The organism is Paenibacillus sp. FSL A5-0031 (assembly GCF_001956295.1).
Classification (GTDB): Bacteria; Bacillota; Bacilli; order Paenibacillales; family Paenibacillaceae; genus Pristimantibacillus.
The window spans coordinates 57,672-115,342 of sequence record NZ_MRTD01000010.1 but is presented as its reverse complement, the minus strand read 5'-3'; the positions used below and the strand labels follow the sequence as shown (position 1 = coordinate 115,342).

The window sequence follows — 57,671 nt, the reverse complement described above, 5'->3', positions numbered from 1 at the left end:
CGCGTTCAATGCCCTCTGGCGCAAGCAAGTGGCCGCCCGGACGATGCGTTACTTTGTTAGGCTCCTGCAAGTCGGATAGGAATGCATAGAGTACATAACGCAAGCCAGCCGCAGTGTTGCGAACGCCGTGAGCAATATGAATCCAGCCTTTGTCCGTCTTAATTGGAGCGGGACCTTGACCGTTCTTCACTTCTTTAATTGTATGATAATGGCGTTCATCAATAATGATCTCACGCTCTACAACTGCGTTCTCGATCGTATCAGATAGTCCCCAGCCAATACCGCCGCCTGAACCCGTATCAATAAAGCCGTCTTGCGGTCGAGTATAAAAGGCGTATTTGCCGTCAACAAATTCAGGGTGAAGCACGACGTTGCGCTGTTGGTTGGACGCTGTTTTTAGATCAGCAAGGCGCTCCCATTGCTTCAAATCTTTTGTTCTTACGATACCGCATTGTGCAATCGCGCTCGACAGATCTCCTTTTGGAGCGGAAGGATCTTTCCTCTCTGTGCAGAACAGACCATAAATCCAGCCGTCCTCATGTTGAACGAGGCGCATATCATAGACGTTAATATCGGGATCGCTTGTTTCTGGAAGCAAGATAGGGTGGTTCCAGAAGCGGAAACCATCAACGGGGCTGTCACTCTCTGCAATGGCGAAAAATGATTTGCGATCATTGCCTTCAACGCGCGCTACGAGATGGAATTTGCCATTTAAGAAGATTGCGCCTGGATTGAATACGCAATGAACGCCGAGGCGCTCTATGAAATAAGGATTCGTCTCAGGATTAAAATCATATTTCCAAATCAGCGGAGCGTGTTCTGCTGTTAGAACAGGGTGCACGTAACGATCAAAAACACCGTTGCTAACTTCTGCTGGCTCGTTTTTACGCTGTACGAGCGCCTCATAACGGTCTGTTAGCATTTGCTTGCGTTCATTAAATTTACTCATTGTATAAACCTCCATTAGTGTGAAATTGCTGTACCAGACAAGCGTTCGATCATTTCAAAGCATGCGCGTCCATTATGATAAGGGCATTTCCAAGGACTAACCTTTTGTAAATTGTCGCTTGGAGCTCCATCGCGAGTTACGCTCCAGTGCCATTCGCCAAACTGTTTGTCGACGATAAAATTTTCAATGAACTGCCAAGATTTCAAAGCAGCCTCAAGGTATTTCTCATCGCCTGTCATTTGATAAGCATTATAGAAACCAACAACAGCCTCTGCTTGCGGCCACCAATCCTTGTGTGAATCGATGATCCCATCAGGACCTGCCTCATTAAGAAGACCGCCGTCCTCGTCAACGCCTTCATTCAGCGTCGCTTCTGCCATTCGAATGGCGACGGCTTTGGCTTCAGCCAGCAATGTTGCATCTCCAAGCACCTCAGCGGCCTCGACCAGCAGCCAGCTACCCTCGATATCGTGACCGTAAGAAATATGCTCGGATCTGCCGTTCCATTTTTCATCGAAGAAAAGGATAAAGTGCGCGTTATCTGGGTTAATAATATGTTTTATTGTGATTTCGATTAGTTCTCTCAGCTTGGCATGCAGTTCATCTGATTTCCATACCCGGTAAAGGTTCGTATAACCCTCCATGATGTGGAGATGAGTATTCATGGATTTCTTCTCGTTCAAATCCTTTTCACTCAGGCTATTATCGTCGGTTTCCAGCCACTCGCGTGTAAGAGCCTCGAAGTAACCTTTATATTGCTCATCGTAGCTATATTTCTCAAGCGTATGAAATAGTGAGATCGCTTTCTGAAGCGCAGCTTCATTGCCGGTAGCGCGGTAATACTCGGAGTAAGCATAAATAGCAAAGGCCTGGCCGTATACCTGCTTTTTCGTTTCGGCTGGGCTGCCAGCTGCGTCGACCATCCAGTATAATCCGCCGTATTCTTGATCTACAAAGTATTTATTTACATATCGATAGGCACGATCAGCCATTTCGAGATAAGCTTCATTGCCAGTCATGCGATAAGCGGAGGCAAAGGTCCACAAGATACGTGTGTTAAGCACCAAGCTTTTGCCAGCTTCATCGTTAACGGTTAAATCTCTGCTGATATTGCCGTAGAAACCGCCTTTTTGCTCATCGATCGTATGCTTCATCCAAAAGCCGAGAATATTAGATTCCAGCTCCTGCTTGATGCTTGCTAGCCACTGCTCGTTATTTACGTTCATTCGCCCAAACCTCCGTCACTCGATTCAGCTATTTTGGCTGCATAATATTGACGAACGGTTTGTTCTGCTTGCTTGCCATACATACAATAATCGTCGTTGGCACTCGCATCGGCCTCTTCATATAGTCTCGCCGGCCAATCCCAAAGCATAAAGCCGCCAACCCAATCACGTTTGTCCGTATGGGAGAACATCGTCTCGTAGAACTGACGCTGAACCTCTTCGCTAGGCGCGCCGGCAAGTCCCCAATCGTTCGGAATATATTGCGAGCCTTCGCGGCTAGGGCAGCCTGCTTCCATGAAGAAAAAAGGCTTGTCGTATTCGGATACGACCTTTTCAATCCGGTTCAGCTGCTCTTCCCAAGCATCGATAGGGTAGTAGCCGCTGGAAGAAATGACATCAACAGCATCCCACCATTTAATTTGGCCTTCTTGATATTTGTCACAGTTGTACGTAACGATGCCGGAATATACTTTGCGAACTTCTGCGATGAGCTCACGCCATTCCGTTTCTCTGCGATCGGTTTGAACCATTTCGCATCCAACACAAAACATTTCGCAACCTGTTTCTTCAGCCATTCTGGCATAGTGCAAAATGAATGTTGTATAAGAAGCGAACCAGTCAGACCATTTTGGCTCGCAAGGCACATCGAGATCAAAGAAATTAATATGTGCACGCCATGTGCCATCCGCACAATTGACGACCGGCTTCAAACAAACATTAAGGCCTAGTTCTTTTGCTTTGTGAATGGCACTAAGAACTTCCTCATCGGTAACCGTAGGCGCCTCGCGAAACTTAATTTCGGTAGAGTGGGCATGATCTTGAAGTGCGCCAAGTGCAATAGCTGTCCAGTTCACGCTTAACCGCTCGGCCATCAGTTCCATCGAACGATCCGCTTTTTCGCCAGTCCATGTGCCTCGAATGCCTGTCCAGCCCCATGTCATTCCGCCTATATAGGCTGCTTTAGTTGTCATTGGAGTCGCCTCACTTTGTATTTGGTATTTTTGTTATTGCTAATAATATTTTTGTTATATAACAAGTAAACATGATTCTAGTCTTGTTTGCAATACCTTTCTTGAACAGCAAGCAACCTTATAAAATTGCTTCATTTAATAACACGGAAAGCGGCATGTGTATGCACAATAATGAGTGAAAATGCGTAAAAAAGCGTTTTCACAAAATGACAGTTGAAGACTATAAATCATATTTTAAACCATTTTAGAACCACATTTTATGAGGTATTATCGAAATGTAAGCGGAATCAAAACGAGCCGAGGGGGATTTAGAAAATGAAAAAAGTCATTTCGTTAGCACTTGTTTCTGTAGTTATGCTAACATCGTTAGCTGCATGTGGTGGAAATAACGCAAGCACGAATACACCTACGAACAAGCCGAGCACGGATAACACCGCAACAAACAAACCGGAAAACGGTGGAACAGAAGAAGCATCAACGATAAAAGGTGAAGTCGTATTCTTAACAAACCGTACCGACATGATTGACAAACAGTACGTCGATTACGAAAAACGTTTTGAAGACAAATACCCTGGTGTCGATCTTAAATTTGAAGCCATAACAGACTATGATAAAACGTTGAAAATCCGCATCGCTTCCGGAGACTTCCCAGATGTCGTATTTGTACCAACCATTCCAAACGCAGAGCTGCCTAATTATTTCGCTCCGCTTGACGACATTGCATTCTCAGGTGAAATTCACTTCAAGGATTTGAAGGCGCAAGAAGGCAAAATGTATGGCGTATCCTCCGGCGGATCGACAGTCGGTATCGTATACAACAAGAAAGCTTTCGAGAAAGCAGGCATTACAGCTCTTCCAAAAACGTACGACGAATTTCTAGCTGCATCGCAAAAGCTTAAAGACGCTGGCATCGTGCCGCTTGCATCAAACTTCAAAGATAAATGGCCGCTTGATACTTGGGTATACGATGTTCCAACGCTAATCGGCGGAGCTTCTGACCACCAAAACAAACGTGCTGAATCTGAAACACCGTACACGCTTGATAATGCATACGGCAAATCATGGGGAATTCTTCGTGAGTTGTACACAAAAGGTTTCCTGGAAACAGACGTGAACTCGACGAACTGGGAGCAATCGAAAAAAGACGTAGCAACCGGCAAATTCGGTATGTATCTGCTTGGCAACTGGGTAATTAACCAAGTAATCGAAAACGGCGCTCCTGCTGAGGACATTGGCTTCTTCCCATTCCCGGTCGACAACACTGGCGAAGCGAAAGCACCGCTTAACCCGGATTTCTTCTATGCAGTTAACAAAAACGGCAATGTTGATGCAGGAAAAGCATTCGTACAATGGATGATCGAAGAATCCGGTTATGACGATTTCGCAGGTTTCATTCCTACTTTGAAAGCGAAAGAATCGAAGCTTCCACAGCTTTCGGAATTCAACAGCTTTACCCCTAAATTTTTCGAGCCGGCTGCACCAGTAGATGCAGCGACTGAAATTCAAAACAAAGCGCAGCTTGATCAAGCTGCAGTTGTACAAGAATTCGTATTAGCGAAAGACCCGCAAAAAGTATTGGATAAAGTAAACACAGCGTGGGCGAAAGCGAAAAAAGATTTAGGATTGTAAGGGCTGCGTGCAGGATGGGTAACCTTAACGGTTGTCTATCCTGCACCTTCCGATTAGAAAGACGCAGGGAGGATGGGGTTGTCTCATGTTTAGCAGATTGCCTTTTAAAACACAGAAGAACTATGTCATTATTGGCTTCGTCGCATTGCCGCTGCTGCTGCTGCTGACATTCGCCTATTATCCGGCAATGGAACTCATTCGATTAAGCTTTACGAGCTGGGACGGCTTAAGTCAAAACAAACCATGGATCGGTTGGTCGAACTACAAAGAAGTATTTTCAAATCCAGCTATATTTGGCGTCTTCAAACATAACTTTGCCTATTTCGCTGTTGGAATCGTACAAAATATCGCCGCGATTTATTTCGCAGTGGTGCTGAACAGCAAGCTGAAGGGGAAAAACTTTTTCAGGCTGCTGCTTTTTTTACCGTACATCCTAAATGGCGTTGCTGTAGCATACTTATTCGGTTACGTATTCGATACGACAAACGGATCATTAAACTATTTGCTAGGACAGCTCGGCTTTGATGCACTCTCCAAAACAAGCTGGCTCGGCAGTGGTTCTTTTGTAAACTATACGCTTGCTTCTATTGGCTTCTGGCGCTTTATGGGCTTCAATATGGTCATTTATTTGGCGGCGCTTCAATCGATTCCAAGTGATATTTACGAAGCGGCATCGATTGACGGGGCAAACGGCTGGCAAAAATTTATTAGCATCACGCTGCCGAATATTTACAAAATTATCGAGCTCAATTTGTTCCTAACGGTCACCGGCGCTTTAGAGGTGTTTGATCTGCCTTATATTTTAACTAAGGGCGGGCCGGCAGGATCGAGTGAAACCTTCGTTATGAAAATTGTTGAGACCGCCTTTCAGTTCAACAACTATGGCTTGGCATCCGCAATGAGCGTCGTCTTGTTACTCTTTGTTGTCATTGTATTATCGATTCAGCGGTTTTTGTTGAAAGGAAAGGGGGAATAATCGATGAATAAATCCAATAAGCTTTGGGACACAATCAAGTATTTAAGCCTTCTATTGGCTGCGTTTGCGATTTTGTTCCCGCCTTATATCATCGTCGTCAATGCTTTTAAGACGAAGGATGAATTTCACACGAAATCGACGATCGCTATGCCGGATAGCTTTCTCTATTTTAAAAACTTTGCACAAGCCTTCAAGCAGGCGGATATGCTCCATGCGTTCGGGAATACGCTGTTCATTATCGCGATCACGCTAATTTTGAACATATTGATCGGATCGGCGTTCTGTTATGCCGTTGGGCGCTTCAATTTCAAATTTAAAGGCCCGTTAGTCGGCTTGTTCCTATTCGCCACGATTATTCCAGCGATTACAACGCAAGTCGTCAACTACAAAACGATTCAGGCGCTTGGCTTAACGAATAATTTGATGGGACCTGTACTAATCTATGTAGGCGCAGATATTTTGCAAATCTACATTTATCTGCAATTCATTAGAAATATTCCTTATGAACTAGATGAAAGCGCGATGATCGAAGGTGCTTCATTGATTCGTATTTTCCGCTCCATCATCTTCCCGCTGCTTGCGCCAGCGACAGCGACAATCATTATTTTGAAAACAATCAGCATCTATAATGACATGTTTATTCCGCTCCTGTATCTGCCTAGGGCCGAACATGTTGTCGTATCAACGTCACTCATGCGCTTCTTCGGGGTCAACAGCGGGGACTGGCAAATGATATCTTCAGCCATTCTTATCATTATGATTCCTACCGCTATTCTTTATGTGTTCTTGCAAAAATATATTTTCGCGGGTGTGACAAGCGGTGCGGTTAAATAAACCGTCCGCTTTCTTTTCATTGCAGATGTACCGATTTTAGCACAAACTAGATGAGGAACACGCGGGGAGGAGCGAGCAGGATTGTTGAACATTATGATCGCGGATGATGAAGAATTCATAAGGCTGGGTCTAGAAAAAATATTAACGAAAATGGATTTGGACATCAAAGTTATCGGCTCCTACAGCAACGGAATGGACGCTTGGGCGCAAATTTCGAAGCTTAGTGAAGGCGAGCTGGATGTGCTGATTACCGATATAAAGATGCCGATGATGGACGGTTTGCGTCTTATTGAGCACTTGCGCGATAAGTCGATTGATACGATTGTGCTCAGTGGATTTAGTGAATTTGAATATGCGCGCAAGGCTCTTCGCTCGGGCGTCCGGGATTATTTGCTCAAGCCGGTGGACAAGGCGAACTTGTACGACATACTGGTTAAGATTGAGCAGGAGCGCAGTGAAAACGGGCAAACATCGGAATCAGCGGTATCTGCTCCAGCTCAAGAGACGATCTCGAAGGAAAAAGAGCATCATGTTATTGAGCAAATGAAAACGATTTTGGAGCAAGAATACGGCAAAAACTTCGAAATGGAGCGTATCGCTGACACCGTCGGCATGAGCGCCAATTATTTGAGCCGTTTATTTAAGCAGGAGACGGGCATGACGCTGACAGACTATTTGATCGATATTCGGATAGAGAAGGCAAAGCAATTTTTGAGCGATCATCCAAATTTGAAAAATTACGAAATATCACAGCTGGTCGGTTATAGTGATCCTGTTTACTTTAACAAGCTTTTTAAGAAAATGGTTGGAGAAACTCCAAAGGATTATAAAGCCAAGCACCACTAGTGCCGATGAACAAAATTGAATATAAGAAGTGCAATATCGCACATTTACAGGAAGGTGGAATGAGCGTAAGATGATGCGGTAGCTTGCCGAATTAAGAATGGTTGGACAGCATGCAGAGCTGCAGAAGGATGGAGAGAGAAATGTCAGAGAGGGTTGTAAAAACTCAGCTTGGTGCTGCAAAGGGACTAGCGAGCACATTTGAAAACGCGGCACTAGAGGAAAATGCCAGCCCGTTGAAGTTTTTATTGTCATTATACAAAGGCAACTTTGCCAATCTATTGATTTCATTATTATTTTTGTTCATCAAAAGCGCGCCCATTTATGTGCTGCCAATTGTAACAGCTAATATTATCAACATTGCGACGAATCCAGCAAAATATCCGCTAAGCGGCATTTGGATTAACTTTGTTATTATTTTGATCGTCATCCTGCAGAACATACCAACCCACGCCGCTTACATTTCTTTTTTGAGCCGTGCAGTAAGATATGTAGAAGCGGGACTTCGCAGCGCGCTTGTGCGCAAGCTGCAGCAGTTGTCCATTAATCAACATAGGGAGCTGCCTGCCGGCAAGCTGCAATCGAAGGTGCTGCGCGATGTCGAAGCGGTTGAGATGATGTCAAAGCAGTTCATGATTGCTTTGGCGCCGGCTGTCGTTAACATTATCGTATCGTTTATTATAACGCTGAACAGCAGCTGGATTGTGTCGTTGTTTTTTATACTGACCATTCCAATGTCTATAACAATCGTAACGATTTTCAGGCGCAAAATCCGTAAATCGAACAAGGAATTCCGTAAAGAAATAGAACACATGTCCTCTCGCGTGTCAGAGATGGTCGAGATGATTCCGATTACGCGCGCACACGGTCTGGAGAAGGTTGAGATCGCGCGTATTGACAAGACGCTGAGCAACATTCAAGGCAAAGGGTATCGGCTGGATTTGGTGGAGGCGTATTTTGGCTCAACAAACTGGGTGACGTTTCAAATTTTCCAGGTGCTTTGCTTAATTTTTACGGCATACTTAGCTTACAATGGGCAAATTCAGGTTGGCGACGTCGTTATGTACCAAGGCTTTTTTGCGATGATTTTGGCTTCCGTTACTGGTCTCATTAACATTTATCCGCAAATTGCCAAAGGTCTTGAATCGATTCATTCCATTAAAGAGATTTTGGTATCGACCGATATTGAAAATAATAGCGGCAAAAGAAAAGTTGCCGATGTACGAGGCGAATTTTCTTTCGAGGGTGTAGAGCTTTCATATCCGGGCAGTGAACATCATGTGCTTGAGGATGTTACCCTCGAAGTTGAAGCAGGCGAATGTATTGCATTTGTTGGCGCATCCGGCGCAGGCAAATCAACAGTGCTCAATCTAGTTATCGGCTTCCTGCAGCCAACGGGCGGGAAAGTAATGATGGACGGCATTGATTTGGCAGATATCGATCTGCGCAGCTATCGCAAGCATTTGGCGGTCGTGCCGCAAACGAATATTTTGTTCTCAGGTACGATTCGAGACAATATTACGTATGGCCTTCGAGATATTACCGATGAGCAAGTGAATCGTGTTGTTGAGATGGCTAACCTATCCGAGTTTATCGGGCAGCTTCCGGATGGCCTTGATACAATGGTTGGCGAACATGGTGGCAAGTTGTCTGGCGGCCAGCGTCAGCGGATTGCGATTGCACGTGCGCTTGTACGCGAGCCAAAAATTATTATTTTGGATGAAGCCACCTCCGCACTGGATAATGAGTCAGAATTTCATGTTCAGAAGGCGATGCAGGAGCTGATTAAGGGCCGGACGACATTCATTGTCGCTCACCGCCTGTCTACGATTCGTGATGCAGATCGTATTGTCGTCATGAAGCATGGACGTATTGTTGAGGTCGGAACCTTCGATGAGCTGATGGCAAGCAAAGGCGAGTTTTATAATTTGAAGCAGCTGCAGCTCTAGAAGAGGCGGGTCTGCTTCTAGATATGGCGGTTAAGGCTGATCGGGTGTTTTTATCTCGGTCAGCCTTTTTTTGCTTTACGCTTCCAATCACGAGCACCGTTTGAATCGTAATGTTCATATTTTTATAGAAGATATGAAAATTGTTTTATGATATCAGAAATAGCAATGCCTTATAATGTGAATATCATATCCAATAATAGTGATGAGGTGCTTGATTTTATGCGAAAAAAGCTAGTCTATACGCCGCCGGCCAACGGTTACCCGGAGTGGAACAATAACCCTGAAATTTATCGTTTGAACCGTATGGATGCGCATGCTTCGTTAATGCCCTTCGATACGATAGAGGAGGCATGGGATGGCGATCATAATAAGTCTTCGAATTATTTATCGCTGAACGGCCAGTGGAAATTTGCGTTTGCAGCGAATGCCGAATCACGAATAGTCAACTTTTATGAAGCTGATTATGATCATAGCCAGTGGGACAGCATTACGGTACCCGCGCATTGGCAGCTGCAGGGCTATGATTATCCGCAATATACGAATGTCAGATATCCTTGGGATGGCAACGAGGACATAAAGCCGCCGTTTGCCCCTACTGCATATAATCCAGTTGGATCATATGCTCGTACTTTTACAGTACCATCCGAGTGGGATGGTAAACCTGTATTTATCAGCTTCCAAGGTGTGGAGTCAGCTTTCTACGTATGGCTTAACGGTGAGCTTGTTGGTTTTAGCCAAGATACGTTTACCCCTTCCGAGTTCGATCTAACCCCTTACCTTGTAGACGGAGAGAATAAGCTGGCCGTAGAGGTTTATCGTTGGAGTGACGCAAGCTGGCTGGAGGATCAGGATTTTTGGCGAATGAGCGGTATTTTCCGAGATGTCTACTTGTACTCCACTCCAGAGGCGCATATCTATGACTATTTTGTACATACAGAGCTTGATGAGCAGTGCCTTGACGCAGAGCTGATTGTTGATGCGAAGCTGCTTAACTATTTTGTCAGGCCAATTGGCAAAATAACGTTGGAGGCAGCGCTATATGACGCGAATCGAGCTGCCGTATTTCCAAGCCCGCTGACGATCCAGACGCAGGTGGAAGGCGAGGAGCTCACTTCTGTTCAACTGCGCGCCGCTGTTTCAAATCCGCTCAAATGGAGTGCTGAGCAGCCGAATTTATATACGCTAATACTTAGCTTGAAATCAGAGGACGGCACGCTGCTTGAAGCGATAAGCTGCAAGGTCGGCTTCCGCAAGTTTGAGATCAAAGATGGCCTGATGCAAATCAATGGACGCCGGATCATGTTCAAAGGGGTAAATCGTCATGAATTCTCATGCGATACAGGCCGTGCGATTAATGAAGCGGATATGCGCAAAGATATTGAACTGATGAAGCAATATAATATCAATGCCGTCCGCACCTCACATTATCCGAACAACTCGCTCTGGTACGAGCTTTGTGATGAATATGGGCTGTATGTCATTGATGAAACGAATCTGGAAACCCATGGTTCTTGGACTTATGGACAGAAGGAGCTTGGCACTACGGTGCCTGGAAGCAGACCGGAATGGACAGGTGCTGTGCTCGATCGCTGCAATTCGATGCTGCAAAGAGACAAAAACCATGCGTCTATCGTCATCTGGTCGCTTGGAAATGAATCATTTGGCGGAGGCAATTTCATAAAAATGCATGATTTTTTGCGTGAAGCTGACCCGTCGCGCGTCGTTCATTATGAGGGAGCGTTTCACTACCGCGAATCGGATGCTGCTTCTGATATCGAAAGCCATATGTACACCAGCCCTCAGGGCGTTGAACAGTATGCGAGAAGCAACCCGCAAAAACCTTATATTTTATGCGAATACAGTCATGCAATGGGCAATTCCTGCGGGGGCTTGCATGTGTATTGGGAGGTTTTTGAGAAGTATCCTGTGTTGCAGGGCGGATTCATATGGGATTGGATCGATCAAGCCATTCGAGTAACAGATGAGAGCGGCACAGTGAAAATGATGTATGGAGGCGACTTTGGCGAATCGCCGCATGATGGCAATTTCTGCGGCAACGGCCTTATTTTCGCAGATCGTACAGTGTCGCCTAAGCTTCAAGAGGTGAAGAAGGTATACCAAAATGCTAAGTTTGAAGCGATTGATCTGAAGAATGGCACCATTAAGGTGACCAATCGTCATTTATTCAGTGCTTTAAATAGCTTTAGGCTTGCTTGGCAAGTAGCGATTAACGGTGTTTCTGTAGAAGCAGGCACGGTAGAAGCGGCCGCACAACCTGAGAGTGAGGAAACGTTAACGATTCCTTATATGCTGCCTAAGCTTTCTTCCATTTCAGAAGAGGCTGTATTATCGGTACAGCTGCTGCTGAAGGAGCAAACTCTTTGGGCAGAAGCGGGTCATGAAATCGCGTTTGAGCAATTTGTGCTGCCTGCGCCTATTGAGCCGATTATTGGTCTTGTACCAGCTAAGCCTGCTGTTCATGCTGAACTGTCGGCAACGGCGCTTCTCGTAAGCGGTGAAAGCTTCACTGCGCAATTTGATCTAGCAAATGGCAGCCTTGCTTCCTACGTGTGGAATGGCTCAGAGCGGTTATTGCAAGGATTGACTCCGAATTTCTGGCGTGCATACACGGATAATGATCGCGGCAATCAGCAGCATTTGCGCTGTGCAACATGGCGTGAAGCGGGGACAGAGCGCGTTCTGCAAGCGATGACTTGGGAGCTTGAGGCAAGCAGTGCAACAATTCATGTGCAGTATAGCTTGCCTACCACGACAGAATCCTTGCTGTCGATTATATACACAGTAAGTGGAGACGGAGAGATTAATGTATACGAGAAGCTACAGCCTGGAGCGGGTTTACCGGAAATTCCGGAAATCGGCATGCTCTTCCAGATGCCAGCATCATTTGATCAGGTAAGCTGGTATGGCAAAGGTCCAGACGAGACGTATTGGGATCGCCAGACGGGAGGCAAGCTTGGGCTTTACGCTGGCAGCGTTCAGGATCAGCTCGTACCGTATATCAGGCCACAGGAATGCGGGAATAAGATGGACGTTCGCCATGCTGCGGTTACGAATGCAAAGGGCGAGGGTATCGTGATGAAGGGTGCGCCACATTTTGAATTAAATGTACTGCCTTATACGCCATTTGAGCTGGAGGCGCATGATCATATTCATCTGCTGCCACCAAGCAACAAAACAGTCGTGCGCGTCAACCATAAGCAAACCGGCGTGGGCGGACATGACAGCTGGGGACAGCTTCCGGAGAAGGAATACATTTTGTTTGCGAACCAAGCATACTCCCATCAGTTTTCAATTAAAGGGCTTTAAAATAAAAAGAGGCTTGTCTTCCGTCTGCTGACGGTCGGCTGGCCTCTGTTTTATTTGATATAGATGCCGCCAAACGGCAGCACTTCGCGAAGAATTCTTTTGATAAAGCCGCCGTTTTGCAGCTGCTCCTCCAGTTCGGCATCGCGGGAGCCTGTTTGGATAAGTACTGGGCCGGTGCCGCGAATTTCCCACTGCACATTCATATGCTGGCTTGCGAGCTTGTTGCCGTAAACGGACAACTGGATGGACGCATGCTCTGGATAAGCGACGAGTGCTCCAGTCTCAACATACAAAGGACGATCCGGATGGAGCTGAATGGATTTCACATCACCAGCGGTAATGATACCGAGCAAGCCCGGCCCGGAAAATCGCATTCGCACGAATTCCTTCGTAATCCATGCGTTTTTGAGCTTCTGCACGACAGACTTTAGCTTCATGCCGTCCGAGAAAAAGATAATATGCCTGAAATCAAACAGCAAGTCGCTTTTCTCATCGATGTGCAGCGTTTCGAGCGAGCAGCCTGCAGGCAAGCCGACAATGAATTCGGCCGGTCCAGAAATAAGGGAGCGAATCCAGCGTTTCTTGCGATACATGCCTGCCAAATCCATGAAACGATCCTCGCGATTTTGCGGATCACCTTGGAAAGCGATGATTGATTTTGGATGCAGAACATGAAGCTTGTCCGCAGTATCAAGGGTGAGATGCACATGGCCGACTTGGGCAGGAACGGTTATTTTCATCCGCTAATTCCTCTGCTGCCTTTGCTGCCTCTGCTGTCTCTACTGCTTGTGCTGCGCTGCTTGCGCCATACGACATAACGCCAAACTCTCAGAGATACGATATAAGCAACAAAAACAGCTGCGATTATAATGACAGTATTAATAAGCTTGCTGATAAACGATTGTTTGTCCTGCTTCATGCGATCCATCTCGGCTTGCAGCTCGGCATTTTGCGCGATAAGCTGATTGTTTTGTTCAAGCAGCTCCTGTTGCTTCATTGCATACGCTGCCGCAGCCTTTGCGGATTCCTCAAGCTGCTGCTGCTGCTTAGCGAGCGCTTCTGTAGCTTCAATATACTGCTCCTGGAGCTCGCTTATTTTCTCAGGTGTATTGTAAATGTCTTTGATTCGATCAATTAAACCTGCGTGGACAGTTGATTGTGGAATGATGATGAGAATAAAGGATAAGAAGCTTGTAATGACAAGTGCTTTCCATAATGATTGCCGCATCATATTCTCCCTTCAGTTTTCGACATAAGAGGGGCTGATGCTTACATTTTACAGCCTTTCTCGACAATAGTCACTCCTGTCCTGTATTTGGATGGAAAAAATGATTCGGCTTCGTTAAAAATCTATTTCTACATAAAAAAAGGATAGCAGCGAAATTGCTGCTATCCTTTGACCAGTTCCTATTTTCTTACGTACAAGCGGCTCGTTTCTTCCCAAATGCCGCCTGGCTCAAGTGAGACAAGCCCGATTTGCTCAGCTGGCAAGTTCACATTTGGCGCATTGACGAGATTCAGCTGCGGCTCCGGACAGAAGAAGCCTGGCGTAGCGTTATTGTTCCAAATCATCCACTGCTTGTAAGCTGTTCCAATATCGTAGACTAGCGTTACGCCATTGCGTGTATCAGTCAGCTCCATCGCGTTGCGGCCGTTTTGCGGCTCGGTTGTGTAGTGATTATCCATCGGCTCCCAGAATGGGGAGATGCCTGTTGTTTTCATGGCTTCCTCGTCAGCAACTAGCGTTTGGTAGTTGCCTGTTGGCAGCATCCGCTCGTTAAGCTCCCAGCGTTTACCGGTTGTAAGCGTGAAGCGGTAATCATCTGCTGTACTATTTGATGCGAACGGTGCATTGATCGTTGTATGGAAAGCGATCAAGCAAGGCATAGCGTCCGTTCCTTCATTATGTACCGATACATGCTGCAGCAGACCAGTATCATTTAAAGCATAACGAAGCTTAATAGTGAAGCGATGCGGCAAATACGTGTAGATCGGGTGGCTTTCATCGATTGAAATTTTGAGCGATACGTAGCTTTCCGTTTTGTTTGTGCCAAAATCCTCGACACTCCAAGCTGCTGTATGGAAAAACCCGTGCAAATGGTTGCCTGTTTTTGCTTCGTTAACTGGAAAGTTATACGTTCTGCCGTTCCATGTAAAAGTACCATCTTCATAACGGTTTGGGGGGAACAGAACGGGGATGCCGTGAATGCCCGGATTCTCTCTGAAGCTGTCCATTTCCTCTAGGGATGGTTCGCGAAGGAAGGTATAGTTGTTTGCTTTATCGCGAAACGCAATAAGATTTGCACCAACTGCTGGCAATACAGCTGCTTCATAAGCGCCCCATTGCAGCCATACAGCTTGCTCATCATGAAATAATTTCTCAAATGCTTGTCCTTGCGTAGACATGGTAGTCCTCCTAAAAGTGATTAATAATTGACTTCATTTGTGCAAAAAATATTATAATATTCAACTTTAGAATAGCAGGACAGTAGACAACAAACAACCGCCCTATTCCGATAATAGCGGAAAATGGGGCGGTTGTATGTACAACTATTTTGTTATCCGATATTCTTTGCTTGAAGCACGCTGTGAGAACAGCTGTTGGATGACGAATTGCTTGCGGCGATTTACGGTTACTTGCTTAGAGTCTGTTATTTCGGAGTCAAAATAAATCGTTCCGGCATCAATCGTCTTGATTTTTCCGATATTGATGTAGCAATTAGAGCTGACTTGATAGAAGCTGCGTTCGTTAGTCAACTGGCTAATCTGTTCGGCAGTCATTCGTCTCTTTATATTATAGTTTCTGCCATGGAAGCTTACGAGTCCTTGCATACCGAGCTTGAAATAGAGCACGTCTGTCTCCAACTCGAAATCTTCATACACATTCCGTTCGCTCATTACAACATTCATCATCTCAATTCCCCCTTTAGAAATGTGAATCGCTGAATTTGTTAGCGCTTACATTGTAACATGTCACAATAGTATTTGTGAAGTCTTTTATAAAAAAAAGACATTGTTTGATGAAGCCGCTTATGCTATGGTCACTGTAAAGCCAAAAAGTCAGAGAGGTAGGGTATAAAATGAGCAATCAAAATGGATTATCGACATCCAGCAGCATCCTTTATATCGGTTCATATGGAACAGCAGAGGAATCAACGATTCATGTATGTACGTTCGACGACACGACAGGTGAGTTAACGATATTGCAGCGTCTTAGCGGGCTCGAAAACGCTTCTTATTTGACTTTAAATCCAAGTGGCGGCAGCTTATATGCAGCTAGTGAAACTGAAGTAACTGGTGATGCCAGCGGCGGTTCAGTCGCTTCATTTGAGATTGATAAAGCAACGGGCTTGCTGAAGCCTACAGGCAACCGCCTGCTTACATATGGCGCTCATCCTTGCTACATCAGCACCGACAAAGCGGGGCAGGTGCTCTTAGCTGCCAATTATACAGGTGGAAACGTTGCATTATTACCGATTAAGGCTGATGGCGGGCTGGAGGAGGCAACATCTGTTCAGCAAAATGCCGGTGAGCTCGGTCCAAACGCAGCAAGGCAGGATGCACCGCATGCCCATTGCATCATTCCGTTTGGTTCTTCTTATGTATGTGCAGTTGATTTGGGTATCGATGCGATCGTTATTTATCGCTTTGATGAGGAACGGCGCTCGCTTATTCCTCATGGGATTAGCAAGGTTCATCGCGGTGCTGGTCCACGTCACTTGATTTTCCATCCTCATTTAAAAACAGGCTACGTGATGAATGAGCTGGATTCGACGATTACACAATTTGATGTGGATGCGGAACTGGGCGCATTAACAGCAAACCAGGTGATATCAGCTTTGCCAGCGGACTACAATGGATATAACGATTCAGCGGATATTCATTTAGGAGTTTCGGGACGTTATTTGTACAGTTCTAACCGTGGTCATAATAGTATTGCTGTATTTGCAGTGGATCAAGGAAATGGACAGCTCTCGCTTATTCAGCATATCGATTGCGGCGGAGAGTCGCCGCGAAATTTTGTTCTTACGCCAAGCGGCGATCATTTGCTCGTTGCTCATCAGAAGACTGGCAATATTACTGTATTTTCAGTAGATGCGGAAAGCGGGCTGCTATCCAAGCTGGATTCGGAGCTTGAGCTGCCTAGTCCTGTTTGCATGAAGTTTGCAATAGCTTAGCTTCCGAGGTTTTTTCCATAAGAGAGGCAGGTCCTGCTAAACATGTCTGCACCGCAAGACACCAGAACATTGAATAAAGAAGCGATAAAATCTGCTACTGTATACTCGATTCTCATTTGTATCAGCTCCGTTCATCTCATGAATGATATGATGCAATCGGTTGTATCCGCGCTGTTTCCCGTATTGGAGCAATCTCTGCGGTTAAGCTTGGCACAAATCGGCTGGATTGCTTTTACGCTCAATATGACTTCATCCGTTATGCAGCCTGTTGTGGGCTTGATCTCGGATAAGAGGCCTGCGCCTTGGATGCTTCTTGTTGGTATGTGTGCCAGCATGCTTGGGATGGTTGGCTTAGCCTTCGCACCGAACTTCTACTTGGTGCTGCTCGCGGTTGTGTTTGTGGGGCTTGGCTCAGCCGTGTTCCATCCAGAGGGCTCTCGGGTTGTTCATTTGGCCGCAGGCAATCGCAGAGCTTTCTCCCAGTCGATCTATCAGGTTGGCGGTAATTTTGGTCAAATGCTCGGTCCGTTGATGACGATGCTGATCTTCCTGCCGTTTGGACAGAAGGGCGCTATATGGGGGACATTGCTTGCTGCTACTGCCATTATTATTTTGACGAAAGTCGTTCCTTGGTATAAGACGCAGTTAGCTGTACATGATGGCAACATGCAGCGCAAAGCGGCAGGCAGCGCGAAGCCCGCTCTTGCACCCAAGGTTGTTGCGTTTGCACTTGCTATCTTGTTCGTGATCGTATTTGCACGATCCTGGTATGCGGCAGCGATCGGCAACTTTTATCAGTTTTATGTGGTGGAAGCCTATCATCTGACGATTAAGCAAGCACAGATTCCATTATTTCTATTTATGGCAGCCGGTGTTGCCGGCACCTTTCTTGGCGGTATATTGGCGGATCGGATCGGACGCAAAAAAATGATGCTGATTTCCATTCTAGGTGCAGCACCATTTGCTCTGATTCTGCCGCATCTGCCTCTAGCCTGGGTATATCCAGTAATCGTAGTGCTTGGTTTTGTTTTGCAATCCGGCTTCTCGGTCAGCGTCGTGTATGCGCAGGAGCTAATGCCGAGCAAGGTAGGGACGGCTTCAGGGCTTATAACGGGTCTTGCTTTTGGAATGGGTGGTCTTGGTGCGGTTGTTCTCGGATATTTGGCGGATGCCCGTTCACTCAGCTTTGTTATGGTCGCTTGCAGCGTGTTACCGCTGATGGGCTTGCTGGCGCTTATGCTGCCAAAGGATAGGAAAGAAATGGTTTAACTCGAATAGGAATGGCAGAATAGTCGCTTTAAGGATAATTCCTTAAGGCGACTTTTTTTGTTAGAAAAATTATTTGATAAAAACCAAACATAATTATATAATGTTTATAAAATAAGTAGACGTTATTGAGAGGTGTTTGGATAAATGGTTGATGAAGAACGTTTTTGGTCGGCATCGGTAGAAGAATTGAAGCAGGGTTATGTATATGAGGAAGCCGAAGGATTTTATTATTGCCTTATTTGCGGAGAACGTTTTGAGGGCGGAGAGATTTTTCGGGATGAGCAGTCTGGACGCTGGTATGAGGCGCGTAAATATGCAGCCTATCATGTGCAGCAGGAGCATGGCTCCATGCTTGATTATTTACTTGAGCTGGATAAGCGGCAGACGGGTCTGACCGACTTGCAAAAGGAGCTTATTCAAGGTTTTGCCGAACAGCTGACTGACAACGAAATGATGAGCCGTACTGGAATAGGCAGCGCTTCGACCATTCGAAATCATCGTTTCGTGCTGAAGGAAAAGGCCAAGCAGGCAAAGCTGCTGCTCGCGATTATTGAAATGATGGACCATGGCAACACTGCGGCTCCGCGATTCGTGCCTGTACATCGGACGGCTACACAAATCGATGAACGTTATGCAATTACAGAGGATGAATACGCAGATCTTTTGAAGCAATATTTTCCGGATGGTCCTGAAGGTCCGCTCGCCTCATTTCCGCGCAAGGAGAAACGTAAAGTAGCAGTGCTGCGTCATATCGCCTCTTATTTCAAAAGCGGAGTCCGCTATACGGAGAAAGAAGTGAATGAGCGGTTGATTTCTTTTTGGGAAGAGGATTATGCAACACTGCGCCGCTATCTGATCGATTATGGCTATTTGGATCGTAAAGATGATGGCAAAGTGTATTGGGTGAAGGGTTCAGGAATTAAGAAAAATGAGCTTGAACAGAGTGGGTCGACCGAGCAGGTTGAGCAAATGACAGCCCCAAAGAAATCTGCTAAAGGCAAGCAAGGAAAAACGGATAAACAGAAAGCTCAGGCCAAAGTGCAGGAGCAAGAGGAAGAACGAAAGGGTGAGCCGAAAATGGATAAGGCAAAGAGGAAGCAGCTGACAGCTGAATATCAAGAGCGTGAGCGGCAGATGGGTGTTTTTCAGATCAAAAATAATGTGAACGGAAAAATTTATTTAGGAAGCTCCACTAATTTAGATGCCCTTTGGGGGAAAGAGCAGTTTGTACTGAATATGAATGGTCATGCGAATAAGGAGCTGCAGAAGGAATGGAAGCAATTTGGCGGCGAAAACTTTTCTTTTCTCGTTCTAGAGACCGTTAAATTGGAACAAAAGATTCGTTATGATTATAAAGACGTATTGGACCCGGAAGGCCGTCAACCCGTTGACATGGTGCGGCAATACAACAGAGAAGTCAACGATTTAAAGGAGATATGGGCCCAAAAGCTGCAGCCTTATGGTGAAAAGGGTTATCATGGCCCAGCCGAGAAGGTGGAGAAATAAATCATTTTTTGGTTGAGGGAGAGTGCTGATTGAAATGTCTGCTAAAGAAGTAACAGGAGCGGGAGAAAGTTTGCTTCGGAACAAGTTTTTTCAAACGATTATATTTTCAAACGTATTACTTCAAATTGGAATTTGGGTAAGGAACTTCGCTATTCTGATGTATGTGACAGACAAGACGAACGAGGACCCGTTTGCGATTAGTTTGATGGGCTTCGTGGAATTTTTACCAATTTTCGTATTTTCGTTTATCGGAGGAACGTTTGCAGATCGCTGGAAGCCGCGGCTCACGATGATTTGGTGTGACTTTTTATCAGCGTTATCTGTGTTTGTTGTACTGATTACATTGCTTTACGGTTCGTGGCATATGGTGTATTTTGCAACGTTTGTATCGGCAATCCTATCGCAATTTTCACAGCCCTCTGCTATGAAGCTGTTTAAGCAGCATATTCCGGCAGAGCAATTGCAATCGGCGATGGCGATGTTCCAATCGCTTATGGCGATATTCATGGTGCTTGGTCCGTCACTTGGTGTCATATCGTATCAAAAATTCGGCATCGAAGTTTCCATTGGAGTCATGGGTGTAGCGTTCTTGCTGTCCGCTGTCGTGTTGTTCAGAATTCCGCGTGATCGTGAAGTGGAGAAAACAGACGTTGCATTGGAGAGACATTTCTGGAAAGAGTTCAAGGATGGATTCAAGTATGTATGGCGCAGTCCAGTCTTGAAAGCACTTGGAGGTACGTTTGCATTAGCGGGTACGGCGGTAGGAATTGCCCAGACGCTTGGCTTGTTCATCGTGCTTGAGCGTTTGGGTCAGCCTAAGGAGTTTTTGCAATATATTCTGATGGTTAACGGGATAGCGATGCTGGTTGGCGGCGGGGCTGTCATGGTTATAGCCAAAAAAGTAGCTCCGCAAAAGCTGCTCGCAATCGGCCTATTGATGAGCTCGCTTTGTATGATTGGTGTAGGCTTATCAACAAGCATACCCATTACATTAGTGCTGCAATTTATTAGCGGCTTAGGCTTCCCGATGATTCAGATCGGTATTAGCACAATGATTTTGCAATATTCAGAGGAGTCCTATACGGGACGGGTCAATGGCGTGCTTACCCCGATGTTTATGGGGATGATGGTTATTATGACGCTTGTTGCCGGACAGCTCAAAACGGTGTTTCCGCTCGTCGGCATTTATTGCGTCGCAGGATCGATTATGTTTTTGGGAATGCTGCTCCTAGTTCCGTTGTTCAAGCATAAACCGCTTGTTGTTCAGTCTAGTTCTTAGTTGGAGAGAAAGTTTATTCATAATGAATAGGGATACAGAGCATGGATGGGGAATAAACCTCAATGCTCTGTATTTTTTTGTTAAAGCAAAAATGTGCGTGCGCAAAATAGATTTCGGAAAACACTAAATCTATTTTCGTTGTTGATCGGTAAGTTGATTGTTAATCTATAAAAGATGATGTGAATTTCAAACTGTTCAAATTTATCTTTTGAACTTGTAGGGGAGGTCTGTATATGAAGGTGGATCGATTATTGCTCATATTTGGGATTCCACTAGCAGTCATCTTTGGAGGCGGCGGCTTAATTAATACGGACAATCCTGATTACTATATGTATATCGGGTTATTAGGATCGGTTTTCGTTATTGTATCTTTTATTATGAAATATTATAAAAAGAATCAAAAGCAGCAGAATATAATAAAATCAAAAAATAGTAAAGATAAAAGTGATTAAACCTATATATTGACAGATTCTCCGGTGTGAAGTAACATTTGCTATAGTTGATATGTAGGATAGCGAAGCACGCTTATTCCCTCGGTAGAGGGAGGGGCGTGCTTTTTTTGCGTTGCTTCAGCAGTGTTTCTTGGGAGAGTGGCCTGCTGATGGGGGGAAGGGATGTTGTCGAAATACGGGAAATATTGGAGGGAAAGGGGGTAAGAAAAGAAGGGAAAAGAGACAGGCAAGAAGAATGATTATGAAGCCGCTGTAAAAAAATGTGCTAAAAATGTTTTTTAGATCGTTGGTGAATTTATATCATCCTAATAAATGGAGTGGTTAAATATGCAAAAAATAGGACAAATCATGCTCGCAATTACGTTATTGGTGACGATTCTGATAAATACGGAGACAGCTGCGGCAGCAATTGCTTTTACAGATACAAAAACGCATTGGGCAAAGGATGAAATTGCGACGGCGGTTAATCAAGGATGGATTAATGGTTATGATGCAAAAACATTTAAGCCAAATGCGAACATGACACGCGCAGAGTTTTTGAAGTCGATTGTGATGGCGATGAAAGTGAAAGTGGAAGATACAGATACGCCTTTTGTTGATGATACGGGTTGGTTCCGCTCATACATTGCAACAGGATTGAAGCATTCCATTATTAAGGTTGGCGACTATCCAGAAAATACATTTGAACCAAATCGTATGATTACGAGAGAAGAGATCGCGCGTATGACGATCCGTGCGCTAGGCAAAGATGCCGAAGGCGTAAAGTCGGGTTATTTGGCTGTGGCAAAGAAGCTTGAAATCATGAAGGGTTATCCCGATGGTTCGATGGGCGGGGAGAAGAATGCAACTCGTGCTGAGGCAGTGGTGATGATTACCAATACGCTGACTGTGAAGAATCCTCCAGTGCCGGTGGTTGCTTATCCGAAAACGAAGGAAGAGTTGAATACGTTAGTTCAATCACTACCTAACTTTGCAGGTACTACCTCATATGCGCATAATGATCTTTTATTAATTAATAGTAAAGGAACTGATGATTTTTTTGATAATACTTTAGGAGTTGTTTATGAGGGTGAATTAAAAATTACCCGTATCTCAGTTTATAAGCCAACTACTGAAAATAAAGCAATAGTGAAAAGCCTATTGAAAAATTACTATCCCGAATCATTTGAAAAAGCTTATGCAAGTTACATCAAAATGAATGATACAAAATTCCAAGAAGGTAAGAATATATTAAAAACAAAATATGATAATCGAACAATTGAAGTTGTTAAAGCTAACAACAATGAAACTGTGACGATTTGGATCGGAGAATAAATTTTATGTGGGGCGCATTTCAAAAAAAATTAATATGGCTACTAATCACAATCATGCTGGTAACTTCCATTAATTTTAAGTCTCCCGTTCAAGCAGCAGGTATTCAAGACTGCCTGCTACCTTCCGAGTACGATGTTGATTCAAAAATTTTAATTGAACAAAATAATCTACAGTTAACAGTAGGAAACTATAAACTAAATGGTAATTTTTTGTCAAATAAATGTGGGCTTGGAACGAAAGCTGTTGTGTATGGTTCACCAGCAAGTGTCGCTGGAAATGAGTTTGACCAAGGGCAATGGCGTTATCTTGGATACGATATTAATGGAGTTGTTTATCGTAACTGGCTATTTAGAAGTGATTCAAGAGCAACACTAAATGTTGCGAAAAACTGGGTTAAGACACCTTGGTATACCACTGCAGGGAAACAAAAAGGAATCGGTGATACGGAGCATTTAACGGCACATCCTGAAGCTCGAAAATGGTTGGAAGCAATTGTTGATCCTTATAAAGAATCTCCAAATTTTATACAAAGTTATAACAAAAGAACGGGTAAGGGTTGGACAGGTGATACACTTAAAGAGTATGTAATCATTCAGCAAATACCTACAGACTACAGTCCAGGCATTATTCAAATGTGGAGTATTTGGCAACCTGATGGATCTTGGTGGTACGAGATGTTTTATATACCACCATTAAACAAGTTAGAGGTTAAGAAACAGCCTGACCTCATTATTAGTGAATTAATTAGTCCTGCTGATGCATGGGTTGGAGATTCGGTACCGATAAAGATAACGACTAAGAATCAAGAAACAGAAAATAGCGGTGCTTTTACAGTCGGCATAGTTGGTACTACCATTAAATCAGAACTCATCTCAAACATACCTCCCGGTCAAATCAAAACAGTTACCGTCAATGTATCCTCTACATCAAGCGGAATTAAGACCTTCACAGCGAAGACTGACTTTGGTGAAGCCGTCATCGAATCAAACGAAAATAACAACACCAAAGATTTTAAAATTGCATTCAATAAAAAGAACGAACCCACTACTCCAATAGCTATCATCTCTCATAAAGAGGGAGACCATCGAACAACCCCCGAAATAACCATGAAGCCGGCAACAGAGCCGATGCTTGATGACAAACTCTCCTATTCGCCAGGCAAGGAATCAATCACCATTCGAGAATGGAAATATAAAAACCCAACTGGTAAAACGGTTGCGACAAAACCAACAGGAAAAGATTTTGCTGCTGAAGGGAAATACCTAATTGAGCTGCGTGTCACCAATAGCGCAAAAAAAGTTTCGGAATGGGCGCAGCTGATAATAAACGTGGCAAATAAAGCAACGCCTAATCCAAGCACAAGCCCTACGCCAACTCCTGAGCCAACACCTACACCTAAGCCTGATTTGAAAGCGGATATAGAATTTGATCCCCCTAGTATCATTGCAGGGGAAAAGTCCTCGCTTATAAATCGGTCAAAAGGATTGAACGGCTACACATGGACATTCACGAACAACTTGAGCGCTGTACTATCAAATAATACAGACTTTGAGTTTTTGTACAAAACGTATTCAAATCCTGGGTTTTATACGGCTGAAATTACCGTAACCGATGAATTTGGCGGATCGCAAAAGGATACTGCATTGCTTCGGGTTGTCGATCCCAAACCAGTAGCCATCGTATCGGGAATAACGCGTGTAATACAAGGAAGACCGTTAGAGAGGCCATACAATCTTTTAAACTCGTATACACCATTAGAAGATAGAGGCGAAAAAATAGATTTTAGCAAGTCGGAGATGCGCTATAAAAAAGTAGGGGATGCAGCCTATACAAATGGTTGGTTCACCGTAACGCCTGCTAATTTAGGCGAATATCGTATCGAAGGAAAGGTTTATGACACGACTGGAAGAGTTAGTGATTGGGATGATTTGATTATGGAGGTTATACCTGATGCACCACCTACAGTTGAAGTGATAGCACCTGAAGAATCATATCGAGGTAACGGATTCATGCTTTATATTGATGCTGAGAGTCCTGACGGCGATATTCTAAATCATCTTTTTCTCGAAGAGCGATATGACCAAGATGGTGATGGAAACTTTGAGGAAGAAGCGTGGAAGCCCTTATATGATGGAGTTTTTAAAACAACTCATTCGCTCAATTACTCTAAAGTAGGGAAGAGGCAATATCGTGCTACCGTGACAGAAGACTATGGGTTAAAAGGCAATTCGGGCATTGCCACTACTGATATTCTGAACTACGCGCCGTCTGCAAACTTCAACGTGTTTGGAACTACGCAGCAGCCAGGACAGGGAGAAGACAGCGGCCCACCAATAACTAACTATTCAACACAATCGATTTTCCGTTCATGGACGGCTAAGACGCCATACAAAGGCGGAAATGCTCAAAAAGCGGCATGGAAAGCGGATGCTACTACACTATCGACAAAAAATGGAGTATACGCAAACTTTTCTGTTGGATACCCGAACTCAGGAAATGGAGCGAACTCGCGAACCAAATATCAGCTTGCTGCTGATATTGTTGCTAAACCCACTTGGACTGTGCCGGTTAATGAAATATTATTTAACAAGGTTTTCGGTGGAAACCGTCTATATTCTTATAATCAAAATTATAGCTTGCCTAACTATCCCTATACTTTTTATGAACGAAATTCAATTACAGGTGAACTTTTAAGGACGGTTAATTTTGATACCCCAGGTGGCTTCACACTTATGGAAATTGACGGAGATGAAACATTTTACTTTGCAGATAGAAGTCAAAATGCAGCCAACCCGTATTTAGTGGTCGTTGCCAGGTACGATAAAAATGGTGTATATCTTGATTCAATTAATTTGCAATCTAGTTTAACATCACCTAGCGGACTAGGCAGCGGAATTGGACCCGCTCTTGTTCAAATATCATCTAATGGTGAGTATATGTATGTAGCTAGTAAATTCTCGTATGATGTACCAGAGCAATATAATTATAATTACAATAATCAATTGCGAATTTTCAAATACTCCTTAAAAACGAAAAGCTTAGTGTGGGAAGCACCAGGGGAGAACTTGGATCGAGGATTTATTTCAAACATTAACTTGACCGAAGATGATAACGGAGATGCATACTTCACGTATAACTTTGAAGATCGCTATTCTTCTGGTTTAGGAGGAGTGAGAGGTCTCGTTGTACAAGTGAAAAAAAATGGTGTAGCTCGTACCGTTTCTGTAGGGGGTGCAATTGGACTATCAGCGGCTTCCATATCTGATTCAAAAAGATTTGTATATGTAAATTATGTGTCCATGGGTAGCAGTAAAACAGGTACTACTATGTTTGAGGCAATTGAGAGCGGTACTGACTATTACGGTGAAGAAATATTTAAGAGCGCTTTTGGAAGAAGGGTTGTCAGTTACGAAAGTTCACATCCATTAGGTTATTCAGATGTAGCACCCAATGCAAATCCAATCGTATTTTCCAATTTATTGACGTATTCCCAAGGCAGAACGCACGAATCGTATAATGCATTTTTTAATTACTATGGAGACCAACACGGCAGTTTTCAAGGTGTAGATTATGGTGCAAACCTTGGTAAAATATTTATCAATCAATACGATCAGATTATTTATCCAGTGTTTATGGGTGTGGGAAGCTCTTGGGGTGATGCCGATGCACCTAAAAAAATATGGGCCACGTTGTATAACGCAACAACCAATAGTGTCATTGCCCAGACACCATATTCCGGACCAGAACCAGGAAATAATCAGAAGCAATCAGGAACATCGACACCTATTTTACCGGATGGCTCCATTTATGTTTTTTACGAAAAAAATGTCATGCCGTTTGTTTCAGCTAACGCTAATGGAACATTAAAGGAAATAGATGCAAATACCGTTGAAATTACGAGCGACGATTGGGGCGGACTGCTCTATGATGCAGGAAGCTCTATGAAAAACTATGCTTTAGAATTTAATGCGAATGTAAGTGATATAAGAAACGACAAGGTTATCGGAGCTGCTTTTCAGATTCAGAATGAAAAGAATATGTATGCAATGGAGTGGAGCAAGAACACCCTGTCGCTATTCCGTGTAGTCAATGGTGCGAAAAGATTATTGCAATCTGCACCTATGACACGAACTGCATTTAACACGTATCCGATTAAAGTAGAATCGGTTAACGGCATTCAGCGCGTATACTTGAATTATGCAAAAGTACTGGAGGTTGCCGATGGTACGTATACAAGAGGCTACGCGGGATTAATGTCACTTGGGCAATCCAACGCTGTATTCTCTAATGTAAAGAAAACGAACTATGGTGACACTTACATCGAACAAACCTATGATTCTGTTCTCGTCAATGATCCGATCTCTTATGAGAAACTGTTCAATGACGTTGAAAAAGACCCAATGGGAGCAGAAGAGTGGAGCTACAGCCATAATCCAAACTTTTTTGAAAATCCAGAAGGATTGAGCATTTATAGCGGAAAAACGTATGGATCAACTATAAACGCGCTAGAGAAGCCTGGGGTATATGAAATCACCTTTCGTGCTAAAGACAATCCTGGTCTTTCTGCTTATAGCAAATGGTCAGAGCCAGTGAAAAAGCTGCTCTATGTGCATCGACGACCGGTCGCACAGCCTGATGTTAGGTTTACAGGCAAAGTTTTTGCAGAAGGTGAAGCACTGGATTATGAAACCTTTGATACCTCTTATGATCCTGATATTGCTCATATTTTATCAGACAAGTTATTCCGTACACGGTGGGCTGATCAAAGCACATGGACAGTCGGGAAACGAGAGTACTATAATCGCCCTGGAGTGGAGCTGATTGTACAGGAGCAAGTTCGAGATATACACGGAGCATGGTCATATTGGGGGCAATCGATAGTCTATAAGGACGGAATACCGCCAGTTAACCAAACGAAGCCTGTTATGACCATTACGGTTCCAGCTGGAACAACTCAAACAACACCAACAGTGCTGATAAAAGAACCGACGATTCGATGGACGTATTATGACAAGGAGAATGATCCGCAAGAAAGTTATCGTTTAACACTAACCTATGTCGATAACAATGAAACGGCCTTGTATATTGAGCATGAAGGAAATGCACTTACGTATCCTATGCTTGCTGAAAGCATCGATCCAGGTCGCGTCGTTAAGGTGCAAGGGCAGGTTTATTCAGCAGGGGTATGGTCAAATTTAAGTAATATTAAATATTTTATGCTGGATCTGCCGCCGCAAACCTATTTACTTTCATTTAATGGGCTTGATGCTAATAATCCTATTTATACAAACTCTAATCGTCCACAGCTGCATGCGTTTACGATTGATCCAGAGAACCACCCCATTAAAGCGATAGACTATGAGGTGTTCAAAGCATCGAGCGGTGTTATGGTAGTGGACACGAACTCTGCTTTGGCTGCTGCTAATTACACAACACCTGTGTTAGCTGAGGGGCTGCATTACTGGAGAGCGAGAGCGAATGACAGCTATTTATGGGGACCGTATTCAAGCAACGGGTTTTTCTTTGTCGATACGGTTAAACCTGCAGATGTGAATGAACAGCTTACTGTTGAACCTACGGCCGTAACGGTTCAGTTCAATACCTTCTATGATGCCGAGCCTTCCTCGGGACATGCTGCTCGCACCTTCTATTTGCAAAAAGTGAACGCGGACGGCAGTGTGACGAATATTGATTTAAATGGTGACGGTAAAACGGAATACAGCATTCCTTTAGCACTTTCTAAGCAATCATACAAAGTTGCTGGGTTGATTTCTGGACAAGCATATCGTCTTACCGTAATCGATTATGACGTTGCCGGCAATGAAGGGCATTATGAATATATTTATTTCGTTACCAATCGACCTCCGACGGCTGACTTTGATTGGACGCCCAAACCTGTATATGAAGGAGATATGACAACTTTTCTATCCAATGTGACAGATGCTGATGGCAATACGCTTACGATTGCTTATGAGCTGACAAGTCCGCTTGGTGTGAAAAGCAGCTATTACTATACCGTTAATGGTCCAAACTATCCGGTAAAAGGGCCTTCACTAAGGTTAACAACGGTCGGACTTTGGAGTATGAAGCTCACGGTTAGCGACGGTATAGCTGAGCCGGTTAGCGTGACCAAAACGCTGCAGGTGCTGCCGCTTCAAGTCAATGGTTATGTACGACATACGGAGCTATGGGATAAGCATCGTAAGGCTTTCAATTTAAAACATTCAGGAGATGAGAATTCGCCGCGCGGTTATTCGGTATTTTGGGCAGGAGAGAAATTTATACTGGAGGCAGATACAACCCTTACAGGTACGGCTACAAAAGCGGTTCGGGTAGAGGTGCATATGCGTAATTACGAAGCGTCTCTAACTGCGTTAAACACAGGGCAAACCAGCTGGCAGGGTGAGCTTTGGGATGCCTCATTCACAAAGCTTGCTAAAGGCACCTTAACATTCACATTTTCTGCTTACTACAATAATGGCACAGTGAAAACGAAGTCAGTAGACATAACGATAGATGGGCAAACATTAGATATTGTTGGCGTACATCGCGTTCAATAGTGGAGCGGGTTACTAGGTCATTTGTAAGTAGAAAAGCTATAAAAACAGGCATGCTGCCATCGCAGCATGCCTGTTTTTTGTTTGAGATTAATGAGCACTAATCCTCGATAGCGGCTTTTTTGCTGTTGATCGCTTTAATTCGTTCAACATCAAACTTCGGTTGTCGATCATAAGTATAAAGCCCATTCACTTCTTGTTCCACGTCATAAAGCTGTGTATAACAGAACCCGAACATATTAGGATTCTCAAGAAGAGTACTGGTCAAGCCGTCATATCTTTCAATAAATTGCTCGACGCTTTGTGGACGATCCCCGTAGCCCCAGCTTTTCTCGTCGGACTGATTAGGATTCCACCAAATTCCGCCATACTCACTGACGAAATAAGGTTGGCCGTTATAGCTTTGTCTGTCGGGGAAGGATACCCACGCCTCGCCTTTCTCGGCAAACGGCTGATAACGTTCCCTGAATGTAACAGGATTCTGATCATAATCGTGGACGTCAAAAATGTCCGTTACAACATGGAAGTTGCCGCTTGTATCGATGACCGGACGCGTTGGATCAATAGCTTTAGTCGTCTCATAAACGACGCGAAGTACGTCATTATCTTGACGAGTGCCGCGCGATGAGTCCCAAGTTTCATTAAATGGGCACCATCCGATCAAGCTTGGATGGTTGAAGTCTCGTTCCACACCCTCAATCCATTCCGGTAGAAATTGAGCAAGGCTGGCAGCAGTTGATATATCGAGACCCCAGTTAGCATGCTCTCCCCATACCAAATATCCAAGCTTATCTGCCCAATATAGGAATCTAGGCTCGAACATTTTCTCATGCAATCTTGCACCGTTGAAACCAAGTGCGAGCGACATTTCAATATCTTGTTTTAAATCATCGTCAGTAGGTGCTGTATAAATGCCTTCAGGATAAAAGCCTTGATCAAGAACGAGCCGTTGGAATACGGATTTGCCATTAATACGGAACGCCTTGCCATCCAATTGAATGGAACGCAAACCGAAATATGAGGAAGCTGAGTCCAATACTTCGCCATCACGAATGAGTTCAAGCTCCAGATCATAAAGAACAGGTGAATCGGTGTTCCATAATTTGATTTGGGAGAGGGGCAGCGTTAATGAAACGGACATAGAGCCGGCGTTTGCCGTTTGCTTTCCTACCAACAGGCCATCGAGCAGCGCATTACAGCGGAACTCTACATCTTTTGTGTTTCCAGACAGCTTGGCAGTTACGTGCAGGCAGCTGTTCTCCGGGTCTGGAACGAAACGGCAGGATTCTATATATGTTTCCGACACATGCTCAAGCCAAACTGTTTGCCATATGCCAGTCGTGCGGGTATAGTCGCAGCCTTGTGAATGGTAGGTACCGCTCTGCTTGCCGCGCGGTTGTAAGCCAGAGCGAGTATCATCCTCGGCATATACGGTAACCACATTTTCACCTTGCTGCAGGGCATCTGTAATATTGAATGAGAAAGAGCTGTAACCGCCTCGATGCTTGCCTACATGTTTGCCATTAACCCAAACCTGAGCCTCGTAGTCTACCGCTCCAAAATGCAATAATGTATGTCCGCCGTTCCAGTTGTCAGGAAGCTTGAAGCTTCGTTTGTACCAAACGGCTGGAATGAAATCTGTATGCCCAATGCCTGACAGCCGGCTTTCTGGACAAAAGGGGACGATGATGCGTTGAGTTAGCTTTTGCTCGTCTTGGTTTAATCCGCGCGAGATACCGCTTTTTCCAGGGTCCATTTCGAATTGCCATTCACCATTTAAATTGAGCCATGACTCTCGAGTAAACTGAGGTCTTGGGTATTCAGGGCGAGGGATTTGCTGCTGTTCCATTTTTCATTCCTCCATTATATTAATTTAAAAGTTAATAATAAGTTCTTATATTATTGATTTTAATGAATATTTGACCGAATTGTCAATAAATAATTAATTTTAATCTTTTGTAATTAACTTATAAATTAATATAATGCCTGTTTAAAACACCAATCTAAAAGAAGATGGTAATAAATCGATACTATTAACTGATTAACGAAACTTAATAAAAATACTTAATAAAAATACTTAATAAAAATACTTAATAAAAATACTGAATAATAATACTGATCAATACTACTGAGTAACATTACTGAGTAACATTACTGATTAAAAATACTAATCATAGTTACAGCCATACAATAACCTAAGTAGCCGTATTAAACCTAAATGTAAGCAATTAATATTTTCCGAGAGGTATCGTGCAAAGAGAAATAAAGAGGGGGAAAAGGAGCTGATCATGCCGGATGAATATTATTTTAACGCAGTCCTGTTAATAAAAGCCTGCATCAGAGTTGATCTGCTGCAAGCTTTGAGAAAAAACTTTTTGTTTAGCAATGTTTAGCAATGCATAAAGATGCTACTGCCCGCTCTTAATCTTCGTGAAAAACGTGCTAATCGCGTAATATGCCGCGCCGCGCACAGCAGACTGCTCTTGAAGCTCTGCAAACAAGATTCGCATACGTTCGCGATGATACGAAAGTGTGCGCTGATCGACGGCAGCTTGTACGGCTGGCTGCAGCCACTGAGCAGCACGGCTCATACGGTTGCCAATAATGACAACGTCAGGATTAAATACGTTGACGATATTAGCAATGCCTGCGCCTAAATAATCGCCAATCGAGCGTATATGCGCGATAACGCGTTCATCTCCAGCTGTTGCAGCAAGCAGCAGATCCTCCAAGCTCTCAAAGCCTAACGATGCTGTACTCTCAAGCAAAGCGTTCTCCGAAGCATATAGCTCCCAACAGCCCCGATTGCCGCAGCTGCAAGGCTTGCCGTCATACTCAATCGAGAGATGGCCGAGCTCACCTGAGAATCCTGACGCGCCCTTATATAATTCCTTGTTCAAAATAATGCCTGTTCCAATACCAATCCCGACGCTGACATAAATTTGGTTGGCGATGCCTCGTCCTGCCCCGTATTTCTGCTCTCCTTGCGCGCCCGCATTCGCTTCATTGTCTATCGTAACGGGAAGGTTGAAACGCTCTTCGAGCTGCTGCTGCAGCTCAACTTGTCGCCATTTTAAGTTTGGGGCAAAAAGAATCGTGCCATTGTCATCCACGATACCTGGTACACCGACGCCGATTCCGACAATTCCGTATGAGCTCTCCGGCGCATCATTAATAAGCAGCTCAATACATGAAATTAACTGCCCAATTACATGATCGGCATCCTGCTGCTTCAGACTGCGCTGCTGCTCTGCAATCACATTGCCTTCGAGGTCTACGAGCAGGCCGCGAATATAATTGACACCCAGATCGATGCCGACAGCATAACCGGCCGTACCATTAAAGAGCAGCATGACAGGTTTGCGCCCGCCGCTGGATAGCCCGGGACCATTCTCAACGACGAGATGGGTGTCGATCAAATCCTGAACGAGACTGGAAACGGTTGCCTTATTTAATCCCGTGAACTCCGATATTTGAGCTCGAGAGAGCGGGGCATAACCAAGCACCGCTTCAAGCACGATGGCTGTATTTATTTTTTTGATGAGCGCTAAGTCGCCTGTTGGTTTCCTTTTCAAAAAAGAATGCCTCCGTCCAAATAAAAATATTTATTATTGTATCATGAAAAGCTTAATCTAGAGCCTACTAGATGGGGATGCGGATTTTGAGACATCTAAGCCAAATAAGTACTGCATTTATTTTAACACAAAAACTTAGTTTGTTTAATAGACAAACTAAGTGGAGGCATGTTATTCTTTATGTAAGCACTCTCATAAACTTCTAATCCATGAAGGAGGATTTTGATTACGATGACTTATTTTAAAAATATTAACACAATCCAATTTGAAGGTAAGGGCTCAGACAATCCGCTTGCATTCAAACATTACGATCCAAACCAAGTTATTATGGGCAAAACGATGGAAGAGCATCTTCGCTTCGCAGTTGCTTACTGGCATACATTTAATGCGAATGGTTCGGACCCATTCGGATCAGCTACTATGGTTCGCGGCTGGGATCAATATACAGGCCTTGACCGCTCGAAAGCGCGTGTTGAAGCTAACTTTGAATTCATGACTAAATTGAATATTCCTTTCTTTGCTTTCCACGATGTGGACATTGCACCTGAAGGAGAAACGCTGCAAGAAACGAACAAAAATCTTGATGTTATCGTAGCTTTATTGAAGGACAACATGAAATCCTCTGGTAAAAAGCTGCTTTGGAACACTGTTAATATGTTCACGAATCCGCGTTTTGTTCATGGCGCTGGCACAACTTGCAATGCTGACGTATATGCTTATGCTGGCGCGCAGCTCAAAAAAGGTCTTGAAGTGGGTAAAGAGCTTGGTGCTGAAAACTACGTTTTCTGGGGCGGCCGCGAAGGTTACGAAACGCTTCTTAACACGGACATGGGCTTTGAGCTTGACAACCTAGCACGCTTGTATCATATGGCAATCGCTTACGCGAAGGAAATTGGCTTCGATGCGCAATTCCTGATCGAGCCGAAACCAAAAGAGCCAACTAAACATCAGTACGACTATGACGCAGCAACAACGATTTCATTCCTGCAAAAATACGGCTTGAAGGATCATTTCAAACTTAACCTTGAAGCGAACCATGCTACGCTTGCTGGCCATACGTTCGAGCACGAGATTCGTACGGCAGCAATTAACGGCATGCTTGGATCGCTTGATGCGAACCAAGGCGACCTGCTTCTTGGCTGGGATACAGATGAATTCCCAACTGATCTATATTCAACTACACTAACGATGTTTGAAGTATTGAAAGCTGGCGGCATTGGCCGCGGCGGCGTTAACTTCGATGCGAAGGTTCGCCGTGCATCATTCGAAACGGATGATCTGTTCCTTGCTCACATCGCTGGTATGGACAGCTTCGCTTGGGGCTTGAAAGCAGCTGCCAAATTGACGGAAGAGAAAATTCTCGACAACATCGTTGACAACCGTTACCGCAGCTTTAAAGAGGGCATCGGCGCGGATATCGTTTCCGGCAAAGCAACGCTTGCTTCACTTGAGCAATATGCGCTTCAAAACAATCCAATTAAAAATGAGTCCGGACGTCAAGAACGAATCCGCCTTATCTTGAGCGAAGTTATTTTCAGCGTTTAAGTCGGGAGGACTCTGACAAATGAGCTATGTAATCGGTATAGATTTAGGAACGAGCGCCGTTAAAGTGCTGCTTGTTGACCGTGATGGCACGGTAGCTGGGGAAGTCTCCCGCAGCTACCCGCTGTTTCATGCTTACTCCGGGTGGAGCGAGCAGCGGGCAGATGATTGGGTAGAAGGTACAGTTGAGGCTTTGCGTGAATTGACATCAACAGCAGGCATCGATGCCCATTCAATTGAAGGGATTAGCTTCTCCGGCCAAATGCATGGACTTGTACTGCTGGACGGTGAAGGAAACCCTGTTCGCAACGCTATCTTATGGAATGATACACGTACAACGGGGCAATGCCGTGAAATCGAACGCACGCTTGGAGACAAGCTGCTTAGCATTACTCGCAATCCAGCTTTGGAGGGCTTTACGCTTCCAAAAATTTTATGGGTTCGCGAGAACGAGCCGGATGCCTTCGCCAAGGCAAAGCTGTTCCTTCTTCCGAAGGATTATCTTCGCTACCGCTTAACAGGCGAGCTTCATATGGATTACTCCGATGCGGCGGGAACGCTTCTTCTTGATGTGGCTGGCAAAGCATGGAGCGAAGAAGTGCTTGAAGCGTTTGGAATTCCGGCACAATTTTGTCCACCGCTTGTTGAGTCGCATGATCTCGTAGGTACGCTGCTGCCGCAGTATGCTGACAGCACGGGGCTGCCAAGCACGACGAAGGTGTTCGCGGGTGGAGCGGATAATGCATGCGGAGCGATTGGCTCAGGTATTTTATCCGAAGGGTTAACGCTTTGCAGCATTGGTACTTCCGGCGTTATTCTCTCTTACGAGAATGACAAGACAAAGGATTTTGCAGGCAAGGTGCATTTCTTTAATCACGGCAAAGAGGACTCGTTTTATGCAATGGGAGTTACGCTTGCTGCTGGCTACAGCTTAAGCTGGTTTAAGAAAACATTCGCTCCGAATGAATCCTTTGATCAGTTGCTCGAAGGTGTAGGTGCAGTGAAGCCGGGCGCTGGCGGACTAGTGTTCACGCCATATCTCGTTGGCGAACGTACTCCACATGCAGATCCGCTCATTCGTGCAAGCTTTATCGGCGTTGACGGATCACATGAACGCATTCATTTTGCTCGTGCGGTTATGGAAGGCATTACTTTCTCGCTTAATGAGTCAGTCGATATGTTTAGACGCGCCGGCAAGACGGTCGATACGATCATTTCGATCGGCGGCGGCGCGCAGAACCCAGTATGGCTGCAAATGCAGGCTAATATTTTCGATGCTAAGGTTGTCGCGTTAGAGAATGAGCAAGGACCTGGTTTAGGCGCTGCGATGCTAGCTGCATATGGTGCAGGCTGGTTCGATAGCTTGGAGTCCTGTGCAAATAAATTCGTTAAGCATGCAGATTCGTATTCGCCGCAGCCTGAAGCGGTTGCTGCTTATGCAGGCATTTTCAAAGTGTACCAGCAGGTTTATGAACAAACAAAAGGCTTAAATGAGGCGCTAGCGCCTTATCGCGGCTAGTCGTACACAATAGAAGGGACTGTTATCCTCGATTTGAGGGTGACGGTCCTTTCTTTTTTTTTTGGCCAATGCTTCAGAAAAGTGCCTTTTATTAAAACATTTAAACTAACATTCATGAATGAGAGCAATGGTTCTTTAGTTGAAGGGAATGAGTCTTTAAGCCCTATTACAATAAAAAAATAAATCTTTAGTCCTATTACCATTATAAGTTATACTATTTTGTAAAGATTGATAGATTAGTGATTGCCAACTCTTGAGGAGGATATCCCTATGAAACGAAGCATGCGCATGACCGTAAGCAGAAAGTTAACCGTTTCCTTCTTGAGTATTTTAATTATTTTGTTATTAAATGGGTTATTAGTATTTAGTATGACTGAGAATATGAATAAGCAAGCAGCGGTGATATCCGAAACATGGATGCCCAATATTGAAACGATCCATCGAATCAATTATTTAACAGAGCATTTATTTACGTTGCAGCTTAAAGCTGCGACGACCGAAGAGCCGCTTAAGAAGGAAATGCTGGCAGCCGATGGGGAAGTTACGATCAGCTCCATCGACGAGCTGTTCAAGACATATAGCGCAAACCGTTACAAGGAAGAGGATATGAACTTTTCACAATCGTTGAATAACGAATGGAAGTCATATATCGAAATCTACAAAAAAGTGATGCTCGCAGCTGCGCAGCCCAGCAATGAAGAAATTTTAGATGCAGCTTTGGCAGAGTCCGAGCAGTCGTTCAAGGCGATGCAGACCTTTACAGATACGCTCATTCGGCTTAATCGTGAAGGAGCAGATAGAGCGGTAAACGTTAGCGGGGATATACATAATCAGAACAACATTGAGATCATTAGCGGTCTTGCAGCGGCAACGGTACTTGTCGGATTTCTTATCTGGTACGTTCGCAGAGCGATCGCCATTCCGATTCAGAAAACGGCGCAAGTCCTTTCGGAGGTAGCCCAAGGAAATTTATCCGCTATTGTCCCGAAAGTGAAAAATCGTGATGAAATTGGAGATATGGTCAGTGCTTCCGCTGAAATGCTTGCCTCTCTCCGTTCTGCCATTACGAGCGTACAGCATGCTTCGATGAACATAACCGCTTCATCAGAAGAGATGCTGGCTATTTCAGAGCAAAATCGCAACTCGGCGCAGCATGCAATGAACAGTTTTCGAGAGGTAGCCGCAGGCTCGCAGGAGCAACTGCATAGCTTTCTAGATATAAGCCGCGCCTCAGAAGAAATGGCTCTTGGTGTACAGCAGATTGCAGCAGCAAGTTCCTATGTATCTGAACTGTCAGTCGCTGCGGTAGATCGTTCACGGACGGGCGGCGAGTTAATTGAGACGGTGGTTAACAAGATGACGTTGATTGATATGGCAGTACGCCAGTCAGCTGAGCAAGTACAGCAGCTCGCAGCGCATACCCGAAATATTGGAGCCATATCTGAGCTGATTGGAAATATTTCAAAGCAGACAAATCTGCTGGCGCTGAACGCTGCGATTGAGGCGGCAAGAGCGGGAGAGCATGGAAGGGGCTTCGCGGTTGTAGCGGAAGAAGTGCGCAAGCTCTCTACACAGTCAGCGGAATCTGTTGTAAAAATTCAGGATTTGATCAATGAAATTCAGAATGATACAGAAACTGCCGTGAAGGCGATGAGAATGAGTGAAGCTGAATCGATAGAAGGACTGGCGAGCATAACAGATGCAGGAGATGCATTCATTCAAATCGCACATGCTTCAAGAGATGTGCTTGAAAAAATTCAGGAGGCAGCGACCTCCTCGGAGCAGCTGGCAGCAAGTGCACGGGAGGTCAATTCATCCATTTCCCAAATGACAGGAATTGCCTCTAGAACCTCCGCTATTGCCGGCGAAGTTTCTGCATCCTCGGAAGTGCAGTATGCGTCAGCAGAGGAAATATCATCATCAGCTAACGGCTTGAGTGTAATTGCAATGGAAATGAACGAAGTGGCTCAAAAATTCAAGCTGTAAATAAAACGTGGAGCAGCTATTATCGTTTATAGCTGCTCCATATCATTTCGGGTCTAACACCCAGCTCTCCGGCGATCAATTCTGCCGTTAGACGCTGGGGCTTTTTTATTTTCCCATTGCGTATTTTGGAAATGGTCGTAAGAGAGATAAGCGTTGACTGAGCGAGAGAAGTGACGGATATATTTTTACTGAGCATAAGCATACGAAGCTTGTAGGAGGGGTCCTCATCCTGATTATTCATATGAAGGCTGGTTAATATGACAACAAAGTTTTTTAAGGACCGATTGCCATTGTAAAACGGCTGAACAACCGCATCAGCATTATAGCAACGATCCCCAAGCTTAAGATGGAAGTCCACGGATTCAGCTGTTCGGTTGTTTTTCGCATATTCTAATACTCGCTTAAGCTTGCTTCGTTCATGGTCTGGAACAAGCTCAAATATGGATTTGTTTAAATAGGAAGAGGACGGCTGCTGCACTGGAGCGTAATAATGCTTAAAGCTCATAATGTTATAGCGCTCATTCACAACGGTAGATACCATTATTTTATGATGCAAAATATATTCGTCAATCCATTTGGCTTCCCGTAAATCCTTGCAAATGATGACATAAACAATGCGGTCTTCGAGCTGGAGCTTGCGGCAGGACAAACGTATATCTGCAGGAGTCGATGACTTCGTGACAAGCTTGCATTCAAGAAGCGGTGATAGGGCTTGCTCATCAGCAAGTTGATGTACGGCTTCATCAAAGGAGAGAGTTGTCTCATCCGTCGATATAATAGTAGATGGATCGAGGAGCATAAGATCTGATTTCTTAAAACCGGAAAAAGCTGCAAAAGCTTGATTGACGTCTACAATAGACCAACGGGATTCGTCCCACTCGACGATAAGCATAGGATCTGAAAGTAAATAAAATAAATGGTTCATCGATGACATCCTCCTTATCAATAGCCTAGCTGCACATTTATGTAATGATTATGTCATAAAACATAACATAATAAAATAGTTATTTGTAATTATATATCATGACGCCTTTCCGTATTCTTTTTTTACATGATTTTGTATGAATAGGGTATGTTAAACAAAACGTTAGAAAGGATGATCGCTATTGTCTACGAACTCAGCCTTATTGTTTGATTTTAACGATGCTCAAAGTGCAGCTCTTGCTTGCGAGACGCTGAGGGAGCTCGGATATGAGACGGTTCTTCATGAAGGCAGCAGCATGCATGTACATTTAGAAGGAAGCGATCTAACTTCAGCACTCGAAATTGCACAATCACATGGGGGGCAGCTCGTCGAGCAAGCGAATATCGATGCGAACGCAGTTACCGGCACTGCATACTCGCTTGATGCGATTGCAATTCCGGCACATCTTGTGAATGAGGACTGGGCTGCAACCGATGGACAAGGCAATGATGCTGAGGAGCTGCACAATCGGGATGAAGCTGCGGATTATTCCGAGGAATTTCTTCCTGATCCCGGGACGTATGATCATTTTTCAGGGGATGTTCGAATTTAGACGTACTTCATGTACATAATTGCATTAAAAAAGGCTGTCTCAACGTTTAACGACGTTTGACAGCCTTTTTATATCCTTACTGAATGACAGCATGAAGTCCTGCCGTATAACCTGTGGAGAAAGCCGCAGTAATGTTGTAGCCTCCGGTGTAGCCATGAATATCCAATATTTCTCCGCAAAAAAACAAACCGCTCATGAGCTTGGATTGCATCGTCTTTGGATCGACTTCTTTTAACTGAATGCCTCCGCCGGTTACGAAAGCATCTTCAATGGATAAGGAGCCATACACTCTAATCGGAAAATGTTTGATCAGCAGCGAAAGGGCTATCCAGTCCTGTTTTGGAATATTGTCATAAGTAAGGGTATCCGGCAATCCAGCCTTTTGAAGCAAAATTGGTATCATTTTTTCCGGCAAATAACCTTTAAGGACATTTTTAATCGTTTTTTTCGGTTCAAGCTCGGAGAGTTTCAATGTTTCCTTATAGACCTCGTCTTTGCTTTTATCAGGCACTAAGTCAATCGCAACCTCAATATTGCCCGTCTTAAATTGCTTAAGAGCTTTCACTACAAATTGACTGCATCTTAGCACAATAGGTCCGGAAATACCGAAATGCGTAAATAGCATATCGCCTTGATGCTCAATAATCTGCTTCCCTTTTGGGTTCCAAACCGACAGCGCAACGTCCCTCAGAGATAGTCCTTGCAGCTCCTTGCTTACAATGAATGGCTCATTTGACGTAAGCGGAACCTCAGTTGGAAAAAGCTCAGTTATCGTATGTCCGGCTTTTTCTGCCCATGCATAACCGTCGCCGGTTGAGCCGGTCTGGGGCACGGACTTGCCGCCGGAAGCTACGATGACACTGCGGGCACGGAATGTTTCACCAGCTTTTGTACGCACGCCTGTGACCCTTCCATTGTCATACATGATATGATCGACAGGAGCGTTCAGTATGATTTTGACACCTTGTTTGCGTACTTGGTTAACAAGCGTATCTACCACCGTTTTAGCTCTATCTGATACGGGAAACATGCGCCCGTTATCCTCTTCCTTTAAAGCAATGCCAAGGTTCTCAAAAAAGGCGATAATATCCTTGTTGTTGAAATTAGAGAATGTACTGTGAAGAAAACGCCCATTACCGGGAATATGCTTGATCAGCTCATCCAGTTCTTTATTATTCGTTACATTGCATCGGCCGCCGCCGGATATGCCGAGTTTGCGTCCTAATTTATCGCCTTTGTCTAGGAGAAGCACTTTAGCGCCTTCCTTGCTTGCAGCAATACCCGCCATTAGTCCCGCGGAGCCTCCACCAATTACAATTGCATCATATTGCATCGCTTTCCACCTGCTATATTATTAGTAGTATTATAATACCACAAAAGAAAGGCGGCGTTTGAATGCTGCGAGATGAATGGGTCATAACTGGCGCTAAGGGCTCGCAAATATTTTTGCGGGAATGGACGTCAGAAACGTTAGAGACGTTAGAGACAAAAGCTGTTGTCTGTCTCGTACACGGGATGGGGGAGCATGGCGATCGTTATGGACATGTAGCAGCTCAGCTTACTGCTGCTGGCTTTGTACTTATAGCGCTGGATCAGCAAGGCCATGGCCGCTCTTCAGGCAAACGGGGGCATCTGCATTCACTTGGCGCAGCTGTAAGCGATGCAGCGCTTATGATTGAAGAGGCTGGCAAACGGCACCCTGGAACGCCGGTCTTCTTATACGGCCACAGTATGGGAGGCAATGTGGCGCTTAATTGTGCGCTGCGACTTCAGCCTCCAATTCGCGGACTCATACTGACAAGCCCTTGGCTTAGGCTTGCATTCAAACCGCATCCAGCTGTGGAGTGGTTTGGACGCAAATTGGCAGCGGTTGTCCCGACGATGCACCAATCTACAGGCTTAAATCCTGCCGATTTATTTCGTCCTGGCTATGACCTTGCTGCGCCAATCGTGGAAGATCCGTTATGTCATACCAAAATTACACTCCAAACCTATATGGAGATTACCGCTGCCGGCGAGTGGGCGATCGCTCATGCATCCAGCCTGCAGGTACCGCTGCTGCTTATGCACGGCACTTCAGATCGCGTAACATCCTTTGAAGCAAGCGCGCTTGTTGCTGAGCGAATCGGAGACCAATGTTCTTTTAGACGCTGGGATGGCGGGTATCATGAGTTGCACAATGACGTGGAGGGGAAAGAGGCTGTTCAAGAGCTAATTGATTGGTTAGAAGAACAATTGTAAATAGAGGTATTTTATGTTTTAATCGGATTAATAGATGGATTCAAATACAAAGCTATTTTACGTAAAAAACATAATATGGAATAGATTCAGAGCGTAGTAGGGGGATCGGACGTGACGTCTGTGTTAAAGGAATTGCTCTTACAATTCATTGTGTCCTTATTGCCTGTTTTCGCCTTTCAGCTTTGGTACGACAAAGACCAGAGATGGAAGGGAATACCTATTTTTATGAGCCTATTTTGCGGTGGATCGATGGTATTGTGTATGGTGACTGCTCCTGATTTATTAGGTTATGAAGTCGATTTTCGTCTCATTCCTTATGTAATAGGTTCTCTCTATGGAGGCGTACCTACATTAGCCGTCTTAACCGTCATCTACATTGCAGTAAGAGTATCTATGCTCGAAGGCAGCTTGGAAGTCATTAACTTTATTATTTTTGTCATTGGTTTTGTCCCGCTGATGTTGTATGCGATTCCATCTTTCCAGCGTACCTCTGTTTTAGGCAAAGAACAGAAAAAACGCAGGGGCTTAGTGATCATGTCCATTTTGATTCTATACTACATTATTTCCGTTACTGGAATTATGTTATTTAATGGTATTTGGTGGTCGAATGTGATGATTTACGTGCAGTTGATCTCTGTTTGTGCATCATTAATGGCAACCTGGCTCTCTATCTTTATGATCGAAAATGTTAAAGAGAAGCAGCAGCTCTATGATGAAGTGAAACGAATGTCGGTTAATTATAGCAATGAAGTGGAGAAGCTTCAGCAATTTATAGATGAGACTTCATTTGGGGTAGTCATTGTTGATCGTGAAGGGAAAATCACACATTTTAATGATATAGCCAAAACAGTTCTCAGTCTTCCTTCAAAGGATTCGGAAGTGAAGGATTTGCTGGGCGTCGCCTTCCCGCTTATTTTTCAGGACGGACATGGCGATGTCTGCATAAAGCTGCTTTCTCAGGCGTTAAACGGCAGGAAGAACACACTCGTTCCGTACGTTAGCGGCGATAAAATGCTTCTTTTGTCGACGATTTCGATGCGTACATCGGTTAATGCTGAAAATGCAGGCGCATCACTTATCGTTCAGGATGTAACGGAGCTTCGTCAACTGCAGAGTGAGGTTGGGCGAATGGAACGATTAAGCCTGATAGGTCAAATGGCAGCAAGCATCACTCATGAAATTCGCAATCCGATGGCGGTTATTCGCGGCTTTGTCCAATTGATTCAGGAGCGCAGTCCAAAAAATCAAGAGGAATACTTTCAGATTGTGATCGATGAGCTGGATCGTGCGAATATGATTATTAGTGATTTTCTATCGCTTGCTCAAAATAGGGAACTAGCCATGGAGCTGACTTCGCTGCATGATGTTGTTAATGAACTTATACCGCTGCTTAGTGCGGATGCGAATTTGCGAGGCCAATCTATTGAAGTGAGCCTTTGCGAAGATATTCCTTTAATTATGATGAACGACAGAGAGATTAAGCAGCTTTTTCTTAATATTGCCCGTAACGGAATGGAAGCTATGGACAATAAGGGCTCATTACATATTAGTACTCGTAATAATGGGAATAAAATTGAGCTGCGGATTGCCGATCAGGGTGTCGGTATACCTCCAGAGCAAATGCAGCATTTGTTCGAGCCTTTTTTCTCGACGAAAACGCAAGGAACAGGGCTTGGCCTTCCGTTATGCTTAAGCATCGCTGAGCGCCATAATGGCCGAATTGACGTAGAGTCGAAGGAAGGTGAGGGTACAGCATTTATCGTTACTTTCACAGTGCCGGAGGAACGCGCGAGTTGAATGAAGGAGCATATTAGAGTGGAAATGGAAATACGTAAGTTGTTAGCAAACGAACTACCCCCAATGGAACTGCTCTTGTTAGCAGATCCTTCGATTAAGCTCGTAGAAGAATACATAAAACGCGGGGAAGTTTTTGTAGGTGTTATAAGCAATGAAATTATTGCAGTATTTGTACTGCTGCCAACAAGGCCCGAGACTGTCGAGATCGTAAATGTAGCAGTAGCGGAGCCAGAGCAAGGTCAAGGGCTTGGAAAGCAAATGGTACTTTATGCGATTTCATATGCAAAGCTTCTAGGCTACAAAACGATTGAAATTGGAACGGGCAATTCAGGGGTCAGCCAGCTTGCATTGTATCAGAAATGCGGCTTTCGAATGACGAGTATTGACCGTGACTTCTTTGTTAGACATTATCCGGAAGCGATTTATGAGAACGGAATACAGGTTGTTGATATGGTTCGTTTATCACAGGATTTATAAGGAAAGCGCCAGCTGAGCATACTACCTCTGAAAGATAACCGGCAATTGCGGTTACATTTTATGACGAGAGGAGCGCTCACAATGACGCAGCATAATGAGGAAAAAGATCGTTCGACTGAGCAAGCGAAGCAGGCTAAAAATAATACGGCTGCTGACAGCAAATCACCCGAATCCGCTGGTTTTGACAAAAAGCTTGATGGACCTAATCGTCCTTCAATTTAGCGCGGAGGTGTTCATATGCCAGATCATGAGCACAAGAATGAAGATGAAATGCTTAAAGATGATCCCGCATTAGATCCTTTTGAAATCGAATTTCTGCCTCAGTTTCGCGAAGGGCGAGGAAATCGTGCGCCGTTTGTGAACTCACACGGCATCGTTATAGGCGATCATGAATATGAGTCTCCGGATTCACCATTGTCGCAGTGGAGCGAGGAAACAGATCCAGCTGTGATGGCTGGCGATGAATGGGTGCATCCTTTTAAGGATGTAGGTTTTTTAACCGCTGAAAATCGGGATATTTTTGAGGAGGGCCTTCAGCCGCAAGGAGGCATATTTACTCATCCTGACAAAAATGCGGCATATGGTTTGGACAAGCCGAAAGACGCTCCTGTTTAAGCTGAAAAAGAACAGCCGGAGTGCGAGCGCTCCGGTTGCTTTATTTTGACTACGGAAGGTATAATAGTAGCTAAAATAAAGTAATTAAAGGAGTGTGTTTCGATGTCGATGTCATTCGAACGATACATGTTAGATATGGTGCAGCCTATGAGAGACGATCTTACTCGAATTGGTATTCAGGAGCTTCGCACACCTGAAGAAGTAGAAGAAAAATTGCCAAATGCAAAAGGTACGGCGCTTGTTGTTATTAATTCCGTTTGCGGATGTGCAGCAGGTCAATGTCGTCCAGGCGTGGCTGATGCGCTTCAACACGATATTACTCCTGATCATTTATACACTGTATTTGCAGGACAAGATAAAGAAGCAACAGCAAAAGCTCGTGAGTTTTTCGCTCCATATCCGCCATCTTCCCCTTCAATCGCTTTGTTGAAGGATGGAGAGCTAGTACACTTTATCGAGCGCCACCAGATCGAAAATCGTTCCGCATCGGATATTGCAGCCGATCTGACAGACGCTTTCGATCGGTTTTGCCGCTAATTAGGAAGGTAACTATGAGCTTACAACAATCCATTATTCAAAGACTTGGCGTTAAGCCGCAAATCGATCCGGAGCAGGAAATTCGCAAACGGGTTGATTTCTTGAAGGAATACGTAACGAACTCGGGAACAACGGGTTTGCTTATTGCGATTAGCGGCGGAATTGACAGCGCAGTCGCAGCGGGTCTTTGCAAGCGGGCAACAGATGAGCTTAGCGCTGAAACAGGCCGCGAGTATATGACGCTTGGCGTATTTCAGCCTTATGGCGAGCAATCCGATATTGCGGATAGTTATGCAGTAGCGGAAGCGTTCCAGCTAAAGCACCGCGCGGAGACGAATATTGAAGAAGCTGTGGATGAAATCGCGATTGAAGTAGAGCATAGCTTTAAGTCGTTAGGCATTCCGCGTCATTTGAGCCGCGGCGGCAAAGGCAACGTGAAAGCAAGAACGCGGATGGTTATGCAATACGCGCTTGCATTCGACCTTAATCTGTTAGTCGTTGGTACAGATCATGCATCTGAAGCGATTACAGGCTTTTACACGAAATGGGGCGACGGAGCGGTAGATGTTACTCCGCTTAGTACGCTCAACAAACGGCAGGTTCGTGAGCTGGCCTCTCATATCGGCGTACCGCAAAGCGTGCTCGACAAAGCGCCAACGGCAGGCCTATGGGACGGACAAACCGACGAGGGCGAGCTAGGCATCACTTACGGTGATAACAGCGACTATCTTGAAGGCAAGTCCATTAGCGAAGAGGCTCGCGAGAAGCTTGAAAAGCAATATTTGAAAACCGAGCATAAGCGCTCCCCGATTCCGGGTATTTAATGAGCTGCCTTAAGCTTCGAGCAATACAAAGACTGTCCCTTGAACCGAGAAATCGGCAGGGGACAGTCTTTTTTTGTTGCAGTGGACTAGCATTTGAATAGCTAAGCGGACGCCAATGATGGAGGAGAAACGGATGGGAGATAGAATATAGTAGTTGTGAAAGGAGCTAAATGCCATGAATAATACGAAGTTAATCCTTGTTGAAGGATTGCCCGGATCAGGAAAAACGAGTACGGCACGTTTTGTGAAACAGCTATTAGATGAACAGAATATTGCCAGTCGCTTGTTTTTGGAGGGGGATTTGGAGCACCCGGCCGATTATGATTCCGCCGCTTATTTTACAGAAGAACAATATAAGCAAATGCTGCAAAAGTATACGGAGCAACAGCAGTTAATCATTAAGCATTCCGAAGCTAAGGCGGACGGGTATATCGTTTATTACGGGAAGCTGCTAAAGGAAACAGATTCGATTAATAGTGAATATTTCGGGGATTATGATGTATATAACCTCCCTTTGGAGAGGCATCAGCAGCTCATTATTGAAAAGTGGAGCGATTTTTCGAGACAGGCTATTAACGGGGATGAAGTGTACATATTGGAATGCTGTTTTTTGCAAAATCCGTTAACCGTCATGCTTGTACGAGACAATTGTTCCGAGGTTGAAATAACGACCTACATTCATGAACTGAACCGCTTGATTAAGCAGCTAAATCCGGTGTTGTTCTATTTGTATCAGGATGACTTTAAACATGCATTTCCTGCAATAATTGCTGAACGGCCAACAGAATGGCTAAACTTTATTACTTGGTATTACACGGAGCAGGGCTACGGCAAAAGTAAAGGGCTCAAGGGAACTCAAGGTCTTCTCGAGGTGCTTGAGCTGCGAAAGGCCTATGAATTAGCGATACTAAACGAGCTGCCGATCGATAAAATGCTGTTTAATAAAAGCAGCTTGGACTGGGTCAAGATCCACAGCCAAATCCAAAGCGATCTGCAAAATCGTTTAAGCAGGTGATTTTCAAATGAAACCGAGAATACGATACGCGATTGCGGTTGTTATAACGATGGTGCTTGGCTATAGCTCAAGGAGCTTTGCAGATTCACTGCCTGAGTTTGCTGCAGAGCATTTTGGCGATGCGCTTTGGGCATGTATGATTTATTATGGCTTCCGTACTATAGTTGTGCACAAAAACTTGTTTTGGGCTGCTGGCGCTAGCCTCATCTTTTGTTTTGGCATCGAGTTTAGTCAGCTCTACCAGGCAGATTGGATCAATGAGATTCGCAGGACGTTTATTGGAGCTTTAGTGCTCGGGAGCGGTTTTTTGACCGTGGATTTGATCAGGTACAGCGTAGGCATTATGTTTGCCATAGTTGTTGATCGATATTTTATTTTTAAAAAATAAGAAGACCCTTCCACCGAAATGCGGCGGAAGGGTTTTTGATTTATGATTCAACTTGACGTACAACTGTCCAGCTCTCAGCAGCAGGCTTTAGCACAAATTTAAATAGGTGTTCTCCAGATTTCTCAATAACAACCATAATACCATCTTGAACAGGTACGATATGATGAATTTCTCCACCCGGTACAAGTTCGGCTGCCAGCGGCGTCAAGATGGGAATGAGAGATTCCTCGAGCCAGCACCTTTCTTGATACCATTGTGGCGGTGGTAAATCTGAAGGATAACCATCAATAGGTGCTTCAAGCTCAAGAGCCATTTTTAGGGGATCGGTGGAAAGCTTACGGCCGGCACCTATCGCTGCTACGAATCGCAAGCACAGCTCAATGGTACGAAGAATTTCTTCATCACACACCGAGCCATTTGCATAACGAATTTCCACCGTGCCTATATCAAACCAAGCCGCTGTGTTTATTCCACAACGATGAGATTGCGGACGACCTTCATGGAGAACGGCTTCATCGCTTGGATTTTTAATATAGCTCTCTCGCATGTCCGGAGTAACGGGCGGGCAGAACAGCAGTCGGTGCTCGCTCGTATTCAATAACGCTTGGATCGTTTGTTGATATTCCAGTGCGGCGTCTATAAGCGGGAGGACAGCATCTTCTCCCCACGGTTCGAGACCGATATGAACATGGAGTCTGCAGCTCCAATTGGCTGTTGCTCCTTGTTCCCTCAGCCTGTTTAACATGATTTGAATTTGCTCACGCTCTTCCCACAAGATCGGAGGCGGCTTAAGCTCACTGCCTGATTCCATACCTTCTGCATCAATTTGCCGCTCATCCAAAGAAATAACCCAACCAGGCAGCAGCTCCAAGCTTTCTGGATTTCCGCCTACAAACTCAATTTCCACGCCGAAGCGCAGCTCTTTCCAATCAACGATTTTTGGCCACATTGCCATCATCCTCTCCATTTATATAAGCTTCACCATGTAAAGAGAGGAGTTGAGGCGGACCACGAGATTAACGAGGGATTTTTTTTCTGAACATAAAATGTCCTCCTTATTCGAAAAAATGATTGTAGTTTTGAACTAAAAAAATAATGAAGAGGTATCTCTTATTATTCAAATTATATATGATTAGAAGAAAAAAGGTAAATTGAGGAGATTCGTATTATGAGCTTTACAGCTAAGCAAAAAGAGATTATTCAAAAAATAGCAATTGCAGCCCATAACCAGCCATTATTAAGCAGCGGTTTATGGTTCCACCACGATTTACGCGATAACTTTTATTATGCGTCCTATTTGTTTGCAGCTGCAGTTGATAACTCAGAACAGCTGCCGTTCGAGAGAGAGGCTGCTAAACGAACTGCGGAATCTGTGCTTCTAGAGGTGCTCACGCTGCAAGATCAGGATGTAGAAAGCGATACTTATGGACATTGGCCGCTTAGACTAGAGGATGTTCCGAAGGACTCCAAGCCAAATACGTTGCCCGTGGAGCTGATGGGGAGCTTGATGGCATTTTTTGCGAGACGCTATAGGACGTTTTTTGACGAACAGCTAGTCCAAGCATTCGATACTGCCCTTATCCATATTTATCGAAGCGGCTTCTTCCATCATAAAAATGTATTTGGTCATCACGATGCAAAATATACAGCTGCAAAGCTGATTTTTGGACAGATGTTTGCCGATGCTGATTTGCTGGAGGATGGTCGCAGCAATCTTCAGCTTACATTAGCCCATATCCGCAAGTATGGCATGTCCGAATACAACAGCTTGCCTTGGTTCTGGCATTGGGTGCAGGCATTCACTTGTGCTTGGTACGAAATAGAGGACGCAGCCATTAAACAAGAGCTCGCCGATATGCTTGATTTTCTCTGGAATGAGCGAGCTGCATTCTACTTGAAAGGCGCCTTTGTCGGCGCTCATTGCCGCGGTCAGAAGCATGACATTCCGCTTGATAGCAATGTTCTGCATGATTATGTGCAATTCGGTGATTTCGAGCTTCCAGAGCAAATGCCGCGGACGGAGTATGCAGGATTTTTATTTTACGAGGCGCCTGAAACAGCTCGTCGTACGGCGCTTAATCGAAGTGAGCCAACTGAGGTGAAAAAGGCGATTACGAAGCTTACGGATGAAGGAACAAGCATGCTTCACAGCTATGCTTACATTACTTCGGATTTTGCAGCGGGCGGAATGTGGGAGCGATTCTCGGAGTTTGACAATGAGCAGCATCGCTGGGATATTTCTTTGCCATTGGGACTGCAAAACGGCGTGAATCAACTCTACTTCTTCCATCCGGCAGAGGCGAATGCGGTTGAAGATTTGCGGCATCAAACCGAGTTTACGGAAGTTCTCTATTATAAAAACACAATAATGGCTTTATATCCGATTCCTTCTGACAAAGACAATACGATTATCGGGTTATTGCCATGTATGGATTGGCTGCAAGAGCCGGGCATGCTTGTTGGTCAGACAGAGAATGTGTTTTTGGCGATTTATGTCATGCAGCCTTATGATCTGGAACATCGTTCGGATCGCTCTATCGTGACAAGCAAAGGCTCAGAAAACGGTGTAATTGTCGAAGTAATCAGCCGTTACGATGCGTTGAAGAAAGGCATAAGCAGCTATGAGGCATTTGTGGAACAGGCAAAAAACAATAGGCCAGCTTGGTCTGCTGAGGAAAGGCTTAGTGTGAAGTATGTGAGCCATGATAAAAGCGTACTTGAGCTAAATGTGGATGGAACAGGCAGCATTGAAAAATTGATCAATGGCCTTTCGGTTGATTTTAGTGAATATAGAATTTAAACGAGTTGCGTATTGTTAAAGACGGAAGGCAAGCTTCATTTTCCATAATTGCATAGTCATGATTCACATATCTTTCACCACTATATAGCTCTAACGAGTCATGTGATACAGCTCCCCCATTGATACAATTTGGACAGTGAATCCAAATCGATGGGGGTATTTTTATGAAGCTTAAGAAAAAAATCGCAGGTGTCGCACTGGCAGCTGTGTTGACATTAGGAGCGGCGGCTCCAGTATTCGCGCATGACGGTTGGTCTCAGACGAGTGCACCAATCGTAGCGCCGGGTCAAGTTTCCTATGTTGAGCTTATGTATGGAAACCACTCCAACGAGCACAAGAGCTACCGCTTGGAAGGACAGTGGGGCAGCACTTCAAAAGTATATGTGACTACGCCGGCAGGGCAAAAGTCAGATATTACAGGCACTCGTTTCTATACTGGAGAGCCGGCTACGGAAACAACGCCAGCACTAAATAATTACTTTGTTGCGTCATTTAAATCAAATGTTCCAGGCGCGTACATTATATCAACCGAAGCAGACAGCGTGTACAAAGGTGCAGACGCTGCTACTCGTACGCTGCGCAGTGCCAAATCATTCGTAGCGATTAGCGATATTCCTGTCATTGAGCGGGTTAAAGCACTTACAGGTTTCTCAAAGGAAGTAAGCCCGGATAGAGCGGAGCTCATCCCTTTGTTCAATCCTGCTGCAGTTACACCGGGTGAAAAAGTGTCGATTGAGCTGCTTCTAAAGGGAAAACCGCTTACCAACACATCGGTTGATATTATTCGTCGAAGCAATTCTGAAGCAGTGGAGCTGAAGACCGATGATAAGGGCGTGGTTTCATTTACGACGGGTGCTGCCGATTATTACTTAGTACGTGCGAAGCCAAGCACTACGGAAGCTAAGGAAGGCGAATACAGCGCAACAAATTACGAAGCTACAATGACTTTCACGGTTCAAAATAAATCAGTGAAGCTCCCAGGCAGCGCCGTGTCTGCTAAACCACATATTTACGTAAACGGAAACGTAGTAGCTGTAAGCAGCTTGACCGTTTCAAATGGTACGACGAAAGTAGATGCAGCGTTTATTAAGCAATACGTAGACGCAGCATATAATGGCACAGGTGCAGTAACCCTTCGTTCCGCAGCTGAGGCAGCTGGTGCTTCTGTTGAATACTTCCCTGCCGTAGGCGGTAATCAAGCAGCTGTCGCCATTTACACGAAATAAGGATTGCAGATGAAAAAAATAAGATTGATAGTTGCAATAGTAATAATATGGGCATGCCTGCCGAGCTTCGTCTCGGCGCATGCCTATATTGCGCAATCGACACCTTATGGGGATGCGGAGCTGGCGGAAGCTCCGCCCGCCATTCGAATAAAATTTACAGAGAAAATCGATACGAAGCTAAGTAATATTTCACTAAAAAGCAGTAGCGGCACTGACATTACTGGCAAGTTAAGCAGTGATGATGAGCTTACGCTTGTTTATACCATTCCTAAACTGGATAAGGGCATTTATGAAGTAAGCTGGCAGGTGTTATCGCTTGATTCTCATATAACAGACGGTTCCTTTAAATTTGCGGTAGGCGTGAAGCTTGAGGCTGTGAAACCGGATGATACGGTTTCACTGGACGGTGCTTCTGCTGGTAATACAGGGAACAGCTCTGGAAATGAAGCAAAAGTGACTGACAAGCCAGTAATTACAAAGAGTCCAGAGCCCACCAATAAACCTAAGCCTACAAAGAAGCCGGATATAACGCCTACGCCATCTACATCGCCCACTCCGACTGCAAAGTCTATAGAAGTCAGTGAAGGGACGGTCGCTACCCCGTCTCCCACGATTTCAAGCAGTGAAGAGGTGGTGACAGCGGAGCCGGATTCAAATACAAATACAAAAGATGTTGATGCGGATGCTGTGGAAGATGATAATGCTGCCCCGCTGATCGAACAGGATACGGCTAATGATCACAGCAGCCATAGCAATCACAGCGGCGACAGCAGCGCTGGAGAGGCCGAGCACGATCATGCAGGTGGCCAAGGCTTCATGGTGCTGATGCGCATACTCGATATTTTGACGGCGGTTGTTCTCGCTGGAATACAGTTCTTCCGATATGCCATCTGGAGAGATGATGAATCTAAGGCACCCTTTGGTTTCTCCGTCCGAGCCGAGAGACTAGTAATGGGAGCTGCGGCGCTTATTTGGCTGGTTTCCGGATTGCTTCGCTTGTCGATGCTTGCAGACCAATTCGGCGGTGTATCCATCTATGCACTAGCTAATGGAACAATGATTGGAAAGATAGCGACGTTAAGAGTTGGGCTTGCTTTAATCGCTCTTCTTCTCGCATTTGCCCCTATTCGGGAGAGACGATGGGCGAATATGATTAAATGGATAGCTGCAGCGGCATTGATAGTGAGCTTCCCGCTCACAGGACATGCGAATGCTGCTTTAACCGATGTCGTATTTGGAATAGTGACCCATACAGTCCATATGTCTGCTGCCGCAATATGGTTTGGCGGCCTTGCGGGTTTGCTGTCATTAACTTTCGATAGAAATGCTGTGGAGCGTTTGAACCAAGCGGCTGTGCGTTTTGCAAAGTGGGCGCTGCCAAGCATGATCGTTATTTTGATTAGCGGAATATGGCTTTCGGCTGCTAGGCTCTCAGAATGGGGACAATTGTTCACTACAGCGTATGGCAAGCTAATCCTCGCCAAAACCATTCTCATGCTGCTTGTTGTCGTCATTGCAGCACTTCATAAGCTCGTATTCATGCCGCAAATCGCGAAAGCGAACGCAGCAAGAGGTTTGCTGGTTGGCATCCGAATTGAGATGCTGCTTGCTGTTGCTCTATTCGTGCTGGCAGGCTGGTTGTCTACAACTTCTCCGCCGGAAGCGCGCGTGGAGTCGAAGCTGGCTGAACCGATTTATTGGCATGTGATGGGTGAGCAGGCGCATATGAGTTTGCGTATTTCGGAGAATGATCAGACTGGGGATCAGGCTGTACGCCTTGATTTGTGGCTTCCTGAAGATCAGGGAACGCCTTTATCCGCGGAAGTAGCTGTTAAGATAGACTCGAATCAAGCGGAAGCGGAAAAGGAAACCGAGCAAGAAAACCAAATCGTGATTCCGTTGGAATTGCAGCCGATGGGGGAAGAGATGTTTGAATTTCCAGGCTTTACGAAATATACGTATCGTTCATCAGGTGAATTTATCGATAATCAGAAAAAAGGGTTAATTACAGTAGATGTAAAAGACGAGAAAGGAAACAACTTCCATTATGAGCGAGCGATAGGCGACTCTCTGACGGAATAGTTGTTACGTCAAAATAAGTGTGAAAGTCACGTCCATGCTTGACTTCGCTTCATGCTTCTGCTAATCTCACCATCAGGGAAAAGGCGGGTGTTAGCATGATCATCGGCATCGGACATGATTTATCAGATATTACAAGAATCGCGAAAATAGTGGATGGCCGCACAGGCAGAAGGTTTTTGGAGCGGGTACTGTCTGCGGGCGAGCGAGAGCTGGCTTCGGAGTATACAGGCGAGCGGCTTTATCAGTTTACGGCTGGCCGGTTCGCTGCGAAGGAAGCGGTTGTGAAAGCTTTTGGCTGTGGAATAGGGAATATATTAGGATTCACAGACATTGAAATATTGCGAGGAAGCTGCGGCAAACCCGAGTGCAACTTAACGGTGGCAGCTTGGAATCGTCTAGGCTTTAGCCCTGAAGCTGTTCGAGTTCATGTTACGATTACGCATGAGCGAAAGCTTGCTTCAGCTTTTGCTGTTGCGGAACGGATATCGGAGTAACCTTTTGACTATACTTGGAATGTAATATACCAAGTTAGCTAGTCGAGAGGGGATGTCGACAATGAAGGAGCAGCGGCTGCAAAAAACGAAGCGTCGTTTTAAAACCGGACAATGGGTTGAATTCGACGGGTTGTATTCAGACGATTGGGGCGGAGATCTAGTGCTTGTACAGGGTGATCTTTTTCCGATGCATCCCCAAATGGGTGAAACGCATTGGACCTACGCCGGCCAAGCGGCACTTCATTTCATGAGCTCTCCAAAAATAAACGGCCATCATATCGGCTATTAAGCGATCGTGAACAAGAAAAAAAAGGATGCTTGAGCAGCATAATCTGCTCAGGCATCCTTTTTTTTCGCTAAGCCTTTGTTATTTTTTGCTTGCCAACCAATTAACGAGCCCAGCAATTTCTTCAGCAGTCAGACGCTCTTTGAAAGCAGGCATCGAGCCTTCGCCCTCTTCAATCTGTTTCGTAATATCAGCAGCACTCATGCGCTCTCCAACTTTTTGGAGATTTGTTGCCGGGCCTACTCTGCCTTGAAGCCCGGTTCCGTGACAGCTGACGCAATTGGCCTTATAAACCGAAATCACTTCCTCCGGCCCAATCAGCGCGTTGGTTTTCTCAGTCGAGCTGTTCTCCTTGCCTCCACAGCCCGCTAGCAGTATTACAGCTAAAAAGAATGTTATTGCGATAGAAAAACCTCGGTTTCGATTCATATATAGCAATCCTTTCATTAATTGTTTATTATAGAAGATTCGGTCTTGTTCAGGGTCTTCATAAGACTTCCATATGAATTTGAATCGTTAGTTCGTATAATAGAGAAGATGTTAACCACTAGAGAGAAGATATAACTATTATATCTCAGTTTTACTTATAGGAGAATTCATGAAACCGACAATAGAAAGTATTTTGCAAAATCAGTTGAACAATATTCAAGCCGAGGTTATTATGACTGCCTATAACGAATTTGAACCGGGCTGGTTCGAGCAGAAAACCGAGCCGGATTTTTTCCGTTTCGGTTATACAGTCAAGGGAGAAGCCCGGCTTAACATACAAAATGACACTTATTTCGTACAGCCGGGCACTCTCTATTTTTTGCCGGCGGGTACAAAACAATCTTTTGGTACAGAGGGAAATGAAAAGCTTGGGCTTTATTGGTGCCATTTCCGTTTGGAGCTTAGCGATTTTCAAGTTATAAATGCGCTGCAGCTTCCGCCATTTGTTTATGTGAAAGACAAAGAAATGATGAAGAACCTTTTTATAAAAATGAACGAATATCAGCATCGTAAATCGATTACACGAGAGCTGCGGTTAAAGTCGGTGCTGCTGGAGCTGCTTGCCTATTATTTAGAAGAAAGCCATGTGCAGAGAACAACATTCCAGCAATCGGATTTTGAGGTAAAATGGAATGAAGTGCTCGCCTATATTGAAGCAAATTTGCATCAGAATATACAAATTGAGGAGCTAGCTAAGTTTGCTTTTCTTCATCCAAACTATTTCATTACATCCTTCAAAAACATCATGGGCTGTTCGCCGATCCAATATGTGACGAATCGCCGCATCGCGATCGCTAAGCAGCTGCTTATGGAAACGGAGCTTCCTGTAGCGGTTGTTGCGAAGCAGGTTGGCATGCAAAATCATTATTTATCTCGGCTGTTCAAAAGATATACAGGCATCACGCCGGTTCAGTATAGACGGATTGGAAAAAATACCGGAACCAATCGAAAGACGCTTACAACAAGAATGAACGAGGAGAAAAGCTAATGGGAGAAATAGATGTAAAGACGTATTTTAGTACAGAGCTGCTAAATTGGTATCGGCTTATCAAACGCGATTTGCCATGGCGGATTAATAAAGATCCTTACCGGGTATGGGTATCCGAAATTATGCTGCAGCAGACGAGGGTAGACACTGTCATTCCATATTACAACCAATTTATGAGTAAATTCCCCACCGTGCGAGCGCTTGCTGAAGCTCCTGAGGAGGAAGTGCTCAAAAGCTGGGAGGGGCTCGGCTACTACTCGCGTGCCCGCAATTTGCAGGCAGGTGCCAAAGAGGTCGCTCAGCGTTATGGGGGAATTGTCCCAGATGATAAAGCGTCCGTTGCTGGATTGAAGGGCGTTGGCCCTTATACTAGCGGAGCTATTATGAGCATCGCATTTAATCGTCCAGAGCCGGCAGTGGATGGTAATGTGATGCGTGTGCTCTCGCGATATTTTTGCTTGGAGGATGATATCGCAAAAGCTTCTACGCGAGTAGGCATTGAGAAGCTGGCTGCTTCGCTGATTCCAGAAGGTGCCGCTGGTGACTTCAATCAAGCGCTGATGGAGCTTGGTGCTCTCGTATGTACGCCAAAATCGCCAAGCTGTTTGCCTTGCCCTGTAATGGAGCATTGTGAGGCGAGACTAGCAGGTAGAGAGATGGAATTGCCGATCAAGACGAAGGCTAAGCCTCCTCGTCCAGAGTTTAGGGCGGCAGCGATCGTTGTTGGCAGCGGAGAAAATGCCGGCAAAGTGCTCGTAAGGCAGCGTCCAGCTACAGGCCTTCTAGCCCAAATGTGGGAGCTTCCTCATTTGCTGCTGCCGCCGGATAAGGTGAACTGGCTGGATGAAACAGCGCCGAAGGAGCAGGGTGAGCTCGCCGAGATGATCAGCCGCATGCTTGATGAGGACACAGGACTTCTTATTCGTCCGCGCAGCTGGTTTACAGATGCTGATCATATTTTTAGTCATATTCATTGGAAAATGCGTTTTTATTTAGCCGATTTGGGTGAAACATCTTATTCAGCTGTAGACGCAGACATCGCAGTTGCATCGGACAACGCAGCTATTGCTGCGGAGGCAGCGTCCTCTTATGAAGTGAATCAAAAGGCGGCAGCTATAGATGTTTCTACTGAGGAACATAAGGAGCAGCCGGGCACTTACCGATGGATTTCAAAGGAAGATATGGACACGCTGCCGTTTCCGAATTTATTTTTGCGCATTTTAAAGCAATTTTGGGAATAAATGATTATAAGAGTCGGAGGAGAAGCAAATGAGCAATATGCTGGAGCTGCTATTGCAGCACAAAATCGTAGCCATTTTACGAGGAATTGAAGATCGGCATGCAGATGATACAGCGCAGGCTTTAATAGATGGCGGCATTCATATGATGGAGATTACGATGAACACGGGCGGAGCAGCGGCTATGATAGAGCGTTGGCGTTCGAAGTTTGATGGAAAGGCTGCAGTAGGTGCCGGCACAGTAACGGATGTAGACCTTGCTAAGGAGGCTGTGGCGGCAGGTGCCCAATATCTCATTTCGCCTAATCTAGATGAGGAAGTTATTGCGTATGGCCGCGAGCACGGCCTCTCCGTATGGCCCGGTGTTATGACACCGACTGAAATTGTGAAAGCTTGGAAGGCAGGAGCGGATGCTGTGAAAATTTTTCCAATGGGCACGCTCGGCATAGGTTACTTGCAGGAAATTCGCGGACCATTAAACGATATTCCGATGATCGCTACTGGCGGAGTGGATTTACATAATATTGCAGATTATTTTAAAGCAGGAGCAAATGCTGTTGGAATGGGCAGCAAGCTCGTTAATTTGGAATGGGTTCGCGAGGGGAAATTCGCTCAAGTAACGGAACGAGCGCGGCAATTCGTAGATATCGTAAGCAAGTTATAGAGCAAGGAGGTTATCTCATGGACGTTGTCTTATGGATCGTTATCATCTTCTTTATTATTGTTTTGCTGCTTGCTGCGCTAATCTGGCAAATGGGCGCGCGCAGCCAGAAGCC

General features: G+C 44.9%; 48 protein-coding genes (2 of these 48 cut by a window edge). 35 read left to right on the top strand and 13 right to left on the bottom strand.

From position 1 onward, the window contains the following. The 3 genes in view from BK120_RS18480 to BK120_RS18470 are tightly spaced (at most 14 nt apart) and all read right to left on the bottom strand, a layout consistent with a single transcriptional unit that may run on beyond the window. Positions 1-949 carry the 5' portion of a glycoside hydrolase family 130 protein gene (locus BK120_RS18480; RefSeq protein ID WP_076268985.1) on the bottom strand. It extends 221 nt beyond the left edge of the window, so the window shows 949 of its 1,170 coding nt (coding positions 1-949); it begins with the start codon at positions 947-949; its stop codon lies off the left edge, out of view. Between the two features lie 14 nt (positions 950-963). Then, positions 964-2,175: an AGE family epimerase/isomerase gene (locus BK120_RS18475; RefSeq protein WP_076268984.1), complete on the bottom strand. Its 1,212-nt coding sequence runs from the start codon at positions 2,173-2,175 to the stop codon at positions 964-966. Continuing rightward, a complete protein-coding gene (locus tag BK120_RS18470) occupies positions 2,172-3,146 on the bottom strand; it encodes a glycoside hydrolase family 113 (RefSeq protein ID WP_076268983.1) in 975 nt (324 codons plus the stop codon). The genes BK120_RS18475 and BK120_RS18470 overlap by 4 nt, the downstream gene beginning before the upstream one ends. A 315-nt stretch (positions 3,147-3,461) precedes the next feature. Between BK120_RS18470 and BK120_RS18465 the strand changes: the two genes are divergently transcribed. The 6 genes from BK120_RS18465 to lacZ all read left to right on the top strand — a co-directional run bounded on the left by BK120_RS18465 (position 3,462) and on the right by lacZ (position 12,704). Further along, positions 3,462-4,775: an ABC transporter substrate-binding protein gene (locus BK120_RS18465; protein ID WP_076268982.1), complete on the top strand. Its 1,314-nt coding sequence runs from the start codon at positions 3,462-3,464 to the stop codon at positions 4,773-4,775. 85 nt (positions 4,776-4,860) lie between these two features. Further along, positions 4,861-5,751, top strand: a complete 891-nt coding sequence (locus BK120_RS18460; protein WP_076268981.1) for a carbohydrate ABC transporter permease — start codon at positions 4,861-4,863, stop codon at positions 5,749-5,751. Between the two features lie 3 nt (positions 5,752-5,754). After that, positions 5,755-6,585, top strand: coding sequence for a carbohydrate ABC transporter permease (locus tag BK120_RS18455; RefSeq protein ID WP_076268980.1), 831 nt, complete (start codon positions 5,755-5,757; stop codon positions 6,583-6,585). Between the two features lie 81 nt (positions 6,586-6,666). Further along, positions 6,667-7,431, top strand: a complete 765-nt coding sequence (locus BK120_RS18450; RefSeq protein ID WP_076268979.1) for a response regulator transcription factor — start codon at positions 6,667-6,669, stop codon at positions 7,429-7,431. Between the two features lie 140 nt (positions 7,432-7,571). Continuing rightward, positions 7,572-9,377, top strand: coding sequence for an ABC transporter ATP-binding protein (locus BK120_RS18445; RefSeq protein WP_218639597.1), 1,806 nt, complete (start codon positions 7,572-7,574; stop codon positions 9,375-9,377). A 219-nt stretch (positions 9,378-9,596) separates the two neighbouring features. Beyond that, a complete protein-coding gene (gene lacZ / locus BK120_RS18440) occupies positions 9,597-12,704 on the top strand; it encodes a beta-galactosidase, LacZ type (protein ID WP_076269128.1) in 3,108 nt (1,035 codons plus the stop codon). Between the two features lie 50 nt (positions 12,705-12,754). Here the strand turns inward: lacZ and BK120_RS18435 are convergent, their stop codons facing one another. The 4 genes from BK120_RS18435 to BK120_RS18420 all read right to left on the bottom strand — a co-directional run bounded on the left by BK120_RS18435 (position 12,755) and on the right by BK120_RS18420 (position 15,617). Then, entirely contained in the window at positions 12,755-13,444 is a 690-nt protein-coding gene (locus BK120_RS18435) for an AIM24 family protein (protein ID WP_076268977.1), read from the bottom strand. After that, on the bottom strand, positions 13,441-13,935 hold the full coding sequence (locus tag BK120_RS18430) for a hypothetical protein (RefSeq protein WP_144376794.1): 495 nt from the start codon (positions 13,933-13,935) through the stop codon (positions 13,441-13,443). Before BK120_RS18430 ends, BK120_RS18435 begins: the two co-directional genes overlap by 4 nt. A gap of 176 nt (positions 13,936-14,111) precedes the next feature. Beyond that, positions 14,112-15,110 (bottom strand): aldose 1-epimerase, encoded by a 999-nt coding sequence (locus BK120_RS18425; RefSeq protein WP_076268975.1) that lies wholly within the window; start codon positions 15,108-15,110, stop codon positions 14,112-14,114. 144 nt (positions 15,111-15,254) lie between these two features. Beyond that, entirely contained in the window at positions 15,255-15,617 is a 363-nt protein-coding gene (locus BK120_RS18420; protein ID WP_076268974.1) for a LytTR family transcriptional regulator DNA-binding domain-containing protein, read from the bottom strand. A gap of 167 nt (positions 15,618-15,784) precedes the next feature. Here BK120_RS18420 and BK120_RS18415 point away from each other — a divergent pair, with 167 nt between their 5' ends. The 7 genes from BK120_RS18415 (at position 15,785) to BK120_RS18385 (ending at position 29,262) form a co-directional block, all read left to right on the top strand. Beyond that, complete coding sequence (locus BK120_RS18415) at positions 15,785-16,882, top strand: lactonase family protein (protein WP_076268973.1); 1,098 nt, start codon at positions 15,785-15,787, stop codon at positions 16,880-16,882. Between the two features lie 42 nt (positions 16,883-16,924). Then, entirely contained in the window at positions 16,925-18,151 is a 1,227-nt protein-coding gene (locus BK120_RS18410) for an MFS transporter (RefSeq protein WP_076268972.1), read from the top strand. A gap of 144 nt (positions 18,152-18,295) precedes the next feature. Next, positions 18,296-19,657, top strand: a complete 1,362-nt coding sequence (locus tag BK120_RS36280) for a DUF2087 domain-containing protein (RefSeq protein ID WP_076268971.1) — start codon at positions 18,296-18,298, stop codon at positions 19,655-19,657. Between the two features lie 34 nt (positions 19,658-19,691). Continuing rightward, a complete protein-coding gene (locus tag BK120_RS18400) occupies positions 19,692-20,936 on the top strand; it encodes an MFS transporter (protein ID WP_076268970.1) in 1,245 nt (414 codons plus the stop codon). Between the two features lie 233 nt (positions 20,937-21,169). Beyond that, complete coding sequence (locus tag BK120_RS18395) at positions 21,170-21,388, top strand: hypothetical protein (protein ID WP_076268969.1); 219 nt, start codon at positions 21,170-21,172, stop codon at positions 21,386-21,388. 327 nt (positions 21,389-21,715) lie between these two features. Next, complete coding sequence (locus tag BK120_RS18390) at positions 21,716-22,702, top strand: S-layer homology domain-containing protein (protein ID WP_076268968.1); 987 nt, start codon at positions 21,716-21,718, stop codon at positions 22,700-22,702. A gap of 209 nt (positions 22,703-22,911) precedes the next feature. Continuing rightward, positions 22,912-29,262 carry an Athe_2463 domain-containing protein gene (locus BK120_RS18385; protein WP_179089823.1) on the top strand — a complete coding sequence of 2,117 codons (6,351 nt, stop codon included), beginning with the start codon at positions 22,912-22,914 and terminating at the stop codon, positions 29,260-29,262. A 97-nt stretch (positions 29,263-29,359) separates the two neighbouring features. Here the strand turns inward: BK120_RS18385 and BK120_RS18380 are convergent, their stop codons facing one another. Together BK120_RS18380 and BK120_RS18375 are read right to left on the bottom strand one after the other, a co-directional pair. Continuing rightward, a complete protein-coding gene (locus BK120_RS18380; RefSeq protein WP_076268966.1) occupies positions 29,360-31,108 on the bottom strand; it encodes a glycoside hydrolase family 2 protein in 1,749 nt (582 codons plus the stop codon). 559 nt (positions 31,109-31,667) lie between these two features. Beyond that, positions 31,668-32,834, bottom strand: coding sequence for an ROK family transcriptional regulator (locus tag BK120_RS18375; RefSeq protein ID WP_076268965.1), 1,167 nt, complete (start codon positions 32,832-32,834; stop codon positions 31,668-31,670). A 231-nt stretch (positions 32,835-33,065) separates the two neighbouring features. Between BK120_RS18375 and xylA the strand changes: the two genes are divergently transcribed. The 3 genes from xylA to BK120_RS18360 all read left to right on the top strand — a co-directional run bounded on the left by xylA (position 33,066) and on the right by BK120_RS18360 (position 37,881). Next, positions 33,066-34,379 carry a xylose isomerase gene (gene xylA / locus BK120_RS18370; RefSeq protein ID WP_076268964.1) on the top strand — a complete coding sequence of 438 codons (1,314 nt, stop codon included), beginning with the start codon at positions 33,066-33,068 and terminating at the stop codon, positions 34,377-34,379. Between the two features lie 19 nt (positions 34,380-34,398). Then, entirely contained in the window at positions 34,399-35,895 is a 1,497-nt protein-coding gene (xylB, locus tag BK120_RS18365; RefSeq protein WP_076268963.1) for a xylulokinase, read from the top strand. A gap of 270 nt (positions 35,896-36,165) precedes the next feature. Then, complete coding sequence (locus tag BK120_RS18360) at positions 36,166-37,881, top strand: methyl-accepting chemotaxis protein (RefSeq protein WP_076268962.1); 1,716 nt, start codon at positions 36,166-36,168, stop codon at positions 37,879-37,881. A gap of 19 nt (positions 37,882-37,900) precedes the next feature. Here BK120_RS18360 and BK120_RS18355 read toward each other — a convergent pair whose 3' ends face one another. Next, complete coding sequence (locus tag BK120_RS18355; RefSeq protein ID WP_076268961.1) at positions 37,901-38,806, bottom strand: helix-turn-helix domain-containing protein; 906 nt, start codon at positions 38,804-38,806, stop codon at positions 37,901-37,903. A 181-nt stretch (positions 38,807-38,987) separates the two neighbouring features. On the opposite strand from BK120_RS18355, the gene BK120_RS18350 reads away from it, so the two are divergent. Then, on the top strand, positions 38,988-39,398 hold the full coding sequence (locus tag BK120_RS18350; protein WP_076268960.1) for a hypothetical protein: 411 nt from the start codon (positions 38,988-38,990) through the stop codon (positions 39,396-39,398). Positions 39,399-39,474: 76 nt separating this feature from the next. Here BK120_RS18350 and BK120_RS18345 read toward each other — a convergent pair whose 3' ends face one another. Next, entirely contained in the window at positions 39,475-40,731 is a 1,257-nt protein-coding gene (locus BK120_RS18345) for a BaiN/RdsA family NAD(P)/FAD-dependent oxidoreductase (protein ID WP_076268959.1), read from the bottom strand. Positions 40,732-40,793: 62 nt separating this feature from the next. Here BK120_RS18345 and BK120_RS18340 point away from each other — a divergent pair, with 62 nt between their 5' ends. The 9 genes from BK120_RS18340 (at position 40,794) to BK120_RS18305 (ending at position 47,292) form a co-directional block, all read left to right on the top strand. Next, positions 40,794-41,639 (top strand): alpha/beta hydrolase, encoded by an 846-nt coding sequence (locus BK120_RS18340; protein ID WP_076268958.1) that lies wholly within the window; start codon positions 40,794-40,796, stop codon positions 41,637-41,639. Between the two features lie 111 nt (positions 41,640-41,750). Next, positions 41,751-43,436, top strand: coding sequence for an ATP-binding protein (locus BK120_RS18335; protein WP_076268957.1), 1,686 nt, complete (start codon positions 41,751-41,753; stop codon positions 43,434-43,436). A 24-nt stretch (positions 43,437-43,460) separates the two neighbouring features. Next, positions 43,461-43,913: a GNAT family N-acetyltransferase gene (locus tag BK120_RS18330; protein ID WP_076269127.1), complete on the top strand. Its 453-nt coding sequence runs from the start codon at positions 43,461-43,463 to the stop codon at positions 43,911-43,913. Between the two features lie 81 nt (positions 43,914-43,994). Beyond that, positions 43,995-44,135 carry a hypothetical protein gene (locus tag BK120_RS35310; RefSeq protein ID WP_179089822.1) on the top strand — a complete coding sequence of 47 codons (141 nt, stop codon included), beginning with the start codon at positions 43,995-43,997 and terminating at the stop codon, positions 44,133-44,135. A 15-nt stretch (positions 44,136-44,150) separates the two neighbouring features. After that, positions 44,151-44,528, top strand: coding sequence for a DUF3905 domain-containing protein (locus BK120_RS18325; protein ID WP_076268956.1), 378 nt, complete (start codon positions 44,151-44,153; stop codon positions 44,526-44,528). Positions 44,529-44,630: 102 nt separating this feature from the next. Then, entirely contained in the window at positions 44,631-45,065 is a 435-nt protein-coding gene (locus BK120_RS18320; protein WP_076268955.1) for a BrxA/BrxB family bacilliredoxin, read from the top strand. A gap of 14 nt (positions 45,066-45,079) precedes the next feature. Continuing rightward, complete coding sequence (gene nadE / locus BK120_RS18315; protein ID WP_076268954.1) at positions 45,080-45,889, top strand: ammonia-dependent NAD(+) synthetase; 810 nt, start codon at positions 45,080-45,082, stop codon at positions 45,887-45,889. 175 nt (positions 45,890-46,064) lie between these two features. After that, positions 46,065-46,904, top strand: a complete 840-nt coding sequence (locus BK120_RS18310) for a P-loop NTPase family protein (RefSeq protein WP_076268953.1) — start codon at positions 46,065-46,067, stop codon at positions 46,902-46,904. Positions 46,905-46,911: 7 nt separating this feature from the next. Further along, a complete protein-coding gene (locus tag BK120_RS18305; RefSeq protein WP_076268952.1) occupies positions 46,912-47,292 on the top strand; it encodes a ribosomal maturation YjgA family protein in 381 nt (126 codons plus the stop codon). Between the two features lie 40 nt (positions 47,293-47,332). On the opposite strand, the gene BK120_RS18300 is transcribed toward BK120_RS18305, so the two are convergent. After that, positions 47,333-48,250: an amidoligase family protein gene (locus BK120_RS18300; protein WP_179089821.1), complete on the bottom strand. Its 918-nt coding sequence runs from the start codon at positions 48,248-48,250 to the stop codon at positions 47,333-47,335. Between the two features lie 210 nt (positions 48,251-48,460). Here BK120_RS18300 and BK120_RS18295 point away from each other — a divergent pair, with 210 nt between their 5' ends. The 5 genes from BK120_RS18295 (at position 48,461) to BK120_RS18275 (ending at position 54,183) form a co-directional block, all read left to right on the top strand. Further along, complete coding sequence (locus tag BK120_RS18295) at positions 48,461-50,092, top strand: hypothetical protein (protein ID WP_076268950.1); 1,632 nt, start codon at positions 48,461-48,463, stop codon at positions 50,090-50,092. Positions 50,093-50,256: 164 nt separating this feature from the next. After that, a complete protein-coding gene (locus BK120_RS18290) occupies positions 50,257-51,318 on the top strand; it encodes a DUF4198 domain-containing protein (protein ID WP_076268949.1) in 1,062 nt (353 codons plus the stop codon). Between the two features lie 9 nt (positions 51,319-51,327). Next, positions 51,328-53,400 carry a copper resistance CopC/CopD family protein gene (locus BK120_RS18285; protein ID WP_076268948.1) on the top strand — a complete coding sequence of 691 codons (2,073 nt, stop codon included), beginning with the start codon at positions 51,328-51,330 and terminating at the stop codon, positions 53,398-53,400. Positions 53,401-53,495: 95 nt separating this feature from the next. Further along, positions 53,496-53,894: a holo-ACP synthase gene (acpS, locus tag BK120_RS18280; protein WP_076268947.1), complete on the top strand. Its 399-nt coding sequence runs from the start codon at positions 53,496-53,498 to the stop codon at positions 53,892-53,894. 61 nt (positions 53,895-53,955) lie between these two features. Next, on the top strand, positions 53,956-54,183 hold the full coding sequence (locus BK120_RS18275; protein ID WP_076268946.1) for a hypothetical protein: 228 nt from the start codon (positions 53,956-53,958) through the stop codon (positions 54,181-54,183). A 78-nt stretch (positions 54,184-54,261) separates the two neighbouring features. On the opposite strand, the gene BK120_RS18270 is transcribed toward BK120_RS18275, so the two are convergent. After that, positions 54,262-54,609: a c-type cytochrome gene (locus BK120_RS18270; RefSeq protein WP_076268945.1), complete on the bottom strand. Its 348-nt coding sequence runs from the start codon at positions 54,607-54,609 to the stop codon at positions 54,262-54,264. 169 nt (positions 54,610-54,778) lie between these two features. Here BK120_RS18270 and BK120_RS18265 point away from each other — a divergent pair, with 169 nt between their 5' ends. The 4 genes in view from BK120_RS18265 to BK120_RS18250 are tightly spaced (at most 28 nt apart) and all read left to right on the top strand, a layout consistent with a single transcriptional unit that may run on beyond the window. After that, the gene (locus tag BK120_RS18265) at positions 54,779-55,657 is read left to right on the top strand and encodes an AraC family transcriptional regulator (RefSeq protein ID WP_076268944.1); all 879 of its coding nucleotides are present in this window, start codon (positions 54,779-54,781) and stop codon (positions 55,655-55,657) included. Next, a complete protein-coding gene (gene mutY / locus BK120_RS18260) occupies positions 55,657-56,898 on the top strand; it encodes an A/G-specific adenine glycosylase (protein WP_076268943.1) in 1,242 nt (413 codons plus the stop codon). The genes BK120_RS18265 and mutY overlap by 1 nt, the downstream gene beginning before the upstream one ends. A 28-nt stretch (positions 56,899-56,926) precedes the next feature. Continuing rightward, positions 56,927-57,559, top strand: a complete 633-nt coding sequence (locus BK120_RS18255; RefSeq protein WP_076268942.1) for a bifunctional 4-hydroxy-2-oxoglutarate aldolase/2-dehydro-3-deoxy-phosphogluconate aldolase — start codon at positions 56,927-56,929, stop codon at positions 57,557-57,559. A 17-nt stretch (positions 57,560-57,576) separates the two neighbouring features. Beyond that, a protein-coding gene (locus BK120_RS18250) for an alpha/beta hydrolase (RefSeq protein ID WP_076268941.1) crosses the window boundary here: on the top strand, positions 57,577-57,671 show its 5' end (the start). It continues 883 nt past the right edge of the window; only the first 95 of its 978 coding nucleotides appear in the window; it begins with the start codon at positions 57,577-57,579; the stop codon falls past the right edge of the window.

Excerpts from the sequence above, each read along its gene's own strand:
- BK120_RS18290 (WP_076268949.1), top strand. The coding sequence starts at position 50,257 with ATGAAGCTTAAGAAAAAAATCGCAGGTGTCGCACTGGCAGCTGTGTTG.
- BK120_RS18460 (WP_076268981.1), top strand. The coding sequence starts at position 4,861 with ATGTTTAGCAGATTGCCTTTTAAAACACAGAAGAACTATGTCATTATT.
- mutY (WP_076268943.1), top strand. The coding sequence starts at position 55,657 with ATGGGAGAAATAGATGTAAAGACGTATTTTAGTACAGAGCTGCTAAAT.
- BK120_RS18355 (WP_076268961.1), bottom strand. The coding sequence starts at position 38,806 with ATGAACCATTTATTTTATTTACTTTCAGATCCTATGCTTATCGTCGAG.
- BK120_RS18265 (WP_076268944.1), top strand. The coding sequence starts at position 54,779 with ATGAAACCGACAATAGAAAGTATTTTGCAAAATCAGTTGAACAATATT.
- BK120_RS18310 (WP_076268953.1), top strand. The coding sequence starts at position 46,065 with ATGAATAATACGAAGTTAATCCTTGTTGAAGGATTGCCCGGATCAGGA.
- BK120_RS18360 (WP_076268962.1), top strand. The coding sequence starts at position 36,166 with ATGAAACGAAGCATGCGCATGACCGTAAGCAGAAAGTTAACCGTTTCC.
- BK120_RS18275 (WP_076268946.1), top strand. The coding sequence starts at position 53,956 with ATGAAGGAGCAGCGGCTGCAAAAAACGAAGCGTCGTTTTAAAACCGGA.
- BK120_RS18445 (WP_218639597.1), top strand. The coding sequence starts at position 7,572 with ATGTCAGAGAGGGTTGTAAAAACTCAGCTTGGTGCTGCAAAGGGACTA.
- BK120_RS18400 (WP_076268970.1), top strand. The coding sequence starts at position 19,692 with ATGTCTGCTAAAGAAGTAACAGGAGCGGGAGAAAGTTTGCTTCGGAAC.
- BK120_RS18295 (WP_076268950.1), top strand. The coding sequence starts at position 48,461 with ATGAGCTTTACAGCTAAGCAAAAAGAGATTATTCAAAAAATAGCAATT.
- BK120_RS18425 (WP_076268975.1), bottom strand. The coding sequence starts at position 15,110 with ATGTCTACGCAAGGACAAGCATTTGAGAAATTATTTCATGATGAGCAA.
- xylA (WP_076268964.1), top strand. The coding sequence starts at position 33,066 with ATGACTTATTTTAAAAATATTAACACAATCCAATTTGAAGGTAAGGGC.
- BK120_RS18305 (WP_076268952.1), top strand. The coding sequence starts at position 46,912 with ATGAAACCGAGAATACGATACGCGATTGCGGTTGTTATAACGATGGTG.
- BK120_RS18420 (WP_076268974.1), bottom strand. The coding sequence starts at position 15,617 with ATGATGAATGTTGTAATGAGCGAACGGAATGTGTATGAAGATTTCGAG.
- BK120_RS18390 (WP_076268968.1), top strand. The coding sequence starts at position 21,716 with ATGCAAAAAATAGGACAAATCATGCTCGCAATTACGTTATTGGTGACG.
- BK120_RS18285 (WP_076268948.1), top strand. The coding sequence starts at position 51,328 with ATGAAAAAAATAAGATTGATAGTTGCAATAGTAATAATATGGGCATGC.
- BK120_RS36280 (WP_076268971.1), top strand. The coding sequence starts at position 18,296 with ATGGTTGATGAAGAACGTTTTTGGTCGGCATCGGTAGAAGAATTGAAG.
- BK120_RS35310 (WP_179089822.1), top strand. The coding sequence starts at position 43,995 with ATGACGCAGCATAATGAGGAAAAAGATCGTTCGACTGAGCAAGCGAAG.
- BK120_RS18430 (WP_144376794.1), bottom strand. The coding sequence starts at position 13,935 with ATGATGCGGCAATCATTATGGAAAGCACTTGTCATTACAAGCTTCTTA.
- BK120_RS18320 (WP_076268955.1), top strand. The coding sequence starts at position 44,631 with ATGTCGATGTCATTCGAACGATACATGTTAGATATGGTGCAGCCTATG.
- nadE (WP_076268954.1), top strand. The coding sequence starts at position 45,080 with ATGAGCTTACAACAATCCATTATTCAAAGACTTGGCGTTAAGCCGCAA.
- BK120_RS18270 (WP_076268945.1), bottom strand. The coding sequence starts at position 54,609 with ATGAATCGAAACCGAGGTTTTTCTATCGCAATAACATTCTTTTTAGCT.
- BK120_RS18435 (WP_076268977.1), bottom strand. The coding sequence starts at position 13,444 with ATGAAAATAACCGTTCCTGCCCAAGTCGGCCATGTGCATCTCACCCTT.
- BK120_RS18380 (WP_076268966.1), bottom strand. The coding sequence starts at position 31,108 with ATGGAACAGCAGCAAATCCCTCGCCCTGAATACCCAAGACCTCAGTTT.
- BK120_RS18475 (WP_076268984.1), bottom strand. The coding sequence starts at position 2,175 with ATGAACGTAAATAACGAGCAGTGGCTAGCAAGCATCAAGCAGGAGCTG.
- BK120_RS18410 (WP_076268972.1), top strand. The coding sequence starts at position 16,925 with ATGTCTGCACCGCAAGACACCAGAACATTGAATAAAGAAGCGATAAAA.
- BK120_RS18415 (WP_076268973.1), top strand. The coding sequence starts at position 15,785 with ATGAGCAATCAAAATGGATTATCGACATCCAGCAGCATCCTTTATATC.
- BK120_RS18325 (WP_076268956.1), top strand. The coding sequence starts at position 44,151 with ATGCCAGATCATGAGCACAAGAATGAAGATGAAATGCTTAAAGATGAT.
- lacZ (WP_076269128.1), top strand. The coding sequence starts at position 9,597 with ATGCGAAAAAAGCTAGTCTATACGCCGCCGGCCAACGGTTACCCGGAG.
- xylB (WP_076268963.1), top strand. The coding sequence starts at position 34,399 with ATGAGCTATGTAATCGGTATAGATTTAGGAACGAGCGCCGTTAAAGTG.
- BK120_RS18300 (WP_179089821.1), bottom strand. The coding sequence starts at position 48,250 with ATGATGGCAATGTGGCCAAAAATCGTTGATTGGAAAGAGCTGCGCTTC.
- BK120_RS18345 (WP_076268959.1), bottom strand. The coding sequence starts at position 40,731 with ATGCAATATGATGCAATTGTAATTGGTGGAGGCTCCGCGGGACTAATG.
- BK120_RS18340 (WP_076268958.1), top strand. The coding sequence starts at position 40,794 with ATGCTGCGAGATGAATGGGTCATAACTGGCGCTAAGGGCTCGCAAATA.
- BK120_RS18330 (WP_076269127.1), top strand. The coding sequence starts at position 43,461 with ATGGAAATACGTAAGTTGTTAGCAAACGAACTACCCCCAATGGAACTG.
- BK120_RS18255 (WP_076268942.1), top strand. The coding sequence starts at position 56,927 with ATGAGCAATATGCTGGAGCTGCTATTGCAGCACAAAATCGTAGCCATT.
- BK120_RS18395 (WP_076268969.1), top strand. The coding sequence starts at position 21,170 with ATGAAGGTGGATCGATTATTGCTCATATTTGGGATTCCACTAGCAGTC.
- BK120_RS18465 (WP_076268982.1), top strand. The coding sequence starts at position 3,462 with ATGAAAAAAGTCATTTCGTTAGCACTTGTTTCTGTAGTTATGCTAACA.
- BK120_RS18470 (WP_076268983.1), bottom strand. The coding sequence starts at position 3,146 with ATGACAACTAAAGCAGCCTATATAGGCGGAATGACATGGGGCTGGACA.
- acpS (WP_076268947.1), top strand. The coding sequence starts at position 53,496 with ATGATCATCGGCATCGGACATGATTTATCAGATATTACAAGAATCGCG.
- BK120_RS18455 (WP_076268980.1), top strand. The coding sequence starts at position 5,755 with ATGAATAAATCCAATAAGCTTTGGGACACAATCAAGTATTTAAGCCTT.